Genomic DNA, 43,003 nt, shown 5'->3' with positions numbered 1-43,003 from the left:
GCGTCTCCATTAGGAGCAAATGTAATACCAAAGGCCTCAAGACTTTCCTCTGAGGTACTTGGTTTAACAGTGATGCGAGCAACGTCATTATCTGGGTTATACGAATAAGCACCCCAAACATCTAAATCTTTACTTAGGATTATAGTCCACTCATCTTTTCCAGGAATACTGAACAAACTATAAGTTCCTGCTGCGATGGTTTGATCACCAAAACCAGTTTCTTTATAAAATTTGATTTCTGTAGCTTCATTAGCACCAGTTCTCCATACATCACCAAAAGGTGCTAGGTCGATACCTACTGTTCTGTCTTTTAATTGTGGTCGGCTGTAGACTACTTTAACTAGGGGAGCTGCATTTTTTTCAGGTCGGAAATAAGCAATATCAGCCGGGCTTTTGTCAAGTCCGCTAAACTTTTGAGCTTGTAGTTCTGCTCCAAAAATCATCGCGAGGACAAAAAGGCTTGCAATAATGGTTTTTTTCATAGTGTCGTTGTTTGTTATTAATTGAACATTAGGATTTAAATACTTTTCAAACTTAATTATAAAGTGGCAAAAACAACCTAGAACTTACATTTTATTAACACCAATATTAATTTTTTTTATAATTTATTTCATTTATAACTGAATCATTGTTTTTAAGTTTTAATTTGAAAGGTAAATGGTTATATTGGTTTTTATATTGAAACAAATGAACCAATTTTGCCTTGTAAATCATTATTTGAGAATCATCAAATTATAAAAATAGAAAGCTATGTGTGGAATTGTATGCGCATTTGATTTAAAAGAAAGTGCAGAGGACTTAAGACCTCAGTTATTAGAGATGTCTAAAAAAGTCCGACACAGAGGACCAGATTGGAGTGGTATTTATAGCGATGAGAAAGCAATTTTAGCGCACGAACGTTTAGCAATTGTAGATCCAGCTTCAGGGAAACAACCTTTATTGAGTAGCGATGGGAAGCTAGTTCTTGCTGCAAACGGTGAGATTTATAACCACCGAGAGCTTCGTAAAAGATTCGAAGGTTCTTATGAATTTAAGACAGAATCTGATTGTGAGGTTATCTTGGCACTATACAAAGAAAAAGGTGTTGACTTTATCGATGAGATGAACGGTATTTTTGGATTTGCGATATATGATGTTGAAAAGGACGAGTACTTTGTAGCTAGAGACCATATGGGTATTATCCCACTTTATATAGGATGGGATCAAAACGGAACCTTTTATGTGGCTTCAGAATTAAAAGCACTAGAAGGTGTATGTACTAAAATTGAATTATTCCCTCCAGGACATTACCTTCATAGTTCAGATGGACAATTTAAAAGATGGTATACTAGGGATTGGACAGAATATGATGCGGTTAAAGATAACCAAACAAGTATTGATAAAATAAAAGAAGCATTGGAGGCTGCTGTACATAGACAGCTCATGTCTGACGTGCCTTATGGAGTGTTACTTTCAGGAGGATTAGATTCCTCAGTAACCTCTGCCATTGCTAAAAGATATGCAGAAAAAAGAATCGAATCTGATGATTCTACAGAGGCTTGGTGGCCGAGGTTACACTCCTTCTCTGTGGGGCTTGAAGGGTCGCCAGATTTAGCAGCTGCTCAGAAAGTAGCTGATCATATCGGGACTGTACACCACGAGATCAAATTTACCATTCAAGAAGGATTGGATGCTATTAAGGATGTAATTTACAACTTAGAGACCTATGATATAACAACCATTAGAGCCTCTACTCCAATGTATTTAATGGCACGTGTGATTAAATCTATGGGGATAAAGATGGTGTTATCAGGTGAGGGAGCCGATGAGCTTTTCGGAGGATACTTATACTTCCACAAAGCACCAAACGCTCAAGAGTTTCATGAAGAAACCGTTCGTAAACTAAGCAAACTTCACATGTATGACTGTCTGCGTGCTAATAAATCATTAGCCGCATGGGGGATCGAAGGCAGAGTGCCGTTTTTAGATAAGGAATTCATGGATGTGGCCATGAGCATAAACCCACAGGATAAAATGATCAACGGCGAGCGAATGGAGAAATGGGTAGTGCGTAAAGCATTTGAATCCTATCTTCCAGAGAGTGTTGCTTGGAGACAAAAAGAACAGTTTTCTGATGGTGTTGGATACAGCTGGATCGATACTTTAAAGGAAATGGTTAATGCTGAGGTAAGTGATGAGCAATTGGCAAATGCAAAATTCCGTTTCCCAATTCAGACGCCAACCTCAAAAGAAGAATTTTACTACCGTTCTATCTTCCATGATCACTTCCCATCAGATGCCGCCGCTTTATGCGTGCCACAGGAAGCATCAGTAGCATGTAGTACTCAAATTGCGTTAGAGTGGGACGAGGCCTTTAAGAACATGAACGATCCTTCTGGTAGAGCAGTTGCAAAAGTGCACACCCAGGCTTATGAGAGTTAAAAAATTGCTTTTTATATATTAGAACTTCGGTTTTAAGACACGGAAATCTCGCTTATGCGAGATTTTTGTGTTTTAGGCCGCATCCAAAAACCTCTATAACGCCTAAAAGGCGTTTTAAGGTGGTTTTAAAGCAATTTAAGCGACTTTCGGAAATTAACAATATGTTGATAAGTTTAGTTCTCCAGAGGCTAAAAGCTTTTATTTACGGCTTAATTTTCGTATATTTGTAGGTATTCCAAACAATACAATCCAAGCATTTATTTGATGTTTGAAGTAGCCTAAATTAGCATAGAAGGAAAGGTTTAAAAAAGTTTTAGAACAACTAAACTTTAACCTTCGTATTGAATAATTTGAAAGGAAAATTTATGAGCGAAGAATTGAATAAACAAAATTATTCGGCCGATAGTATTCAGGCCTTAGAAGGAATGGAGCACGTTCGTATGCGCCCATCGATGTACATCGGAGATGTTGGGACTAGAGGACTTCATCACCTTGTTTACGAGGTAGTGGATAACTCCATCGATGAGGCCATGGCTGGGCATTGTGATACCATTCGAGTCACTATCAATGAAGATAATTCCATTACTGTAGAGGATAATGGTCGAGGTATCCCAGTTGACCTTCACAAAAAAGAAGGAATTTCTGCTCTTGAGGTTGTAATGACCAAAATTGGAGCTGGAGGTAAATTTGACAAAGATTCATATAAAGTTTCTGGAGGATTACACGGAGTAGGGGTTTCTTGTGTGAACGCACTCTCTGAATCCCTCACCGCAACTGTATACCGCGAAGGGAAAATTTGGGAACAAAACTACGAGCGAGGTAAAGCAGTTCACCCTGTTAAATCCATAGGGGAAACAGAGCTTAGAGGTACCATGGTGACCTTTAAGCCGGATGATACGATATTTACACAAATCACAGAGTTTAGCTATGACACCCTAGCGAGCCGTATGCGAGAACTCTCCTTTTTAAATAAAGGGATTACTTTAACCCTTACTGATAAACGTCAAAAGGGCGAAGATGGTGAGCCTGTATTTGAAAGATTCTATTCCGAGGAAGGATTAAAAGAATTTGTTCGGTATTTGGATGGAAATAGAGATTCTCTAATTCGAGAGGTGATCTATATGGAAGGGGAGAAAAACGATATCCCTGTTGAGGTTGCAATGGTATATAACACCTCATTTAATGAAAACTTACATTCTTATGTAAACAACATTAATACCCATGAAGGCGGTACCCACCTTTCAGGTTTTAGAAGAGGACTGACGACTACCCTTAAAAAATATGCGGATGCATCAGGGATGTTAGATAAACTCAAATTCGAGATTGCTGGAGATGATTTTAGAGAAGGTCTTACAGCTATTGTTTCTGTAAAGGTTGCTGAACCTCAGTTTGAAGGGCAAACCAAAACCAAACTAGGAAATAGGGAAGTAACATCTGCTGTGTCTCAGGCGGTTTCAGAGATGTTAGAAAATTATCTTGAGGAGCATCCAGATGATGCCAAATCCATTGTTCAAAAAGTTATTCTTGCTGCTCAGGCCCGGCATGCTGCCCGTAAGGCGCGCGAGATGGTGCAGCGAAAAACTGTGATGAGCGGTGGAGGATTACCTGGTAAATTGTCTGACTGTTCAGAACAAGATCCTGCAGTTTGTGAAATATTCCTTGTCGAGGGAGACTCGGCGGGTGGAACAGCTAAACAAGGTAGAGACAGAAACTTCCAAGCGATATTACCACTTAGAGGTAAGATTTTAAATGTTGAAAAAGCCATGCAACACAAGGTTTTTGAAAATGAAGAGATCCGAAACATCTTTACCGCTTTTGGTGTTACTATTGGAACTGAGGAGGATAGCAAAGCACTCAACTTAGAGAAACTACGCTACCATAAAATTGTTATTATGTGTGATGCGGATGTGGATGGGGCTCACATTGCGACCCTTATTCTTACCTTCTTCTTCCGTTATATGAGAGAACTTATTGAAAACGGTTATATTTACATTGCCACACCTCCATTATATTTAATTAAAAAAGGGGCCAAAAAAGCCTATGCATGGACTGATAAGCAACGAGATGAGTTAAACGAAGAGTTCGGTGGTAGTGCAGTTATTCAGCGATACAAAGGTCTTGGAGAGATGAATGCTGAACAACTTTGGGATACCACCATGAACCCAGAACATAGAACCCTACGCCAGGTAACCATCGATAACGGTAGTGAAGCAGATCGCATCTTCTCCATGTTAATGGGTGATGAGGTGCCACCACGTAGAGAGTTTATCGAAAAGAATGCGGTATATGCTAAGATTGACGCATAATCCTGAGCCAGTAAAGTAAAACTATACCAAAGCATAAACCCGTTGATCGTAGTACGGTCATCGGGTTTGCTATTACTAACCATAGGAATGGGGGATTATATAAAGAGGACCATCTATTTGTCCGTCTTTTTAAAACTTTGTGCAGGACCTAGATATGATTCTTTAAGCCCACCGGTATCAATCACTATTTTCTGTAACACAAGTCCACTGTCGACCAGGTAATAATACAGTTGATGGTTTCCAGGTTGATCTATTGTATGAGTGGTGGTGATTATCTTGATATTGTCAGCTACAGCTATTTGCCAATCACGATGGGCGGTGTCCCTATGGAAATTAACCAACTGTGGAGTAGTGTCATCGATTCCTATCCCAAATTTTAAACCATCTCTATCGGTATAATTCTGAGTAGGTGAAAAATAAGTATGTACTTTGATCTCTCCAGTGGAAAAACTGTGAAAATCATATCCTAGTCGTGGGGAGCTGTCAGTAATCTCTTGTGGGGCAATTTTCTCTGGAGTAATCGTAACACCCGAACTAGTTTTTCCAATATTAGGAATTACCTGCCATTTAAAAGGAGCATTAGCCCTCTTGTGGGAATAGTTCTCAGCTTGTATGGAGACCACGCCATCTTGTTCAATGAACCCTATGGCATCTTTCAAGTCATTGTGATTTATAGGGAGCTTGACCGCTATTTGCTCACCCTCAGCCTCAATGGTAATGGTAGAGGAATATTGACCTAAGGGTGCCTTATTCCAATCCACAGTAAGCTCAATATTTTCATCCTGTACAACCTTTCCTTTTGCCTTAGAAAGGATCACCCAAGGATCCTTGGATTTAATTTTGTATTTATACGACTTTTTACCAGCATTAAAAAGAGTGATGCTGGGGTGAGATGGGTTAAACGAGCTCAGCTCGGGTACTACTAAGGTGTCTTTGGTCTTTGGAAACCATAGCGTAGATCCACTCACACTAACTCCTACCGTTGGATTGTCTTGTAATTCCACATAGGTAACCTCTGGTATATTATTATACCTAGGTTCTTGCCAAGAGGTATAGCCAATATGGGTTTGTGACATCATATGATTCCATTTACCATCGGCAAGTTCTCTATGGTAGTACAAGGTAAGCAAGGAATCCTTTTTAAAATACTCCTTTACTTTTTCTGCATAATGATTCGCAATGGCTCTTCCCTGTGCTGCGTAGCGTCTGTTTTTGGCAGCAGCAATGTATAGATCATTTAAATTAGCACTGGCCACCACGGGAAATTGAACTAACTGATAATACGCATCTTGATACGAGGCTGGTATTTGGTCTGCTAGATCGAGTGTTTTTTTAACAAGCTCATCAAATTCTTTTAAGATACGATCCGCCTCATTGTAGTGTTTTAAACTATAGGTAGCGGGACTCAATAGTTCGTGTTTTCTTCGAGCGTTGTATTTGGTATATTTCTTTAAAATATCCGCAATGGCCTCACTATGCTGTTCTCCAAAGATGTTTTCTGCCCAATCTTCATAATATTGAGCGACTTTAGTGGGGGTCCATTTTTTTGGGTTCCAGGCATAATCTAAAAAGAAACTAATGGGCAGTTCCATTGGCTTGATATCCCCGACATTTACTACCCATAGTTTGGTAGCACCATAAGAGTAGGCCAAATTCATTTGCTCCCAAGTTCTTTCGATTTGATTGGTGTTCATCCATTTGTAATTTCTAGGATCTCCCACATAATCAAAGTGGTAATAAATACCGTAACCGCCTTGCCTAGGCGCTGCATCCAAATATGGAAGCTTTCGAATGTTTCCCCAGTTGTCATCACAAAGCAATAGGGTGATATCCTCTGGAACTCGCATCCCTTGATCGTAATAATCTTGTACCTCTTTATAGAGCGCCCACATTTGCGGGGTTTCTTCGCTTGGTTGACCGGTGACTTCTGTAATAATTTCTCGCTGTCTTTTCACGATTTTTTCTAAAAGATCGATTGCAGTGCCTTCGGTCATAGGCTCATCACCATCACCACGCATTCCAACAGTGACGATAACCTCTGTGGAGTCCATGCGCTGCATTCCTTCTCTCCAGAACTTATCCAAGGTTTCTTTATTTTTAGTATAATCCCAAGGCCCATTGCCAAACTTTTGCCATTCTGCATGCGCTCTACCTAAAGGTTCGTGGTGTGAGGTTCCTATAACAATACCATATAAATCAGCCATGGCCTTGTTTTTTGGATCATCCACATAAAACATGCGTCCCCACATGGCTGGCCAAAGGAAGTTTCCTTTAAGACGTAAAATCAATTGAAAAACTTTTTCATAGAACGCAGCATTAAATTTTCCATAGTGCTCTGACACCCAGCCAGAGAGTGCAGGAGCCTCATCATTGATAAAGATCCCTCTGTACTGTACCTCTGGTTCCCCCATGGTATGAATTCCAGGGGTAACGTAAAGTGTTTGGTGTTTCTTGGCGGGGACATCGGACCAAAAATGCCATGGAGAGATACCTATTTTAGAGGAGAGGTCGTAGAGTCCGTAAAGGGTTCCCCTTTTGTCCGACCCTACAATAATAAGGGCCTTTTCAATCTCGGGAGTAGGATCCTTCACAATGGTGGTGATAAACTTTTCCCATTTTCCTTCTAAGGCATCTTTGTTAATTTTTCCTTGTTGAATTAATCGATCAATGAGTTTATTTTTACCAAGGGTGCCTACAATTATAGTGGGAGTATTTAAAGCACTGAAATCACTGCTAATTTCAGGAGCGATACCTGTGACCTTTTCAATATCACCTTGTAATTCTTTGGCTACCTTTTGAACCCCTGGATAATCAGCGTTGCTAAAAAGGATGGGCGCTGCTGTGTTTTTATCCACGATGGCAAAACCACCTTCGATAGGCTGGTAAGTAATATAAGATTCTTGTGCAAAACTATAGAGCCCTTTTAGCAGCAGTGTAAAATAGACTAAATGAATAAAGGTATTTCTAGTTTTCATGTTGTGTAGTTAAAGGGTGTTAAACACTATTTTTGGTTAAAGTTGACAACCTTATGGTAGACTTTTTTGGGTTGAAGTATGGTGTCAAACAATAAAGGATAGTTTTTTCGTCCTTCCACTGGGTAGTGATCAAGCCAGGAATAGCGATCCGATAAATTCCAAAAGGTCACCCCTGTTATGACCTCTTTGTAGTTTCTAAAAACCTCGAAGATGGACTCATATTGGGCGATTTGTTTTTGCTCAAGTGAAGCAGTGAAACCTTGGTTTTCTCCTTCTCTAAGAGGTCTTTGGTGTTTTTCCCATCGATAAAGGGAAATATCAAGTTCTGTAATTTGAATATCTAAACCTAAGGAACTGTAAAGGTCTAAAGCGCTGGTTAGTTCTTCTTTAGAAGGTTCATAAATTGACCAATGGCCTTGAATACCTACTCCGTCAATTGGGGCGCCTGCCTGAAGCAAATCCTCAAGCAAGCTTTCGATACGATTGACTTTACTAGGCTGAACGGCATTGTAATCGTTGTAATATAACAAGGCCTCTGGATCCGCTTCTTTGGCGAATTCGAAAGCTTTGACCAAATATTCTTTTCCAGCTATTTGGTAAAAAGGGGAGGATTCTCTGTATGTTTTATGGACCGAATCACTTACAGCCTCATTAACCACATCCCAAGCGTAGATCACATCCTTATAGCGATTCATAACGGTATGGATGTGCGAGCGCATTCTTGCATACAAGGTGTCTTTGGAAATTTGATTTCCTTGTTGGTCTTTAAAGAACCATGTTGGATATTGTTGGTGCCAAATAAGTGCGTGACCTCGTAATTTTAGGTTGTGCGCTCTGGCAAAATTGGCTACTTGGTCTGCTTGTTCCCAATTATAGCGATCGATCTCAGGGTGAATCGGACCAGCCTTCATTACATTCTCTGCAGTGATACTTGAGAATTGCGCTAGAATTAAGGCTCGCTCGAGACTGTCTTTAAGATTGGAAGGGCTCACGGCGACTCCAATAGGAAAATAATCTTGATAGGCTTGTTTTAAGGTGACAAACGCGGTTTTGTCTTGCTTCGGGTTGTTGGTTTCACAACTGCAAACACCAAAGAAACACCCCAGTATCAAGGTAAATAGCAGTAGTTGTTTTACTAGATTGGTCGGTTTCATGTTTTTCTTTATTATGAGCGATTTAAATGATATAAGATGCCTTGTTCAAGTCCCCTAAGTTCGGCAAGACCTTTGAGTCTTCCTAAGAGCGAATACCCAGGATAATGCGCAATGTGCTTGTCTCGATCGTGCAAGAAACCATGATCTGGCCGCATCGCAATGGATACTTGGCGCTTTTGCATTAAAAGGACCAGTTTTTCCATAATAGCATTAATGGGATTGGAGCCTTGAAGATGAGCAGACTCCCTGAAAATATGGACTCCGTCTCTTTGAACATTTCGAAGGTGAAGAAAATGGATGCGATCACCAAATCGATCGATGATGCCAATTAAATCATTTTCGGCGATGGCACCCAAGGAGCCTGTACAATAACATAGCCCGTTGCTCTTCGATGGAACGGCACTAAAAATATCCTCGAGATCTTTCTCAGTGCTGACCACCCTTGGCAAGCCGAGTACTGAAAATGGCGGATCGTCAGGGTGTATGGCTAGCACAACTCCAGTGGCTTGCGCTACTGGAACCACTTGTTTTAAAAATTCAATAAGATTGCTTTTTAGATCCTCGGCGGTGATATCCTTAAATCCATGGAGTAGCGCTAAAAGATTTTCGGCTGTGAAATTTTCTGAACTCCCTGGCAGACCTAAAAGTACATTGTCAAGCACCTGCTTACGTTCCTGTTCACTAAGAGAGGCCCCAAGCTTTTTTGCCTGTAGTACTTCTTGAGGCGAATATTGCTTTTCCGCCCCAGGTCTTTTTAATAAGAAAACATCAAAGTAAATAAAATACAATCGGTGATAACCAAGGGCTAAACTACCATCCTGATTCTGATAATGGTGATCGGTGCGAACCCAGTCCAGTACGGGCATAAAATTATAGGTGACGATCTTTATCCCAACCTGAGCAAGATTTTTAATACTTTGCTTATAGTTGTCGATATAAGCTTGATAGTTTCCTGTTCTTTTTTGAATATCAGGGTGCACTGGAAGACTCTCTACCACACTCCACTGTAAGCCTGCTTGTTCGATGTGTTCTTTTCGCTCTAAAATAGCTTCTACAGTCCAAACTTCTCCAGTTGGAATTTGGTGAAGGGCTGTGACAACACCTTGCGCTCCACCCTGACGGATATCCGCTAGTGTGGTGCTGTCTTGTGGGCCAAACCAACGCATGGTCTGTTGCATTTTATACATACGATTATTTTTTTACGTAAATTAAAATCCAATACTGTTTCCTCCGTCCACAGGTAATACGACCCCATTGGTGTATTTGGCCTGTTCACTCACCAGGTAATAAATCGCATCGGCAACATTCTCTGGTTCTCCAAGTGTTCCCATGGGTGTTCGTGAGAGTACTTTCCTTTTGCGTTCTGGATCACTATCTAAGGCCTTGGACGACATATTAGTCTTTATAAATCCTGGAGCCACACAATTGATTCGAATACCATATTGGGAAAGGTCTACAGCCATGGCACGAGTCATGCCTTCAACAGCTGTTTTACTCGCCGTATATGCAATGACTTTTGGAATGCCATATTGCGCAGCCATAGAACTGATGTTAATGATATTTCCAGATTGTTGCTCTTTCATTTGTTTGACAACCTCCCTACTGATGGCAAACACGCTTAGAACATTGCTATGGATGATCTGATGAAACTCCTGATCGGTGACCTCCCAAAATTCTTTTTTCATATTAATTCCTGCATTGTTTACCAAGATATCAACACCTCCTGCTTCTCTTATGATATCACTGACAAGCTCTGGAATCTTTTCAAGGTTGTTTAAATCAAAAACCACAGGGCGTGCATTGATTCCGAGCTCCTGGCAAGCTTTTTTTGTTTTTTCTGGGTTGCGTCCAATTACATAAGTAGTGATCCCGTTTCCACAGAACTTTTTAGCCGTAGCAAATCCGAGCCCTGCATTGCCCCCTGTTATAATTGCAATTCTATTATTCATTCTATATGTTTAATTATAGTGCCCAAAGATTTATATTCCTGGGGCGTATGGATGTTTTAAAGATTTGTAGTATTTCAAAGAATGTTTTGGTTTTTCCATGCCTTTTGGAAAGGGTAATTTAGAATGCTCATGGAAGTAAGACATACACGCATCCTTCCACCAAATGGCCTCTTGGAGTTGTATGTTTAAAAGCATGCTCACTTGCTTATGGTCAAGGGGCTCCACATATGGTGTCATTTGCGCCCATACTTTTTGCATTTCTCTAACTTGATCTACGCCTTTTTGATAGTGCAGTCCAATGGAATTCCAAAGGGTATGTCCATTAGATAACTTGTAATCCCATGGTAGGTGATGGAACCATAATAATAGTTTATCAGGAACCTGGTCCAGTTGCCCAAATTTTTTTGCAACTGGATCGGCATATTGCGAGATGGCATCACTTCCTTGTTTGGTTCTATCAAACCCAATACCGCTTGCGTCCGCTTTGTGGTAGTAAGTAGGATTCCATTCAGGCCTTGGTAATTCAGATACCCAAGGTCCTGGTCCATAATGGTGGTCTGTATCCATTATATGATGTAGCCCTAAGGGTGTCATGTAATTTACAACCGCTTCTCTTGAGGTTATTAACAACCTTGTCATTGGTGCTACGAAGTTCTCACAATTGGAATAGGTAGATCTTAACCATTCCTCAGCGATGGTTGCTGAATCCAGATAAGGATCCCAAGCTAATCGACCATATCCATACCAGTTGGCCTGGGCAAAAGGATGCCCCGTCCAGTTTAGGTCGCTCCCTATGTTGGAAACCCCTGAAATTGCTGATATGGAATGGTTATCCAAACTTCCATCGATCACCTTGGCCACCAAGGACCCTTTGCCTTGTTGATAGGTGTCTGCCTGTAGTACCTCCTGATAGAGTTTTGGCAAGAATACCAAATGAGTACTAAACCCTAAATACTCTTGGGTAATTTGGAATTCCATGGCAAGAGCAGTCTTAGGCATGGCACCAAAAATGGGGTGGAATGGTTCTCTTGGTTGAAAGTCAATAGCACCATTTTTAACCTGTAAAATAACGTTTTCTTTAAACTTCCCGTCCATAGGGACAAATTCCGCATAGGCTTGTTTAGCTCTATCAGTGGCATCGTGTTCGGAATATACGAAGGCGCGCCATAATACCACACCATGGTGCGGAGCTAGTGCATCAGCCATCATGTTGGCACCATCCACATGGGTGCGACCGTAGTTCTGAGGGCCTGGTTGTCCTTCCGAATTAGCTTTCACTAAAAATCCACCAAAGTCTGGTATTTTGCTATAAATATGCTCTACTTTGGTTTTCCACCACTGTTGGACCTTCGGGTCTAAAGGATCAGCCGTTGATAAACCGCCTATTTCAATAGGGGCGGAAAAACGGGCAGTCAGATAGACCTTAATGCCATAAGGACGAAACGTATCAGCTAAGGCAGCTACTTTCTCGATATAGCTCGGTGTTAAAACCCAGGCGTTGGCATTTACATTGGTAAGTACTGTGCCATTGATGCCCACAGAAGCATTTGCTCTTGCATAATCAATGTAACGTTGGTCGATATAAGTCGGTAACTTTTGCCATTTCCAAAGCGATTTACCAGCATAACCACGTTCGATGGTGCCGTCTAAGTTGTCCCAGTGGTTTAATATTCTCAAATCTATTTTTGGAGCATCTAACAATGCTAAATTTTCGAGGGGTTGCTCGGTTTGAAGTAGTCTTATAAAGTTAAAAACCCCATATAAAATCCCGATATCCTCTTTGGCGGTAATGATGATATTTCCATCATCATGGCCTATGTAGTACCCCTGAGAAGCAATTTCGATCTTTCCGAATTTCTTTTGCGTTTTTGGAGTTAGATCATCAAACTTAGCCACGGTCAGTGATGCCTTATTTGAATCTGTAGAAGAGAAATTAACACGGGTTCCAAGTAAAGTGTTGAGCCCTAATTCTAGCTCCTCTCTCGCTCGATCTAAGGTTTCGCTTTCCCCAGGAAAATAAACTGATTGAATTTGTTTCTGGTATTGGCTTAAAATAGCAGCGTTACTCACTTTTTTATAATCTAACCAAAGGCCATAACCACTTTGTGATAAGGCCGTTGTATAATATCCCAATAGTAATAAGAATATTAAAACATGCCTTTGGTGTAGCATTTTTATTATTTTCATGTTGAAATCGATTGTTTTTGGTCAGTTAACTATATTTAAACAGTAAAATAAGGGAATATTCTTAAATAAACCAAATATTTATGCAACCGATTGCGTTAAATTATTCATCTTTTAAAAAAATGTTGAATTCGAAAACATCTTTTTTTTAGATTACTTCCTATCGGTAGAGGCGCGTTGGATGATCTCAGTGCTCAGCACAGTAATTTCAGAAACTTCTTCATCGTGATTTTTGGAAGAATGGTTTAGGATCCGTTTTGCTGCAATTTTCCCCATTTTCATAGCAGGATGGGACATAGTGGAAAGCGCTGGCTCTACAATGGAAGAGATGGGATCGTCATTAAATCCTATGATGGCCAGTTCTTCAGGTATCTTAATACCTTTTTTCTTGGCGCATAAAATAGCGCTGACGCCCGCTGTGTCATTGGCTGAGAAAATGCCATCAGGGGGGTTAGGTAATTTGAGCAATTTATTAGTAGCTTTTTCACCTTCTTCAAAACTCAAGGTTTTAAAGTGAATAATTAGCTGTTCATCCACTGGGATCTGGTGCTCTTTTAAAGCATCCAGATACCCTTTTTTGCGTTCTTCATATACATTGCGATGTTGTGCACCTGCAAAGTGGGCAATGCGTTTACATCCTTTATCAATGAGATGTTTTGTAGCATTGTACCCGGCACTATAGTTATCGATAACAACCTTGTAGGTGTTAAACCCCTGAGGGACCCTGTCTACAAAAACAAGTGGAATACCTTGATTTATAAAAGGCTTGAAATGGTCCATATTAACCGTTTCCATAGAAAGGGAAACAATAAGGCCACTGATTCTACTGTCGTAGAGTGCTTTTAGATTGCTGACCTCGTTCTCATACTTATCATCACTCTGGCTTATAATGACATTAAATCCAGCCTTTCTTGCAGTTTCCTCAATACCACTTATCATGGAAGATATGAAGTGTCTATTAATTCTTGAGATGGAGATTCCAATGGTATTACTCTTATTATTCCTCAGTCCAGCAGCCAGCGTATTGGGCCGATAACCCATTTTTTCCGCCTGCTCTTTAACTTTTTTAATAGTTTTAGGGCTAATGCTTTTGTGATTGTTAAGTGCTCGGGAGATTGTGGAGGGCGAGTAATTGAGTTCTTTGGCCAGGTCGTATATGGTAATCTCTTTTTTCACTTGTAAATCTTTTTCTTTGGTTACAAAATAGCCTGCTTGATGATCAATCCTAATAATGAACCATCCAACCAAGGTGTAAGATGCCCCTGTGCCGTCGATTTCTGTGGTTTGGTGTGATCAAATAATATTATAGCTAGCTGTCTGTTTTTAAATATAACTTCTGGAATGGCATATTACTTCAAGCTAAAAAGATACTAACTTTAATGCAACCGATTCCGTTAGGAATATTTCAATCCCAAATGTAATGAAAATTTATGTTTTTAAATTAATTACTTATGATCAAAAAGGCTCATGCGGGATAATTTAGTTGAATCTTGGAAGTAAATAGGGTGAAATATGTTGTGAGGAGTTTACTTCTAAAGCCCATTCCTTAGTTTCTAAGTCCCAAGGAATGGGAACATAAAATATAAAATGTAGAAAGTCTCACATCTTTCTAGTGATCCGGGGTCTTTTTTTACGTTTTCTATGCTGGTTTTCAGATAGGTTTGGAGGGGTTTCTGGAACTGTTTTCTCTAAATTGGTTAGGACCTTCCCCTTCTTCTTTGTTTGATCCGCTGTTTGCGTTTTTTCTTCTTGAGATGTTGTCTCTTCAGCCACTTCTTTAATCTTAGACGATTCTGCTGGGTAGAATTGTTTCTGCATGCTTTCATTGTAAATAGTAATTGATTTGAATTTTGGGTTTGCTTCAATAAATCTAATTTCTTCTTTTCCGTCAATAGCAAAGGTTACCATTTGCATATTACCTTTTTCGAGCGAGGTTATAATACTGTCTTTAAATTCTTCGAGACCCATTTCCAAAATAGGATATTTGGACATGGTGAATTCCAAGTTGTATCCGTAATTTTCGTGGTAGTACGCCATTTTGTAGTTGCCGTTTGGTGTAGTAGTAAAGGGATCTAATTGGACCCAACATGTATACTTTTTTCCTTCTTTGTTTTTAAAGACTTTACACACGGCACGACCACTCATCAAATTATAAGCTTCCTTTAGAGTGAAATTATTTCCTTTGTTGATGTAAAATGTTTGGGTCATCCTACCAGCGGGACCTTTAAGATTTACCACATAGGCATTAAAAAAATACATATCTCGCGTCAAAGACTTGCTAAAGTACAATTCAACTTCGATGGAACTTTGACCATAGGTTGTCTGATATTCTAGGGTAAAGGTCTCTAGTTGCTGCTTAATTTTTTGTGATAATTGGTCAGATAGATGTTCTCCAAATCCGGTATATTTAATTTGGTCTTTCAGGTAACTTACATTTTTTTCTTTCATGATTTAAAAATTTATGGTTGATTGTTTTAATTCGTATTTAATCGGTAATGCATTTAAAAGGAGTTTGTTTTTTATTTTTTGAATCGGCTAATGGTTTTGTCACCCTTCTGGTGTGCTGGATATCTAAGACCGTTTCTAATACTCCTTTGAGTCGGGTGAGTTCTCGATCCTTTGTTTGTGGACTGGAGAGCTGACCCATTAGTTCTTCCAATCGCTCTGGAACCTTAGTTGAGGTTGGATTTGGATGAAGGTTTTGATCTTGATTTGTCCGTAGAAGAAGGCTGGGCTCATTTTGTGATACCAACTGCTTAAGTGTTTGGAGTTTGCAGTGCAGTTGTTGCTTGTTTTCAGTCATGTCCTGCTTTAGCACTTTCGACGTTTTGGCAATATCATATTCTGAAGCAATATGAAGCGAAAGGTTCGATTTCTTTAAAATATCACTTTTTTTAGAACCGCGATAAGGTATCGTGTTCCAGGTCAGTTTTTTAGCATCTGCTTCTTTATAATAGCTAACCTTATTCTCCAGGGCAGTGCGGTTTGGGTTTGCAATGGGCATTTGGGGATTAAAATTCTCTAGCATATTAAGCTCAGAGATTGCAGAAGGCTGTCCTGCGCCTTGTATCCAAAATACTAAGGGGGCAAATAAAACCAGTGGTAAGGGGCTCAGGAGTAAAATTCTTTGTTTGGTTGTGGTGATCTTGTGTTGCATATGTTAATGATTTAAAAAATTATTGTGTTTGTGCTTTAGGTTATATAAATAATAGTTTTTCTTCTCCTTTAAGGGCGGTTGCCATTGAGGGTTTTGATGTCATTGTTTTGAAGGACTCTCCAGTTTTCTATCAAAAAACCGTGCGCATTTTTTTCACTTCTCGAGATGGTCTTTAATTGTCCAGCAGTGATCAGGGTTCGAGTAACTGTACCGCTAGTTTGTATGAGTTCTTGTATGGCAAAACACTTAAACTTATAAGGTTGTTTATCCAAGTTTAATGCAATGCTGTCAATGGTGATTCGTTGACTTGTATTACTGCTAATGACTTGGGTATAAAAACCTTGTTGGATTAAATTATCATGGGCTTTTTTTACTGAATTATCCGCTAAGTAAAGTGCTTTTCCAATGTTCTTTTTGATTTGAGTATCATCAGGATCTAGGTTAAAGAAATAAAAGTGAAAATTTCGAATATGGTCTTTAGCTTCCACAGGAATATTGGCTGCTCTACTCGAGGCATAAGCCTGCATTACCTTCCCGTCGGCTAGTACATATATTTGGTTTTGCACTTGTTTTAATTTCGCATAGTTAAATCCCTGGGCTACAATACCTATTATAGCACTAGCACAAATAGCTATAATGGAAATTCTACGAATCTCTTTATAGGCATTATCTTTATCTTTGAGCTTTTGAAACATCAGTTCTGATTTTGAATTTTATCTTTTAAATAGGAATCTTGATACGAATCACTCGCGCTTTGCCCATAGGATAATTTTTCCCAATTACTCGAGGTATTCACTCCCCGAAGTGCGATCAAACTAAGGGCGTTGTTGTACAGCTGTTGTGAGCTGCTGTTTACCGAGGAATTTACTTTGTAGGTTAAGGTATTTCGTGCACTTGCTTGCACAATGCCATTGGACAAAGTGATGCCCTCATTTCTGCTATAGCTTTGACCATAGTTTTTCCACAGAGCCAGCATTAAGGTCTTAAGACTTTCCTTTTTATCCTTTGAAACTTCGGTGTAATTAGCAATAAGAAACGGGTTGAAACAAAAGGGATCTGAACTATCATAGGTAAAATAACACCCTTTTAACAGCTTGCAAAGTCCTTGATAGCTATGTCTTACATCGATTAATAGAATAGGCGAACCTTGTTGGTGATAGCTGTGGAGCACATGATTGGTGAAAAATGATTTACCGCTTCCAGAGGCGCCTAAGATGAATTTATTACGGTTAACGCAAGGGCCTTTTTTAAGAGACTCATCACTAATATCCACTTTAAGTGGCCTTCCATAAAGTCGTTCTCCTAATCGCATACCAATAGGACTGGTGGAAGACTTTTGAATGGTTTCAAAGTTGAGAAAACTACAACATGGTTCAAGGAAGCTAAGTAAGGTTTCATTATACGGGAAGTTGGCTTCGTTTCCTTGAATTCCCGCCCAAAATGGTTGAGGTGCACCAGGGCCTTCAATATTTGGCGTGGCATCCATTTTACGAACTACCGTACTTTCCTTGGACTTTAAATCTTGATATGCATCAGGATTATCAGTCCTGGCAAGGATATTAAAATGTGCTTTTACAGCGAGGGGCTGCTGTGATACCGTTTCCTTTAGAAAGTCATCAATAGTCTGTTTCGTGAAGTGATTTGCTCTTGAATGGGCAGATATGGTCTGATTGGCGACATTGATCCCAGCGACACTGTCTTGAGAAACAGTGAATTGAAAGCTTAGGATGAGGAAATATGAGCGAAAGATTTTGATAGCTCTTCCAGTGAGGATGGCGAGTTTCATAAGTCGATAATTTAAGTGATTAATGAAAAAAAAGCGAAGTGTGTCTCCCTCGATAAATAATTAAAGAGTATTAGAGGAGAAATAAAAGGAGACACCTTCGCTTAGGGCACGGCATATAAAGTCTTCGCATTCCACAAGCCCTTCAATTCTGCATTGCGAAAACCTACTGAACCGTACCTTTTACATTGGTTAATAATAGTTTGATCAATCTGACCTCTAAAAGTAGATTCCCTTAAAGAAGCATCGTTAGCTAAATTCTTTGCTCTGTTCTTAAGTGACTGCTCACGGTTGTAGACCTTGTTGAAACTGTGAGCAATGCCTTGTTTTAGATCAACAATTAGTTTGTTGACCTTCTCGGGGAATTCTTTGGTTATAAGATGATCGTATTCACGTTTTTCTAATGTTTGATTTGTAGAAAATAATCTTGGTTTAAAATGCACTCTCAAGCAATCTAAATACAACCAGCATAACACTGTGTTGGAGTACGATAATATAAATAATGTAATTGTGCCCCAAAATTCTTCCCACGTAATTCCTGTAAACATAATAGTTGCATTTAATCATCCGACATTCAGTTTTCAGGGATGTGAAATCTTTTTAACAAAGAAACATTATCATTTCCTTCAGCACAAGTACAACTTTTAGTTGTACCCTGCTAAAAAAGTTGTAACTAATTGTTAATTAGTAGCTTTCAATTTTCTTTATCATTAACTTTAATCTTTTAATGGCTATTTCTTTATCCTTATCTGAGATGATATAGGCTTTTAATCTTAATGAATCATAAGATAGATTTTTGCGTTGTGTAGTAGAGAGATAGGGGACAATCGCCCTAAAAACACTGCGCATAGAACGCGCCACTAGAAATTTTGAATCATCTGCTGCACGTAGAACCAAAGCAGCTTGATCACCTGTGAGGTTGCATTTAATTTTTTCAGAAAACTTTCTCGAATAACCCTGCTCCTTTCCCAGGGAGGAAGTTTCTGTTTTATGAAGGTAGTTCGGATACCAAAGGTCAATGAAGCTGCAAAGACCAGTGATTTCATAATGCAAGTTGTCAAGGATCTTTATTGGAATAGGGTCTTGATATTCTTTGAATTTCTTATACTGTTCCAACTGAGAAAGCAATACCTCCAATGATCGATATAGGTTGTTAATATACAGGCGTAGCTGAGGTTCCTTTTGCATCGAAAAGGTACGGTCTTTAATCTTGGTTTTGATAGAGGACACTTCAAGCTTGATTTGTCTTTGGGTGTTATCAGAACAAATTTTTAGAAGTGAATCCTTGGATAAATTTTCAGGGTGTAAAGTATTGTTTATGAAGTTGTCCAACCAGTATAAAGGATAATTTTTAGCCATAATAAAGGTTTCGGCAAATGTTGGTTAATTTATAATAATAGGTTACTCAAGGTGACTTGGGAAGATTGTAGCCGGTGTTTTTTAATGCGCTCAACTTCCATGTGTTTTTCAATTTCTTAATCATAACCTTTGTCTTTGATGGTTTTTTTGATATAAGTGATGTTTTCCATCAGTAAGTAGTGTCCTTTTCTTTCTAGGGGTCAAACCAAACAATCTAGAAAAAAGGAATTTGATAATTCCTTTTTTCAGATTGTCTATAGGGTGTGAACCGGTACTAATTTGCAGGAATCCGATTCTTAAGATTTAGGGGATGTCTTAAAGCCTTTAAAACTTTTGTGCATGGCCTGTGCCATTTCGTGAACCGTTTCGCTGAGTGAAATATTGAGATACATACATGTTTCACCAATAGTGATATCCCAATCCTGATCCTCCAATTCATCTTCATCCTCATCCTCATTGGCTTGTTGGATATAAGCATTATTATGACTAGGAGAACTTTTAACCAAGGTGATAAAAGTGAGGATTACTTGTCGATCATAACTGGTAAGGGAGATGTTATTAATGGTTTCTAATTCGTAATTGTTCACCTGTCTCAATACAAAATCACGAGAATCTCCATTATATTTCAAAAGATCTTCCATAAATCTATACAAACTTGTTTTAGCGGATTCATTTAACGCAGCATTTTTGATCAACTCTAAAAGGGATGCTTTATCCGCCGCCAAATCATTTGGAATTTCTGTGGGGTTAGGTTTAAAGTTTGAACGCTTTAATGTAATATTTTGTGTTAAGAGCGCTTGGTTGAGTTGATTGTAGATGTCTATGAACTCCAGGTCATTTTCAAGGTCAGAGATAGCCAACATTCTTTGATAGTATGACCCGATTTGTTCGAAGGGATTATTCCCTGTAAATTTTTCCTTTCCTGTCTCGGTTGCTAATTCTTTTAAATCTAACGTAAGGTCATCAGAAGTGTTACAGCTATATAGTACAATAGCCATAATCACACATAAATTTTTAAGAGTTTTCATTTTGATTAATTAAGAGTTCTTGAATGATTTATTCAGTTCATCTTACCCGGATAATCAGAACCTTTAAGCCACTGCCCAGTCAGCAGTACACTTTCTTTTAAATGTGAAACAAACTTAAAAGCAGTTTTTTTATTAGACAAGATGTAGGTCGGTCATATTCAGAATTTGACCGAATAGAGGGAAAGAGTTCTAAAAGCTTTTTTAAAGATGAAAAAAAGTTGGATAAAAGGTTTTTTACAGATATAAAAAATTAAATTATATACTTGTATCATAGGGTTTTGAAAAAGTTCGTGATACCATTTCAAATGGTCATTTTCAGAAAATGACCGAGCCTGTTCACTGTTTTATCCTGATTTTATGTGCTAATTTTAAAAAAATTACTCTATGGCCTATGTAGAGTTCTAAATTAAATCAAAACACTTCATTTCCCTCTTGCTCCAACTTCATTAACTTGATTTTTTGTATTTTAGTGTGGAACACCTAGAGAAAGCGAATAGTCTTCTCATTGATCAAATGCCCTAATACCAACCAATATTAACCATGTGATGAGTAAATGGATATGTATCGCCTCCATGCTAATGGGACAATTGCTATTGGCTCAAGGTCCAGAAAAAAGTTCTTCAGATTCATTAGTATCTTTTAGTTATAGTCAATTGTTGAACGCATATAAAAAGGAAAGGGATTCTTCAAATAGAACGCGCTATTTGAACGCTTATCTTCAAAAAGCAAAGTATCATAAGCATTTTGAAAAAATTGTTGCAGGGTATAAGAATTTATTACATAATTCACCAGAGCATAAACGATTGTCTTATGCCGATAGCATGGTTTTAACTGCCGAGAAATCCAAAGACAGCCTCCTTTTAGCTAAGTCCTATTTAACCAAAGGAGTAGTGTTTTATAGAAGGACTATGTACTCCTTGGCGCTGGATAATTATCTAAAAGCGAATACGTTGGTCTCCAATGCTAAAGAATCGCGCTATTTACGCTATAAAATAAAATATAATATTGCTCACATTAAACAGTATTTAGGGGATTATCAAGAAGCGTTGGTGCTCTTTAATGATTGTTTGGAATTTTATGTGAATAGCTATCCGCGTCCTTATTTAAACACCTTGCATTCAGTTGCTTTGTGTCATAGTAATTTGGGTAATTATTCGTTGAGTAATGATTTTTGTTCATTGGGTCTTGAAACAGGTATGGAAATAGGCAATCAATCAATGGATCCTTACTTTTTACTCTTGCAAGGGGTCAACGCTTATCATTTAAAATCATACCACCAGGCCATTAAGATACTCTGTGATGTACTACCAGAGATGGAGAGAAAAAGGGATTTCGCCAATGAAACCTCCACCAGGGTACATATTGGATTGAGCTTATGGGAAATGGGACGATTCGATGCGGCCATATCGTATTTTCAAGACATGGATAGCACCTTTTCACTTAAGAATTACATCAACCCACAGTTTATCCAAGCCTATAAGCATTTGATTGATTATTATGCCAAAGAAAATAATCAAGAACGGCAAAGTTTCTATAGTCAACGATTAATTGCAGCCGACAGCGTAATTCACAACAAGTATAAGGAGCTTTCTTCCACTGTATACAAAGAGTATAACTTGGCCAAACTTGAAGTCGAAAAAAATAAGCTATACGAAAAATCAACAAGGCTAAAACAATATGGGTTTCTTTTGACATTACTTGTGACCCTATTATTAGGTTATATATTATGGCGATGGAAGCAATCAAAATTTTCTCAGAAGCAATACCATTTATCCGAGGAAATTCAACTCCAAGAAGATTCCGATTCTGATCAAAATGTTCCTCCTGATACCCGCGAAGCAATTCTCCATAATCTCAAGAAATTTGAGCAACAAAAGGACTACTTAGACGATGTTAATCTTGGTGCTTTGGCCATTAAGTTTAATACCAATTCTAAATACCTTTCCATGATCATTAAAGATGCTTACAATAAGACTTTTACCTCGTATATAAATGATTTAAAAGTTGATGAGCTTACGCGATTACTCAGTGATAAGAAACAAATTCGTCACTATAATTATTCAAATTTAACCGAGTTGTTAAACTTTGGGAGCATTTCCCGATTTACACGAGCTTTTAAATCACGAACAGGAATGACTGTCCAAGGCTATATTCAACAATTGGAAAAAAGTGAACGCCACCAAAAAACCTCCAAATCGAGCGGTTATAAAAAAACCCTGCGTTGAATAACGCAGGGCTAACTGACCCTCACCATCAAAAAAATGATTCAATAATAACAGCAATTATCATTGTGGTGGTAAAATTACTTTAATCCCAGAGAAACTTATTGCGGAATTCCGTAACGCAAACTTTCCTTTGCCTAAATCAATCCAAAATCTTTCACTTGTGAGATGAGATGAACCGTATTTTTAGCTTTAAAATAAATCTTTAATTTATTAATTCGTTTCTCAATACTACTCACACTTGATGGGTGAATGCCCTTAGCTTTTAAGTTTTTGGAGATGACATCTTGATTATGACCATAGGATAACTCTTTTAAAAGAGTGATGTCGTAGTCTTGAATCTCATATACAGGCTCTTGGTTTAATACTCGTACCAGTTCCGCAGACAAGTAAGTGTCATTCTCCTGAAGGTTTTCTATAGTGCTGATTAGTTCTTTAGAACTTTCTCTACCTTTACATATATACCCGTTCACTCCGGGGTTTTTAAGGAGCGCCCTTATTTTTTGAGGCCGATCATCAATAGAGTAGATAATAATCTTTATCTCTGGTTGCAAGGCTAAAATTGTTTTGGCTAGTTCCTCACCAGAATTGATTTTACAATCTCTGTGGTCTTGCCTAAAAGAAAGATCAGAAATAAGCAGATCGTAAGGTTGGTTTTCTAGCAAAGCTTTTTTAAATTTTAAAACAGCATCATCACAATACTTGGCATGATGGATTTCGAAATCAAAGTGCTTATTCAACTCATCAATCAATCCAAGATTGATTGTATCTATGTCCTCGGCAATTAAAACTTTTTTAAACATCTAATTGTAATTTAATTTAAAAACCAACCTTTCTCCCCAAGAGAAGAAAGAATAATTCAAAATTAAAACATTGGTTTTGTTATAACATGCGGGTTTCCTCAAAACCAAGCAATAAAATTTAAAATTCCAATGAAAGGTAATGCATTACAACAAGTTAAATTGAGGATTACCGTAATAATGTTTTACGATATTTATATATTTTAGCCTCTAAGAGAAAATGATTCTACCCAAATTTCAATATTTTAAAAATTATGGATTCTCCAATAAAATATCTAATTAAAGAGATATTTATAAAAGCAAAAGAAGAATCAGGTCAAACTTCAATTTACGGATGTTGTAATTACCTGGAGCAAAGATTCAGAGATGATTTCAAATGTTATGATGGGACTTCCTCGCGCTCCTTTGCAAGATTACATCAAAAGTATGTGGAAGAATCTCAGCAGGAGAAAGCAACTCCAAAACCTACACTTTTAAATGCTATGAGTCAGTATTTAGGCTATCAGGATTATAAAGACTTCTTATTAAATCATGGCCAAACAGACAAGCAACTATCTTTTGATTTGAAGGCTACTAAGTTCACCAAAATAAGTATCTCACAACGTAGTATAATTGCAGTACTGATTTTAATGGTCTGTTCGTTGTTCAGTTATATTATTTTTATAGATGACTATCCACCAGATCCGGAATGTATGATTTGGAAAAACACGCACTATGAAAAGATTTCATGTGAGTTAAGTTTAAATATTGAAAAGGCGGGACAAATTATTGGATTTGATTTAAAATTATATGAAAACATGAAAATGATTCCTAGCAGCGAAGTAAAAGTAGGGGAGTCATACTATTACAAAGTTGGTAGGGATTCCGTACAATTTTTCTCCTCAAGGGGTCTACATCCAGAAAACGGTAAAGACTTAAAACCAGTAACCGACTATATTGTAGGTAAGTATGTCCAAGACAAGCAACCAACACAAGTACAATGATGGTAGTTTATTGTTTTTATTGATTATTTCCAGATAAAAACAATTTTGTAAAAATTCTCTCTCGGATTGTAATCCGAATTAAGAATATTTTTATATATTAGCTGACAATTAAGTGTTTGGATAGATATCAGTGATTTATCCTTTTGATTAAATAGCATTTTTTGAATATTTAGATCTTTTCATTTGAAAAATTTAAAATGAAAGAGCAACCAACCATTGCACAACCTTTATTAAATTGGTCCTTATATTCTATTTATAGTTTAAGGGTGTCAGTATTTGACAGGTTGAATATTAAGAAACCCAAAAAGCCAATTTAGTAGTTAATTAAAGTGAACCCAGTCTTTAGTTCACTTAGTAGGATGTATGTGTTTAGGATACATACGGGAACCTTTCTCTTGAGATATAGCTTTCTTTTGAATATAACACCATTGGTGATAGTAAAAATAAATGTAATTGACTTGGTTTTCCCCATGGACTAAAACCTTGCTAATCGCTTTATTTTCACTTCAGTTCCATGAGAGATTTTCGATTAATAAAGTAAAAAAAATAATTATAATATAACCTAAAAATATAGCGTGGGAATGGGATAGAATAAGTCATTAAAAAGAAGAAATAGGCCCTCTGTGCATTTGACAGGTGACAGAGAGCCGTAGGAATTAACAAAACGAACGTTTTATTAAAACAACATCCAAAATTATGCAAAAAAAGTGTGTTGACAAGGATTTCTACACTCAATTTTTCTTAATAATCGCCTTGCTCGATTTTCCCATTTCTACCTATGGTCTTACTATGGGTAGAAGTTTCAAAAATGTACTATGTACTGATTTTTCCCAAGCTTTAAAACCAGTAACGCTCGGTAGGGAGAGCCGTTACAACTACACAGGTAGTTCCTATCCAGGTATTCGCGTTCTCATTCTCAATTTGGTTGTAGGGATTTACACTGATTTAACGGGGTTTCTTTCTCGAGTAACCACTCCCACCGAATTACTGGTCATTTTTTATTTTACTCAAGCTATAAAAGAAGGGACATAGATTGCTGTACTTCCCAGATAAAATCTTCCCTGATATTCGATGAGTTTCCGACGGTTTACGTCCAAAATTAAAACCACCCCACCTAGTGTGTAAGTTCTTTAAATTTTAACAAAAGTTCGAAAACCCGCAGCCACAGCTTTACTACTGAGACTCGATTTACGACTTGGCTATAATTACTTCAACATTTTTCTTTTGAAGAATCTCGATTGTTTCCTCATCGATCTTCTCATCGGTAATTAACTTATCGATCTTATCAAAATTGCTGATAAAAGCAAAGCCACTTCGGGTAAATTTTGAAGAATCAGAAACAACGATCACTTCTTCTGCGATCTCTATCATGATCTGGTTAAGGTAAGCTTCTTCCATATAATGAGTGAAGATGCCCAGGTTAGGTTTAATGCCGTCCACTCCTAGAAAGAGTTTGTTACAATAGAGTTGTTTGAAATTACGCTCCGCCATCGGCCCGACCAAGGACATGGAAAATTCTTTTAAATAACCTCCAGGCATGAAGACTTCAAGGTTCTTATAATTGGCAAGATTATTGACAATATCAAGGGCATTACTAATTACGGTAAGCCTTTTAAAATGACTTAAATTGTTTCCGATCTCAAAGGTAGTGGTACCAGAATCCAATATGATGCTATCATCCTCCTTGATTAAGGATGCCGCTTTTTTACCAATTATTCTTTTGATATCGTGATTGATTCGTTTTTTCTCTGTAACGGTCAGTGCTAAATTGTTGGTTTTAAATGCCCCGCCATGAGCACGGATCAACAAGTTGTTTTTTTCTAATTTATCCAGGTCATTGCGGATTGTGACCTCACTCACTCCTAGAAGTTCACTTAACTCATTTACATTTACTTGGCCTACTTCATCGAGTTTTTGAAGAATGAACGATCTTCTCTGAGCGGTCTTTTTCATTTTCATTTTGGGTGATTTAGCGATTTTTAATTTATTCCCCGCACAGCCTATAGAACTTTTACGGTTTGTAAGTGTAAAAATAATAATTAAATTCTAAATGTATGACAAAAAAGCATATGACCGAAATAATCGGTCATATGTATTAGTAAAATGATATAGAAGCTGTGATTATTTTCTTAAAAGCACGTTGGTGTTACCGGCTCCTTGAAGACTAATATCTACTGGAGCATTGGTTTTCCAGGCACCTCGTGTGAAATCAGGCACATCAATTGATTGCGCTCTATTGGCAACCGATTGCTCACTAAGAGGAGAAATCGCACTCCATAGTGCTGCATCATATACATCCTGATCAAGTGCTAAACCATTTCTTAGACAGTCGATTAGTCTCCAATCCATGATAAAATCCATGCCTCCATGGCCACCAACTTGTTTAGCCAGTGCACCAACTTTTTTAATGATCTCAGGAGTGTATTTTTCTTCCACTTCTTGCATTTGGTCTTCCTTTAACCAGCTGTGACCTTTGGCAATGCGCTGTGGGGAAGGCCATTTTCTGGCCATAGCCTCGGTACCGCTCACTAAGTGAATCCTTGAATAAGGACGAGGTGAACTAACATCATGTTGAATCATAATGCTTCTTCCCTTTTTCGTTTTCACCATAGTGGTATTCATATTACCGCGGAAGTCAGCACCGGTATAATCTTGATAGAAGCTATCTTCCTTTGCAAGTTCTACAGCACGCTGATGCATACTGAAGTCATTTGAAGAAAGTGAAGTTAAGTAATCCATTTGATCCCCTCTGTTTACATTCATGATCTGACAAATAGGACCTAATCCATGAGTGGCATATAAATTTCCGTTTCTACCGATATTTTCTTTAAGACGCCACATGCTTTCATAGCCATTTTCTTTATTGAAGTTTAGATCCACAAGGTCGTGAATGTAAGCACCTTCTCCGTGGATGATTTCTCCGAAATATCCCTGTCTGGCCATATTTAAGGTAAGCAGTTCAAAGAAGTCATAGCAGCAGTTCTCAAGCATCATACAATGTTTTTTAGTACGTTCAGAGGTTTCGACTAACTGCCAGCATTCTTCTATAGTTTTCGCTGCAGGAACTTCTACCGCGACGTGTTTTCCAGCTTCCATTCCATAAACAGCCATAGGGGTGTGCAAATCCCAAGGAGTCGCTATGTACAGAAGGTCAATATCATCACGATCGAACATTTTTTTCCATGCATCTGGACCATCAGAATATAAATCAGGTTTGTGAGCAGTACCTTCTAGGGTTTGTAAAACCTTATCCAATTGTTTTGGACGGATATCGCAAAGTGCTTTAATCTCTACACCTTCGATATAGCTCATACGTTGAACAGCATGCGGTCCACGCATACCTAAACCGACAAATCCAATTCGAACCTTGTCTAATTTAGGTGCTTTATATCCAGACATATTAAAGATCTGGCCTTTGTTTTCTCGCCCATTAGAGGCTGAAGTAGCTGCTGCAATTGTATTGTTTTCAGTCTTTGTTTGACAAGCAGCAAGAACACTCCCACTGGCGATTCCTAAACCAGCAAGGGATCCTATTTTTAAAAAATTTCTTCTATTGTCATTCATAATGTTGGATTTTAAGTGTTTAATAAATGCCCATTAGAACCCGTAGGTGTCCACAGCATTTTGGTAAAATATTTTATGTAAAACCTTTTCAGGTAATTCAAGTCCCTTAAATTCCCCTTTAAATTCTGGGGCAGTCATGGTCTTATTTGAAGCAAAGAAGTCCCAGTGGCTATTCCAAAGGGTTTCAAATCGTTCAACAAGTTCCTTCTCGTTCATACTGCCATCATCAATTACATCGGTACCATAAATGATTCTATCTTGATATTTTATAAAGAAATCTCTAACTTTTTCAGGATCCTCTTTCGCTTGAAGTTGCACATGACATATGCGCTCGGCTAAATCTGTTTTACTATTGGGATATTTATCTAATCTGGCTGCGACCTGATCAATGGACCATTCCATACTAAAGAGGTGGAGCCCTACATATTTTAAATTTGGGAACTTATCTAGGACGTTATCTCTGGCCTGCATCTGTTGCTCGTAAGAGGGATATTCTGGGAGTAAATGCATGTGATATTCTGGATGTGCAGAGAAATAATTTCGATCCGAATCCACTGTCATTTCTTCCAGAGGTAACCAGCAGTTTCTCGGTTCCCCTTGGTGACCAATCAACATTATATTGTTATCCGATAAATACTGGTATATAGGATCGAATCGTGGATCGTCTAAAAGAACAAAGTTCCCATCGGCATCTTTAACACCAGGATCCATTCCGATGTTTTTCCATATTTTAACCCCAACAGCACCTTTTTCAAGTCCTGATTTTATTTGTGCCATGGCGTGGGGTAACCACTCTGGGGTATTCCAATGGGTGGTATCAAAGCTGGTGAAGTATTTGATACTACCAGGGTATTTCTCTAACAAATCGTGTACGATTTGTTGTTGCTCCTCTAGGGAATCAAAAAATGGAATATCGGTGTTGATCGATAAAAAGCGTGCACCGTACTTTTGAGCCAACTCCATTTTCGCCTGGGATCTTGTGTTTAAATGAACATGTGCATCGATAAAAGGTTTAAGCATCGGTATTGTTTTTTATCATGATGAGTTTCGTTTTTACGAGATCAGTAACCTGGGAAGTCGCTTTAGGAAAAACCTTTCTCAAATCGATTTCCTCATTATTGCTTAGCTCGCTTTGTAAGGTTTTCATAAATATATTTTTTATTTCTGTAGCTAAGTTTACTTTGCAAATACCATTACTGATGGCTTGTTGAACCTGGTCGTGAGGAACGCCAGAACTTCCATGTAACACTAGGGTAGCAGGTGTTACCTCATGGATCGCCTTTAACAATTCGATATCCAATTTTGGCGTCTGCTTGTAAAAACCATGTGCTGTTCCAATGGCAATAGCAAGGGCATCAACACCCGTAGCCTCTACAAAATCTTTAGCCTCGTGTGGTTGGGTAAATCCTTGCGCAACATGGGCTTGTCCTAACTTAGCTACATAGCCCAATTCAGCTTCCACATTTGCGCCATAGGCTTTAGCCCGCGCTACCACATCCTGGGTGATTTTTATATTTTCTTCAAAAGGCAATTCGCTTCCGTCGATCATCACTGAATCAAACCCAGCATCCAAGCAGCGTTGTACTAAATCCACAGAACCGCCGTGGTCTAAATGAATCCATCCCTCTACATTAAATTGCGCTAAGCTTGCACGACCAAGTTTTACTGCCGTCTCCAAACCCATATAATCGATGGAGCTCTGGGTGAGTTGCAGAATTACAGGTTCATTTAATTCTGAAGCCGCTCTTAACACCCCGTGTAGAGTTTCCAAATTATAATAATTTGTGGCTAGTAAACCACGTTTTTCTTTAGTAAATTGTTGTAGTTTTTCTTTTAATCGCATTGGTTTAATATTCAGAATTAAATGTTTCCTTTAGGGTCTTTTTTATAGATTCTTTACAAGCAAATGCTGCAGTACCCCCTGGTGCAGTTGTACTTAGTGCACCCATGAGATTGCCGTATTGAAGACATTGCTCAAGCGGTCTGCCATCTAAGTATTTTTTGATGAATCCAGAATTAAATGAATCTCCAGCTCCAATGGTATCCACTGGATTTTTATTGGTAAAAGCTGGGGCAGCAATACGCTTTCCATTGGCTACCGCAAGACTACCTTTATCTCCCAATTTTACCACGGTGGTATTGCTGCAAGTTGCGATAGTCTCTAGTGCCTGGTCTAAAGTATCTTTTTTGGTTAAAGCGAGCAGCTCAGCCTCATTTGGCATAAAGATATCCACCAGTGGTAAGCAATTCTTAAAATCAAAATCCCAAAGATTTTCTGGATCCCATTGTAAATCCAGTGAGGTGGTGAGTCCTAAGCTTTTTGCTTTTTCGAAAATTTTTACAATATCTTCTCGTATTCCTTTTTGAATAAAAAAGTTAGACAAGTGCAGGTGTTTGAATCCTGTAAGCTCATCCCATGGAATCTTTTGGTATGTTAAAGCTTCCATTGCTCCACAATAGGTAACATTGGCACGATCCTGATCATAACTCATCACTACCGTGATTCCGGTCTGATGTTCTGTGGTTTTTTGTATATAGACTGTTTTGACTCCTTTTGACTCTAATGAATTAAGAAGGAAGGTACCGAAATCATCTGTTCCTATAAGGCCACAGAAATAGGTATCTATTCCAATAGCAGAAGCATTGGCAGCCATTATGGCTGATGAACTTCCTAAGGTAAGGTTCATCTTTTGTGCTAGAATTTCGGTTCCAATTTTTGGAAATCCTTGGATCCCGTTTAATATCAAATCGACATTCAGCTCTCCGATAACCAGTAATTCCTTAGTCGGCATAATTTGTTGTATTAAGTTTTATTTTTTTCACCACTACTTTTTCAAGTAGTCTTTCTACCGTCTGTTTTTCTAACGCTCCAAGTTCTTCGTGTAAGCAATTGGCAGCTCCGCAAGCAGCCCCATAGGCCGCTGTCCTTTCGGGGGAGAAGTCGTGATACACAGCATAGGCGATCCCTGCCGTTAGACAATCTCCAGCTCCAACGGTACTTATCACCTGGTCCAGATGAACATTGGCGTGAAACAATTCATCCTTATAATAGAGCCATAAACCTTCTGCTCCTTTTGTTATAGCAATAAGTTCTGCCTTTTGTCTAAGGATGGCTATGGACTTGTCAACTGAATCAGTTCCTAGCAATTCGCTGGCCTCATGTTCATTTAAATGAATGCCGAAAAAGGACGTAGTGAGACTCTTTTTAAGTTGCTCTCCTGAGCAGTCGATAATTACTTTCTTTCCAGCCTTATTGACAAAATCGACTAACTCTTTGGTTGCTGTATTAGAGGCGCCTTTTGGCCATGAACCAGAAATACAGATCAGTTCGTGATTTTTAATTTCTTTTTCAAAGACCGATTTAAATTCGTTCCAATGGTTCGAATTAAATACCGGACCGGGTTCTAATAATTCGGTATTGGCAAATGCTGGATTATCAGATCTAAAGGTATAACATTTTCTGTTTTGTCCCTCGATGGAGATTCCACTAATGCGAATTCCACCAGTGGCGCACTGCTCTTTGATCCACTCTCCGGTGTTACCAGCCCAATTGGCCATTAATGTATTTGACTGTCCTAATTCCTGAAGTGCTATGGCAATATGTGTTGCCTTGCCTCCAGGAAATTCTACTAGTTTTGTAATACGATTCGAATGTCCTGGCTGAAGATCCTCCAACCATGCATAGGTATCAATCGATGGATTTGGACAGACGTTTAAGATCATTTTTCTTCTCTTTTGTAAATGGTAACACCTTGGACAACTCTATTGATGGCTCCTGATACTGATGGATTGTCTGGATCAAGGCCTAATGAAAGTGACTTGTGAAGACCCAACAATTGTCCTACTAAAGTAGTAGGAACGGTATTCAGATGGCCTGAATGTTTAAATGATGATGTTAGAATTTGTCTCGAATGCGCCAGCGAAAGTGTAGGTTCATCAGTAATTGTTAACGATTGTATTTTTCTTGGATCACGTGCAATATCCACAGCAAGATCTTTTTCGTATTTAAACACATGCGGGTCATTTGAGAATAAGTAAACCACTAAAGTGTTCGCGTTTACAACCGCACGAGGACCATGCCTAAACCCAAGGAAAGAATCGTGTTTACAGATTACCTGACCATCGGTCAGTTCCTGAAGTTTTAAATGACATTCTCTGGCGATCCCTAACATAGGACCCGAACCTAAGAACACTACACGCTTAAAACTACCCGCGGCAATCGCTTTAAAAACCTCTTCCGCCTTTAATAGCTCCTGACCGATGGTAATCATATCCTCCACAGCCGCTTTCTTACCCTCGATGTTTTCGATGTCAAAAACTAAAAGTGAAGTTAACAGCATCGCAGTAAAACTACTAGTCATCGCTAAACTTTTATCATTGGTCTCCTCTGGAAGCTGAATGCTATACAATGGGTTTTTTGTATCGAAATTAGCAAGCTTGCCCTCTGGATTACAGGTGATAATAAGGTGGAAAGCCTGATCACAATGCTGGTCCAAAAGCGAAGCAGCCTCTAAACTCTCTGGGCTATTTCCTGATCGTGCAAAGGAAATTAATAGCGTTGGTCTTTGCTTTATAAAGAACGCCTCTGGGTGGGTTACTAAATCTGTAGTAGCAACCAACTGAGTAGGTAGACTTGTCTGCTGTTGAATGGCGCCTTGTGCGACCTCTCCTACAAATGCAGAGGAGCCAGCTCCAGTGAGGATGATCCTCAAATCCTTCTGCTGTAAAATAGGCGAAAGAAATGACGCAATGTCTTTCTTAGTTTCTACAAGTAAAGAAAAGGTTTCATTCCATAGTCTAGGTTGTGCCTTAATTTCTTTTTCTGTGTGTTGGTTGATATAACTTGTGGTTTCCTTTTCCATTTAATATTCTTTTAAAGCATTTGTACTATAACAGATGTGTTAATCTACCATAAAAATAGTCCATCTTACTTTTCTAGACAAATTAAAGTAAATAAAACGTAAATAAAAAATCTTTCAATACCCTTTTTTTAATTTTATTCATAAGTTGCAGTATAGCTTTATTATCAAAGCTACAACGATAGCGTGAATAAGAGTTTCAAGAATAATGTTAATTATATAACAAAACAATACGTAAGCTAAATTTCTATTATTGTTTGCTAGTTTTAAAAATATTTTTACTTTAGCACATAATATGAAATAAATTACCTTATGATTCCTTATTTACATCCATTTTAAAAAAAAGTAACAACATAAACAAAGACAAATCATAACTTAAAAACGTAAAACAATGATGAGGAAATATCTATTTACATGGATTAGCATGTGTTGCTTCTTGTTCTCTGTTGCACAGCAGAAACAAGTCTCAGGAAAGGTAACCGATGCTGAAACAGGTGTTCCTATTCCAGGGGTTAGTGTTCTGGTCAAGGGAACTAATAAAGGAGCTGCTACTGACTTCGATGGACTTTTTCAATTAAATGTGGAAGAAGATGCCACTTTAGTGTTCTCTTATATCGGATATCAAAGCAAAGAGATTGCTGTGGCTGGACAGTCGGAGCTTCACGTGAACTTGGCGGTCTCTGCGGCTGAGCTTGATGAGGTAGTGATTGTAGCCTATGGAACTCAAACAAGGGAAGAGGTAACCGCTTCGGTTTCTACTATAAATGCCGAAGAGTTAAGCGATGTCACTACCACGGACGTTTCTACTATGATGCAAGGTAAAGTTGCTGGGGTACAGGTTGTTCAATCTTCAGGTCAACCTGGATCAGTGCCTGATATTCGTATTCGAGGGATCTCCTCGATCGATGGCCGAGTGGCGCCATTATGGGTGGTAGACGGGGTAATTATGCATGGAACGCCTAATTTAAATCCAAACGAAATTGAAAGTTTATCAGTCCTTAAGGATGCTTCGGCGACTTCGTTATACGGATCCCGGGGAGCTAATGGGGTAGTGGTGGTTACCACCAAATCTGCTAAAAAAGGTAGAAGTGAATTGACCCTCACTTCTAAAACGGGGTTCTCTACTTTTAATAGTGGGAATTTCGAAGTAATGAACTCATCCCAAATGTTTGATTACTACAAAAATTTTGGCGATAGTTTCAATGCCTCGGATAACCCATGGTTTACTCCAGAGTTACTTACACGCGATTATGACTGGCTTGACAATGGAACACAAACGGGGGTTGTGCAAGATCATAATCTGATCTTTACCGCTGGGGAAGAAAACTCTAGAACTTATATCTCCGTAGGTTTTTATGATGAAACGGGAACCATTAAAGGGTACGAGTATGATAAGTTAAGCCTTCGAATCAATCACGATCACAACATTGGAGAACGATTGACCATTAAGCCAAAAATTGCTCTGAATTACAGTACAAGAGAGAGCAGACAGCATTCAATGTATGCTATGCTGACCTATATGCCTTGGGATAATCCATATAATGCCTCAGGAGAAATTGTCAATCCTCAGGAAAACGGGGTGCCATGGATTGGAAGAGATAAGAGCAATTACCTGTTCGACCTACAATGGAATAATAGTAATTCTCAAGAGCTGAATTTATATTCAAATTTCGATATAGAATTTAAAATTACGGATCATTTAAAGTTTATTTCCACCAATGGTTATACCCTTTATAGAGCGGATAGTAAATCCTATACCGACCCTGCTTCCAATGGAGGAAGAGCGGAGGATGGTCTTTTGGGGCAATCGACCTCAAGGAGGATCACCCGTTTTACCAATCAGATGATCAAGTACATGAATCATTGGGATAAGCACAGCTTAACTGCCCTGGCAGCATATGAATACAATGATTACGTATATGACGATTTCTCAGCCACGGGTTCTGGAATTGTTCCAGGGACCGATATTTTAAATAATGCTGCTCGGCCTAAAAGTGTTGGAGGATTTAAAAATGAATATGCCTTACAATCCTTTTTATTCAATGCAAACTATGGATATGATGACAGGTATATGACGCAGTTCTCTATTCGTAGAGACGGCGCCTCCAATTTTGGTGAAAACAACCAATATGGAACCTTCTATTCTGCCAGTTTAGGTTGGAATATTCACAATGAATCTTTCTTTAATATAGCAGCTATTGATGAATTAAAATTGCGTGTGAGTTACGGAGCAGTTGGGAATAGACCTAGTTCTCTATATCCTCAATACGATTTATACAATTTGAGTAATACCTATAACGGTATACCTGTAACCACGCCTTCTCAATTAGGGAATGCTGATGTGGGTTGGGAGAAATCCTATCAAACCAATATAGGTTTTGATCTATTCTTACTGGATCGTATCGGACTTACTTTTGATTATTATATTAAGGACACCTCGGATTTACTTTATTTTATCGCTATTCCAGATGTTACAGGTTATAGTGGCTATTGGGAGAATATCGGTGGGGTAAAAAACAACGGTTTTGAAGTTTTTGCTAATGCGGATATTATCCGAAACCAAGATTTTCAGTGGTCTGTAAACTTCAACATTGGAATTAATAAAAATGAGATTACTGAACTTTATGAAAGTGAGCCTATTATTAAAGGAAACAAGCGCCTGAATATTGGAAAAGACATCAACACTTGGTTTATGCGTAAGTGGGTTGGTGTTGATTCACAGAATGGTGATCCCCTTTGGGAGGTGGTTGATCAGCAAACAGGCCAGGTGAGCACAACCAACAATTGGAACAATGCTACCCAGCAAGAAGTCGGCACAGCTTCACCTGACTATTACGGTGGTTTCGGAACCTCTTTCAACTACAAAGGGATTAGTCTTTCGGCAAATTTTGCCTACAGCAAAGGGAATCAGGTCTACAATTACAGTAGAGAATTGTATGATGCAGATGGGGCGTACCCAACATACAACCAACAGGTATTAGCCGATGGTTGGAATCGTTGGCAAGCTCCTGGAGATATTGCAACCCATCCAAGGGCAGTTTATGGAGGAAACAACTTGTCAAACAAGACCTCCTCACGCTATTTAGAAGACGGAAGCTTCTTGAGAATGCGAAATGTTCGATTGGGTTATACCTTGGATTCTCAGTGGATTTCAAATCTGGGATTGACCAATTTAAACCTGTACATCTCAGGGGATAACCTGTGGACTATTACTGATTTTTCGGGAATGGATCCAGAGGTTGGGGTAGGTGGAACTTACAATGCACTATATCCCGTTGCTAAAAGATTAACTGTCGGAGTTTCTGCTTCCTTCTAATTTTAAACTCAGAAAAATGAAAAAAATATTCTATAGTATAGTAATAGCAGCGAGTTTGATCAGCTGTGATTTGGATCGATTTCCATATGACTCAGTAGCTTCAGATGAATTATTTGAAAGCGATGGAGGGCTTTTATCGGCCACCGGAGGTTCCTATGCCTTATTAAAAGGAGACGGGAATGGTTACGGATTTGCACCACAACTCCACCGGATCTCTGAATATCCAGGTGATAATGTTTCTTTAAGCGGAACCACCACGGATCCGCTGTTCTATACCTATAATTATCACAACATTACCACAGGATACCGAACCAATGATGTTTGGAGCTCTGGCTACAAAGCCATTGTAGGGTGTAATAAAGTAATAGAACTTGCCACCGAAGGGGAGTCTGCTGAATCCGATCAGCTAATTGGCGAGAACTACTATTTAAGAGCCTATACTTATTTTCAATTGGTGAATGTTTTTGGAAGACCATATATACAAGGGACATCAAACTTAGGAGTGCCTTTAAAATTAACCTCTGATATTAATGATATTCCTGATAGAAATACTGTTGGGGAGGTATATGATCAAGTGGTGGCAGACCTATTAAAGGCGGAATCATTGATGAGCATTAGCAAAACAAATGCCTATGCCACTAAAGAGGCAGCCCAGGCGTTGCTATCGAGAGTTTACCTGTATATGGGGCTTAATGACAAGGCGATTGCCTATGCTGATAAAGTGATTAACTCAGGGCGATTTTCTCTAGTGCCGAAAGATGAGCTTAGCAATTACTTTAAAAAAGTTCCAGAGGAAAATCCAGAAACGATTTTCTGTCTGCGATCCACCGAAGAATCGGATTATACCAATGGATGGTATACCGTAGGATCACTTTATGCCAATATCGAAGGATCTGGATGGGGAGAGATGTACGCATCTAGTTCTTATTTAGACCTTATCAACCAACATCCAGCGGATGCTCGTAAAGGATTTATCGATCCTCAGTACGAGACAGATGACAATGGAAATAAATATCCAGCAGTCTATTGGATCAACGAAAACTATACCTATCAGTTTAGAAGAACTTTTGAATCCGAAGGTCAAACTTTCTTCACCCACGAGGATGTAGATTACCAAGTTCATCAGGAAGCGGTAGCAGGACAGACGCGCTATTATTTTACCAATTCTGCCAATGAAAAAGTGTATGTCAACAAAACTTTTGATATGTTCAAAAGAAATGGTTATCCTAAGTTTTATATTTTAAAGGCCTCTGGACAGGAAGGCGTACCACACCTATGGTCTCCTGTGATTTCTCGTTTGGCAGAAATGTATCTAATAAAAGCAGAAGCGTATGCCAAATTAAACAATGCAACAGCTGCTTTGGAGAATGTTAATATCATTCGTCAAAGAGCTGGTATTCCCGTTTATGAAAGTACTGCTGATTTTCCAGAAGGAAAGGATCTTTTAGAGATCGTATTGGAGGAGCGCAGATTGGAATTAGCTTTTGAGGGACACCGAAAATTCGATGTGTTTCGAAATAACCTTACCATGGATCGCAGGTATCCTGGAACGCATCTAACAGGTAGCGATCCATATTTTGAAATACTTCCAACGGATGATAGAGTTATTGAATACATTCCAGAGAGTCAAATTAATGCGCAACCTAGCCTGATCCAAAACGATTGATCACCTTGTTAGGGGAAGCTTTTTATCATTTTTAATTTTTTTTTGTAACCAGGCTGTCACGGGGGATATAACGACAGCCTGGCTTTTAAAACAACACCAAAGGATGAGCGTATTAAAAATAGCCAAGACCATTACAATGCTACTAGGGTTTGTGGTATTAAATGCTTGTAAGGGTACTAGCAGTAGTGAAATAGAAGTAAATTCAATAGCATATAGTTATCAGATTCCACCTGCAGGAAATAGCTGGGTGGTAAGCAATCATAAGCATGCAAGTGTTCGAATTGACCAGCAAGGTATCCAACAGTGGACAGATCCTTCTACAAAGATCAATACCTATGTCTATTTAAACGATACAGGTGCGCTTCAAGTTGGTTTAAATGCAAGAGTCAATCAGGGAAGTTCGACCATTTTGGTGACTATAAATGGCCAAACAAAAGAGGTTGTTATCGACAATGTGGAGTTTAAGGAGGTTCATGTAGGATCATTTAATATTGATAAACCAGGCTATCACCCCATAGAAATCCAAGGCGTTGAAAAAAGCGGAGATGCGTTTGCTATCATTAAAACCATTGGCGTTGGTGGATTGGCCACAACAGAAGGGGTAACCTATGTAAAGGATGATTTTTATTGGGGACAAAGAGGTCCATCGGTCCATCTTACCTATCAGACACCTCAGGATAAGGATATCTTGTGGTTCTATAACGAGATTACGGTAGCACCAGGTCAAGACGTTATTGGTTCTTACTTTATGGCCAATGGATTTGGAGAAGGTTATTTTGGAATACAAGTGAATTCTGAAAAGGAACGACGTGTACTATTCTCAGTTTGGAGCCCCTATCAGACCCAAAATCCAGAAGAAATCCCAGAGGATTATAAGATTATCATGCTCGGTAAAGGCCAGGGTGTTCACACTGGTGAATTTGGAAATGAAGGTTCTGGTGGACAAAGCTATAAGGTTTTTAATTGGAAGGCGGGAATTACCTATAAGTTTTTGCTCAAAGGGGAACCGTCGGTTAATAATTCCACTGATTATACCGCCTACTTTTTTGACCCAGAGGAAGATCAATGGAATCTTATCGCGAGTTTTAGAAGGCCGTATACCTCGACTTATTTGACACGACCACATTCCTTTTTGGAGAATTTTGTAACCAAAACAGGTTACATCTCAAGACAAGGATCCTACGGGAATCAGTGGGTTTACGATACAAATGGTCAGTGGCATGAACTTACCAAAGCTACATTTACTGCAGATGCCACCGCTAGAAAAGGAGCGCGATTGGATTATGCCGCAGGAGTAGACAGTCATCAATTTTATATGAAGAATTGTGGTTTTTTCAGTGAACATACCCCTATAGATAGTGAATTTGAAAGAACCCCTAATGGAAAGTCACCGTCAGTTGATTTCTCAAAACTTGAGGTGCCAACGATAAAATAGAATAATTTGAAAATAGGATAGAACAATGAAAATTTGAGTTAGCTAAATCCGTAATAAATTTTGGTTTTTTTCAAGTTAGTTTGTGTGTAGGGCTGTTGTAATAACAGCCCTTTTTTTTGGGCAGCACTCCAGTGTTAAAGAAGTATCTAAGTTAAGGAGCTTATCACGATGGCTGTTTTGACAATCATTTAAGATTGCTGGGTTTAATTTAGTAGTAAGAAATTTAAATAGTTGTACTTATGAGCAATTTACAGTTATTCAAACTTGTTAATTTGTTGTAAAAATGATAGTTTTACCATTTACTATTTAAGATTATTATAGCAATAATGTGTGATAATCAATCGATTTACTAATCTAACACTTCAAAAATGAAAAGAAGACAGTTTGTCAATAGAGCGGCGACCTCTAGTTTGGCCCTCGCCTTTATGGGAACTCTTGCCTGTAAGCAAGATTCAAAAAAATCAACGGAAAAAGGAGCAGAAAATAAGGTAGATTCTTCCGCAATTCAGGCCGAAGAGGCAGCCATGTTTTTTCAAATTTCGCTAGCACAGTGGTCCTTCCACAGGGCATTGAAATCCGGAAAAATGGATAATTTGGATTTTGCAAGCAAGGCGCGCGAATTAGGCTGTGAAGGACTCGAGTATGTCAACCAGTTTTTTGCAGATAAGGCGAAGGACAAAGCGTATTTAACTACCATGAATGAACGCGCTGCTGCAGAAGGCTTACAAAACGTTCTTGTCATGATTGATGGGGAAGGTAATCTAGCAGATGCAGATGCTAAAAAACGTTTGCAAGCAATTGAAAATCACTACAAATGGGTAGAGGCTGCCAATTTCTTAGGATGTCATGCAATTCGGGTAAACTTGGGAGGAGGAAAACAGATGGAAGCCGCAGCTAAAGCAGCAGTAGATTCCCTTACCAAACTATCGGAATTTGCCAAGGATGCTAAGATTGATATTTTAGTAGAAAACCACGGTGGATTCTCCTCTAATGGTGCATGGCTAGCAGGGGTTATGAAAGAAGTAAATCTCGAGAATTGTGGAACCCTTCCTGATTTTGGAAACTTCTGTATTGAATACGGAGAGAATTACAGCTGTGCTAAGGAATATCCACGTTATCAAGGTATCGAAGAAATGCTTCCATTTGCCAAAGCTATTAGTGCTAAATCTCATGATTTCGATGATCAAGGTAATGAAACTAATATTGATTATTTAAGGGTTATGAAAATGGTTAAAGATGCAGGATACAGAGGATTCGTAGGTATTGAATACGAAGGACGTGTCTTGTCTGAGGAAGAAGGGATCATAAAAACTAGGGACTTACTACTTAAGGTCGGTAAAGAATTAGGTGCCTAAATTCTAAATTAGCAAAACTAACAACTCCACATGAAACAATTCAAAATTAATGTAAAGGATCAGCTAGCTTTTTATTTCAAAATTTGCTTTGTGGGTGTGGTCATACTAGGTGTTTTTTCCTGTTCGAAACCCACTCCACAAGTTAGCTTGGAAGAAAGAAGTTTAATTCCTACCCCAGTGTCTGTGCAAGCCCTGGAAGGAACTTTTCAGATTACTCCTGATACGCAGTTCTATATTGAAGATACCCTGCAAACCACCACGGCGGCATTTATGGACAAACTGGTAACGGCAACCGGGTTTAATTTAAAAGTAAACCCCTTGCCAGCTTCAGATCCATCGGAAGGTTTTATCGTTAAATTATCCGACCAGGTGGCGCAAGAAGAAGGATACGCTTTAAAGGTGACCGCTGATAATCTAGTGCTAGAGGCCCGTACTCCAGCAGGAATTTATAGAGGCCTTCAGACAGTGATACAATTATTGCCTTCTGGCATTGTGGCCGATGAAGAATCACCAATAGATTGGTTGATTCCAGCGGTAGAAATTAAGGATTATCCGCTATATCAATACAGGGGTGCGATGCTGGATGTAGCAAGACACTTTTTTAGTGTTGAAGATGTGAAGAAATACATCGATTATATCGCAGCTTATAAGATGAATAAGCTACATTTACACCTAACAGATGATCAAGGATGGCGTATTGAGATAAAATCCTGGCCTGAACTCACCGGTATAGGAGCTAGCACTCAAGTCGGTGGAGGTGAAGGAGGATTCTATACTCAGCAACAGTATAAAGAAATTGTGCAATACGCTAAGGAGCGATACATTACAATTGTTCCCGAAATTGATATGCCAGGGCATACCAATGCTGCTTTAGCCTCTTATCCAGAACTAAACTGTGATGGCAAAGCTACTGCGCCTTATACAGGGATCGAAGTTGGATTTAGCACCTTGTGTATCGATAAAGACATTACTTATGAATTTATCGATGATGTTATAAGAGAACTCGCTGCCCTTACACCAGGGGAGTACATCCATATCGGTGGTGATGAGTCTCATTCCACAGAGCCAGAGGATTTCATTTTCTTTATGGAAAAAGCGCAACAAATCACTGCAAATCATGGAAAAAAGGCCATCGGTTGGGATGAAATTAGCAATGCCGAACTCTTGGATGAAACCTTAGTTCAGTTTTGGGCGAAAGATGAAAATGCCAAAGCGGCCGTTGCACAAGGTAATAAGCTAATTGTCTCTAAAGCTGCTAAAGCGTATATGGATATGAAGTATGATTCCCTCACCCCAATTGGACTTAATTGGGCGGGTCTAATCAATGTAGAAACAGGTTACGATTGGGATCCAGCAAGTTTAGTGGAAGGTATTGATAGCGATGATATTTACGGAGTAGAAGCACCTTTGTGGGGAGAAACACTAACCTCTATGAAGGATGTAGAATACTTGATTTTCCCAAGAATATTAGGGTACGCTGAAATAGGATGGTCGCAAGATTCCTTGCGAAATTGGGATACCTACAAAGAAAGACTCGCAAAACAACACCACAGGTTTGAACTCATGGATATCAATTATTATCAGACCAAGGAGGTTGATTGGGATAAATTAGAATTTCTGGATTAATCGATCTATTTAAGTGTAAGCTTCTTAAGATAAGATTGTTACACGTTATAATAAAAGAAATAGCGCTCCTAAGATTTCATTTTAGGGGTGCTATTTTTTTATGAATATATTTTTTCAATGGAGTATGGCGATTGGTTTTCAGTGTGATACATTATTTAAATATCGGGTTTGATACTGCATGTGATGTTTTGTTAAAAAAGGGATCACTAAAAATACTCCACGGCAATAGGTGTACCCCTTAGGCATAGAAAAGAACTGATAATGAGTCTTGTATTGTGGAAATCCGCTTTTTTATTAAGTAAAAATATCGTATTTTCAAGCTATGCTAACTTCATTACTACTAGGGATACCAGCGGTGCTATTGTTCACTTATTGGGGGTATAACCTCACTGATTTCGCCTATACCAAAATCTACGGTAAGCCTTTAGTGGTCTACAATCATTTTCACCTTAAAAACTTATATACGGATGATATATTGGTGTTGTATTATCACGCCCCTTTTTACAATCGATTAGACGCCTATAAGAAACAGCTCTTTAAGCACCGATTGAATGTTTTTATGAATAGTAAAGAGTTTATCGGACTTGACGGTTTTGAAGTCAGTAGAGATGTGAAGGTAACCGTGTCATCCATTGCCGTGATGCTCACCTTTGGAATGCGCAATTATCTAATCGAATCGGTGGAAAAAATTATTATTTATCCCGGGCCCTATTTCTCATCCCTTAATCAAGATTATCATCTTGGGGAGTACAATCCCTTTTTAAAAACAATTGTATTCTCTTGGCCAGATTTTGTAGCTGGAATTGGCAATGAAAACGACAATTTAAATCTTGGAGTCCATGAATTTGCGCATGCCCTTTA

At 38.6% G+C, this 43,003-nt stretch carries 33 protein-coding genes; 11 read left to right on the top strand and 22 right to left on the bottom strand.

What is annotated here, in order from left to right; genetic code table 11:
- Nucleotides 1-482: DUF2911 domain-containing protein (locus VKY50_RS05950; RefSeq protein WP_324299861.1), on the bottom strand; the 482-nt coding region annotated here is incomplete at its 3' end.
- Between the two features lie 268 nt (nucleotides 483-750).
- On the opposite strand from VKY50_RS05950, the gene asnB reads away from it, so the two are divergent.
- Both asnB and gyrB read left to right on the top strand, forming a co-directional pair.
- Nucleotides 751-2,421 (top strand): asparagine synthase B, encoded by a 1,671-nt coding sequence (asnB, locus tag VKY50_RS05945; RefSeq protein WP_324299859.1) that lies wholly within the window; start codon nucleotides 751-753, stop codon nucleotides 2,419-2,421.
- Between the two features lie 365 nt (nucleotides 2,422-2,786).
- Nucleotides 2,787-4,727, top strand: a complete 1,941-nt coding sequence (gene gyrB, locus VKY50_RS05940; protein WP_324299857.1) for a DNA topoisomerase (ATP-hydrolyzing) subunit B — start codon at nucleotides 2,787-2,789, stop codon at nucleotides 4,725-4,727.
- 113 nt (nucleotides 4,728-4,840) lie between these two features.
- Here the strand turns inward: gyrB and VKY50_RS05935 are convergent, their stop codons facing one another.
- From VKY50_RS05935 to VKY50_RS05875, 13 genes are all read right to left on the bottom strand, one after another.
- Nucleotides 4,841-7,702 carry a glycosyl hydrolase 115 family protein gene (locus VKY50_RS05935; protein WP_324299855.1) on the bottom strand — a complete coding sequence of 954 codons (2,862 nt, stop codon included), beginning with the start codon at nucleotides 7,700-7,702 and terminating at the stop codon, nucleotides 4,841-4,843.
- Between the two features lie 26 nt (nucleotides 7,703-7,728).
- On the bottom strand, nucleotides 7,729-8,856 hold the full coding sequence (locus VKY50_RS05930; RefSeq protein WP_324299853.1) for an endo-1,4-beta-xylanase: 1,128 nt from the start codon (nucleotides 8,854-8,856) through the stop codon (nucleotides 7,729-7,731).
- A gap of 11 nt (nucleotides 8,857-8,867) precedes the next feature.
- Nucleotides 8,868-10,043, bottom strand: a complete 1,176-nt coding sequence (gene uxuA, locus VKY50_RS05925; RefSeq protein WP_324299852.1) for a mannonate dehydratase — start codon at nucleotides 10,041-10,043, stop codon at nucleotides 8,868-8,870.
- 21 nt (nucleotides 10,044-10,064) lie between these two features.
- Nucleotides 10,065-10,805: an SDR family NAD(P)-dependent oxidoreductase gene (locus VKY50_RS05920; protein ID WP_324299850.1), complete on the bottom strand. Its 741-nt coding sequence runs from the start codon at nucleotides 10,803-10,805 to the stop codon at nucleotides 10,065-10,067.
- 30 nt (nucleotides 10,806-10,835) lie between these two features.
- Entirely contained in the window at nucleotides 10,836-12,992 is a 2,157-nt protein-coding gene (locus VKY50_RS05915; RefSeq protein ID WP_324299848.1) for an alpha-glucuronidase family glycosyl hydrolase, read from the bottom strand.
- 150 nt (nucleotides 12,993-13,142) lie between these two features.
- Nucleotides 13,143-14,165, bottom strand: a complete 1,023-nt coding sequence (locus VKY50_RS05910) for a LacI family DNA-binding transcriptional regulator (protein ID WP_324299846.1) — start codon at nucleotides 14,163-14,165, stop codon at nucleotides 13,143-13,145.
- Nucleotides 14,166-14,588: 423 nt separating this feature from the next.
- On the bottom strand, nucleotides 14,589-15,437 hold the full coding sequence (locus VKY50_RS05905) for a hypothetical protein (protein ID WP_324299843.1): 849 nt from the start codon (nucleotides 15,435-15,437) through the stop codon (nucleotides 14,589-14,591).
- 37 nt (nucleotides 15,438-15,474) lie between these two features.
- On the bottom strand, nucleotides 15,475-16,146 hold the full coding sequence (locus VKY50_RS05900; RefSeq protein WP_324299841.1) for a hypothetical protein: 672 nt from the start codon (nucleotides 16,144-16,146) through the stop codon (nucleotides 15,475-15,477).
- A gap of 68 nt (nucleotides 16,147-16,214) precedes the next feature.
- Entirely contained in the window at nucleotides 16,215-16,841 is a 627-nt protein-coding gene (gene traK / locus VKY50_RS05895; protein ID WP_324299838.1) for a conjugative transposon protein TraK, read from the bottom strand.
- On the bottom strand, nucleotides 16,841-17,932 hold the full coding sequence (locus tag VKY50_RS05890; RefSeq protein WP_324299837.1) for a TraG/VirB4 family ATPase: 1,092 nt from the start codon (nucleotides 17,930-17,932) through the stop codon (nucleotides 16,841-16,843). The genes traK and VKY50_RS05890 overlap by 1 nt, the downstream gene beginning before the upstream one ends.
- Before the next feature lie 101 nt (nucleotides 17,933-18,033).
- On the bottom strand, nucleotides 18,034-18,477 hold the full coding sequence (locus VKY50_RS05885) for a hypothetical protein (RefSeq protein WP_324299835.1): 444 nt from the start codon (nucleotides 18,475-18,477) through the stop codon (nucleotides 18,034-18,036).
- Nucleotides 18,478-18,613: 136 nt separating this feature from the next.
- Nucleotides 18,614-19,288, bottom strand: a complete 675-nt coding sequence (locus tag VKY50_RS05880; RefSeq protein ID WP_324299833.1) for a hypothetical protein — start codon at nucleotides 19,286-19,288, stop codon at nucleotides 18,614-18,616.
- Between the two features lie 296 nt (nucleotides 19,289-19,584).
- Entirely contained in the window at nucleotides 19,585-20,316 is a 732-nt protein-coding gene (locus tag VKY50_RS05875; RefSeq protein WP_324299831.1) for a hypothetical protein, read from the bottom strand.
- Between the two features lie 545 nt (nucleotides 20,317-20,861).
- Between VKY50_RS05875 and VKY50_RS05870 the strand changes: the two genes are divergently transcribed.
- Nucleotides 20,862-22,541 carry a helix-turn-helix domain-containing protein gene (locus tag VKY50_RS05870; protein ID WP_324299829.1) on the top strand — a complete coding sequence of 560 codons (1,680 nt, stop codon included), beginning with the start codon at nucleotides 20,862-20,864 and terminating at the stop codon, nucleotides 22,539-22,541.
- Nucleotides 22,542-22,675: 134 nt separating this feature from the next.
- Here VKY50_RS05870 and VKY50_RS05865 read toward each other — a convergent pair whose 3' ends face one another.
- Nucleotides 22,676-23,341, bottom strand: coding sequence for a response regulator (locus VKY50_RS05865; protein WP_324299827.1), 666 nt, complete (start codon nucleotides 23,339-23,341; stop codon nucleotides 22,676-22,678).
- 251 nt (nucleotides 23,342-23,592) lie between these two features.
- Between VKY50_RS05865 and VKY50_RS05860 the strand changes: the two genes are divergently transcribed.
- On the top strand, nucleotides 23,593-24,321 hold the full coding sequence (locus tag VKY50_RS05860; RefSeq protein ID WP_324299825.1) for a hypothetical protein: 729 nt from the start codon (nucleotides 23,593-23,595) through the stop codon (nucleotides 24,319-24,321).
- Between the two features lie 696 nt (nucleotides 24,322-25,017).
- Complete coding sequence (locus VKY50_RS05855; protein WP_324299823.1) at nucleotides 25,018-25,353, top strand: hypothetical protein; 336 nt, start codon at nucleotides 25,018-25,020, stop codon at nucleotides 25,351-25,353.
- Nucleotides 25,354-25,509: 156 nt separating this feature from the next.
- On the opposite strand, the gene agaR is transcribed toward VKY50_RS05855, so the two are convergent.
- The 7 genes from agaR to VKY50_RS05820 all read right to left on the bottom strand — a co-directional run bounded on the left by agaR (nucleotide 25,510) and on the right by VKY50_RS05820 (nucleotide 32,747).
- Nucleotides 25,510-26,280: a transcriptional repressor AgaR gene (gene agaR, locus VKY50_RS05850; RefSeq protein ID WP_324299822.1), complete on the bottom strand. Its 771-nt coding sequence runs from the start codon at nucleotides 26,278-26,280 to the stop codon at nucleotides 25,510-25,512.
- Between the two features lie 162 nt (nucleotides 26,281-26,442).
- Complete coding sequence (locus VKY50_RS05845; protein WP_324299819.1) at nucleotides 26,443-27,885, bottom strand: Gfo/Idh/MocA family protein; 1,443 nt, start codon at nucleotides 27,883-27,885, stop codon at nucleotides 26,443-26,445.
- 33 nt (nucleotides 27,886-27,918) lie between these two features.
- Nucleotides 27,919-28,905: an amidohydrolase family protein gene (locus VKY50_RS05840; RefSeq protein WP_324299817.1), complete on the bottom strand. Its 987-nt coding sequence runs from the start codon at nucleotides 28,903-28,905 to the stop codon at nucleotides 27,919-27,921.
- Nucleotides 28,898-29,728: a class II fructose-bisphosphate aldolase gene (locus tag VKY50_RS05835; protein WP_324299815.1), complete on the bottom strand. Its 831-nt coding sequence runs from the start codon at nucleotides 29,726-29,728 to the stop codon at nucleotides 28,898-28,900. Before VKY50_RS05835 ends, VKY50_RS05840 begins: the two co-directional genes overlap by 8 nt.
- Nucleotides 29,729-29,732: 4 nt before the next feature.
- Nucleotides 29,733-30,677: a carbohydrate kinase family protein gene (locus VKY50_RS05830; RefSeq protein WP_324299813.1), complete on the bottom strand. Its 945-nt coding sequence runs from the start codon at nucleotides 30,675-30,677 to the stop codon at nucleotides 29,733-29,735.
- Nucleotides 30,667-31,608 (bottom strand): 1-phosphofructokinase family hexose kinase, encoded by a 942-nt coding sequence (locus VKY50_RS05825; protein ID WP_324299811.1) that lies wholly within the window; start codon nucleotides 31,606-31,608, stop codon nucleotides 30,667-30,669. Before VKY50_RS05825 ends, VKY50_RS05830 begins: the two co-directional genes overlap by 11 nt.
- Entirely contained in the window at nucleotides 31,605-32,747 is a 1,143-nt protein-coding gene (locus VKY50_RS05820; protein ID WP_324299809.1) for an SIS domain-containing protein, read from the bottom strand. The genes VKY50_RS05825 and VKY50_RS05820 overlap by 4 nt, the downstream gene beginning before the upstream one ends.
- Nucleotides 32,748-33,135: 388 nt before the next feature.
- Between VKY50_RS05820 and VKY50_RS05815 the strand changes: the two genes are divergently transcribed.
- The 6 genes from VKY50_RS05815 to VKY50_RS05790 form a co-directional block, all read left to right on the top strand.
- A complete protein-coding gene (locus VKY50_RS05815) occupies nucleotides 33,136-36,060 on the top strand; it encodes a SusC/RagA family TonB-linked outer membrane protein (RefSeq protein WP_324299807.1) in 2,925 nt (974 codons plus the stop codon).
- A gap of 16 nt (nucleotides 36,061-36,076) precedes the next feature.
- On the top strand, nucleotides 36,077-37,726 hold the full coding sequence (locus tag VKY50_RS05810; protein WP_324299805.1) for a RagB/SusD family nutrient uptake outer membrane protein: 1,650 nt from the start codon (nucleotides 36,077-36,079) through the stop codon (nucleotides 37,724-37,726).
- Nucleotides 37,727-37,829: 103 nt separating this feature from the next.
- Entirely contained in the window at nucleotides 37,830-39,161 is a 1,332-nt protein-coding gene (locus tag VKY50_RS05805; protein ID WP_324299803.1) for a DUF3472 domain-containing protein, read from the top strand.
- 368 nt (nucleotides 39,162-39,529) lie between these two features.
- On the top strand, nucleotides 39,530-40,516 hold the full coding sequence (locus VKY50_RS05800; protein WP_324299801.1) for a sugar phosphate isomerase/epimerase family protein: 987 nt from the start codon (nucleotides 39,530-39,532) through the stop codon (nucleotides 40,514-40,516).
- Nucleotides 40,517-40,546: 30 nt separating this feature from the next.
- Nucleotides 40,547-42,142 carry a beta-N-acetylhexosaminidase gene (locus tag VKY50_RS05795; protein WP_324299799.1) on the top strand — a complete coding sequence of 532 codons (1,596 nt, stop codon included), beginning with the start codon at nucleotides 40,547-40,549 and terminating at the stop codon, nucleotides 42,140-42,142.
- 322 nt (nucleotides 42,143-42,464) lie between these two features.
- On the top strand, nucleotides 42,465-43,003 hold a 539-nt coding region (locus VKY50_RS05790; protein ID WP_324299797.1), incomplete at its 3' end, for a zinc-dependent peptidase.

It is taken from the genome of Galbibacter sp. (assembly GCF_035306585.1).
Lineage (GTDB): Bacteria > Bacteroidota > Bacteroidia > Flavobacteriales > Flavobacteriaceae > Galbibacter.
This window is presented reverse-complemented; position numbering and strand designations above follow the sequence as displayed.

Excerpts from the sequence above, each read along its gene's own strand:
- asnB (WP_324299859.1), top strand. The coding sequence starts at position 751 with ATGTGTGGAATTGTATGCGCATTTGATTTAAAAGAAAGTGCAGAGGAC.
- gyrB (WP_324299857.1), top strand. The coding sequence starts at position 2,787 with ATGAGCGAAGAATTGAATAAACAAAATTATTCGGCCGATAGTATTCAG.
- VKY50_RS05935 (WP_324299855.1), bottom strand. The coding sequence starts at position 7,702 with ATGAAAACTAGAAATACCTTTATTCATTTAGTCTATTTTACACTGCTG.
- VKY50_RS05930 (WP_324299853.1), bottom strand. The coding sequence starts at position 8,856 with ATGAAACCGACCAATCTAGTAAAACAACTACTGCTATTTACCTTGATA.
- uxuA (WP_324299852.1), bottom strand. The coding sequence starts at position 10,043 with ATGTATAAAATGCAACAGACCATGCGTTGGTTTGGCCCACAAGACAGC.
- VKY50_RS05920 (WP_324299850.1), bottom strand. The coding sequence starts at position 10,805 with ATGAATAATAGAATTGCAATTATAACAGGGGGCAATGCAGGGCTCGGA.
- VKY50_RS05915 (WP_324299848.1), bottom strand. The coding sequence starts at position 12,992 with ATGAAAATAATAAAAATGCTACACCAAAGGCATGTTTTAATATTCTTA.
- VKY50_RS05905 (WP_324299843.1), bottom strand. The coding sequence starts at position 15,437 with ATGAAAGAAAAAAATGTAAGTTACCTGAAAGACCAAATTAAATATACC.
- VKY50_RS05900 (WP_324299841.1), bottom strand. The coding sequence starts at position 16,146 with ATGCAACACAAGATCACCACAACCAAACAAAGAATTTTACTCCTGAGC.
- traK (WP_324299838.1), bottom strand. The coding sequence starts at position 16,841 with ATGTTTCAAAAGCTCAAAGATAAAGATAATGCCTATAAAGAGATTCGT.
- VKY50_RS05890 (WP_324299837.1), bottom strand. The coding sequence starts at position 17,932 with ATGAAACTCGCCATCCTCACTGGAAGAGCTATCAAAATCTTTCGCTCA.
- VKY50_RS05885 (WP_324299835.1), bottom strand. The coding sequence starts at position 18,477 with ATGTTTACAGGAATTACGTGGGAAGAATTTTGGGGCACAATTACATTA.
- VKY50_RS05880 (WP_324299833.1), bottom strand. The coding sequence starts at position 19,288 with ATGGCTAAAAATTATCCTTTATACTGGTTGGACAACTTCATAAACAAT.
- VKY50_RS05875 (WP_324299831.1), bottom strand. The coding sequence starts at position 20,316 with ATGAAAACTCTTAAAAATTTATGTGTGATTATGGCTATTGTACTATAT.
- VKY50_RS05870 (WP_324299829.1), top strand. The coding sequence starts at position 20,862 with ATGAGTAAATGGATATGTATCGCCTCCATGCTAATGGGACAATTGCTA.
- VKY50_RS05865 (WP_324299827.1), bottom strand. The coding sequence starts at position 23,341 with ATGTTTAAAAAAGTTTTAATTGCCGAGGACATAGATACAATCAATCTT.
- VKY50_RS05860 (WP_324299825.1), top strand. The coding sequence starts at position 23,593 with ATGGATTCTCCAATAAAATATCTAATTAAAGAGATATTTATAAAAGCA.
- VKY50_RS05855 (WP_324299823.1), top strand. The coding sequence starts at position 25,018 with ATGCAAAAAAAGTGTGTTGACAAGGATTTCTACACTCAATTTTTCTTA.
- agaR (WP_324299822.1), bottom strand. The coding sequence starts at position 26,280 with ATGAAAATGAAAAAGACCGCTCAGAGAAGATCGTTCATTCTTCAAAAA.
- VKY50_RS05845 (WP_324299819.1), bottom strand. The coding sequence starts at position 27,885 with ATGAATGACAATAGAAGAAATTTTTTAAAAATAGGATCCCTTGCTGGT.
- VKY50_RS05840 (WP_324299817.1), bottom strand. The coding sequence starts at position 28,905 with ATGCTTAAACCTTTTATCGATGCACATGTTCATTTAAACACAAGATCC.
- VKY50_RS05835 (WP_324299815.1), bottom strand. The coding sequence starts at position 29,728 with ATGCGATTAAAAGAAAAACTACAACAATTTACTAAAGAAAAACGTGGT.
- VKY50_RS05830 (WP_324299813.1), bottom strand. The coding sequence starts at position 30,677 with ATGCCGACTAAGGAATTACTGGTTATCGGAGAGCTGAATGTCGATTTG.
- VKY50_RS05825 (WP_324299811.1), bottom strand. The coding sequence starts at position 31,608 with ATGATCTTAAACGTCTGTCCAAATCCATCGATTGATACCTATGCATGG.
- VKY50_RS05820 (WP_324299809.1), bottom strand. The coding sequence starts at position 32,747 with ATGGAAAAGGAAACCACAAGTTATATCAACCAACACACAGAAAAAGAA.
- VKY50_RS05815 (WP_324299807.1), top strand. The coding sequence starts at position 33,136 with ATGATGAGGAAATATCTATTTACATGGATTAGCATGTGTTGCTTCTTG.
- VKY50_RS05810 (WP_324299805.1), top strand. The coding sequence starts at position 36,077 with ATGAAAAAAATATTCTATAGTATAGTAATAGCAGCGAGTTTGATCAGC.
- VKY50_RS05805 (WP_324299803.1), top strand. The coding sequence starts at position 37,830 with ATGAGCGTATTAAAAATAGCCAAGACCATTACAATGCTACTAGGGTTT.
- VKY50_RS05800 (WP_324299801.1), top strand. The coding sequence starts at position 39,530 with ATGAAAAGAAGACAGTTTGTCAATAGAGCGGCGACCTCTAGTTTGGCC.
- VKY50_RS05795 (WP_324299799.1), top strand. The coding sequence starts at position 40,547 with ATGAAACAATTCAAAATTAATGTAAAGGATCAGCTAGCTTTTTATTTC.